A 57671-nucleotide genomic window follows, 5' to 3' on the forward strand; every position below is an offset into this window, starting at 1 on the left:
CAGTAATATCAGTAATATCAGTAATATCAGTAATATCAGTAATATCAGTAATATCAGTAATATCAGTAATATCAGTACTATCAGTACTATCAGTAATATCAGTAATACTAGCTAGATGAGTTAAGTTTTTACCTAATTAAACACCAGTGAGCGCTGAGTCTCATCGGTTGGGCGCAGCTGCTTAAGCTCAGGTGTGTATAACGTCACTCGATTACGGCCTGAATGCTTAGATGCATAGAGCGCGATATCGGCACGCTTTAATAACGGATCTAAACTCAGATCCTCACGAGTGTTACACGATACCCCAAAGCTAGCACTAATGTTAAACACATGCCCAGAATACTTGGTATCGATTGCAGCTATCGCCAGTTTACAGCGCTCGGCTATTTTTAGCGCGGTTTGCTCACTAGAATAAGGTAGAAATAGGGCAAACTCTTCACCGCCCATTCGAGTAAAAATATCACTATCGCGAATAAGCGGCCTGATCACCGACACTACATGTTTTAATGTCCAGTCTCCAGTTGCATGACCGAAACTATCATTGATGTTTTTAAAGAGATCCAAATCAAACACTATCACTGAGTAGTCGGCTTTGCGCATACTAACCTGTATGAACTCATTTTCAGCAAAATCTTGCCCAGCGCCGCGATTATAAACACTGGTTAATCTATCTGTTAATGCCAATCTACGATAACGCAATTTCTGCCTGTGGCTGTAAAACAGAAATAGCGACAGGAAGATTACACTGCCCACCAACATGGTCATAATCATGACATTATTAGTACGGGCGGATTGATCTAACTCTTTCTGAGTTTCCACCAATTGGCGCTCCTGATTGAGCAAAGCTATCTCGCGCGCCTGCTCTTGGTGTTTAAACTTGGCCATCTGATAGGCATTAGCCTTGGCTTTGGTGTCATCGAGGATTAAATGACTATAGTGTTGATGAGATTCGAGGTAATCATATGCAAGCTTGTACTCCTTTGACTCAAAGTATCGCTGTGACAGTACTTTGGTGGCAATAGCTTTATATTCAATATGGCTTGTCTCATCATTTAAACTCATCACCTTGTTAGCAAACTCTTCCGCTTGAGGGGAATCTTCTAACGCGAGATAAGTTTGACTCAAAAGAGCATTGACATGGTTGATTTCAGTTTGAAAATTGAACTCTTGATAACCTTTTAATACAGGCTCTAACAAGTTTTTAGCAGAGTGATAATTCTCAGTATTGATAGCAACTAAAGCCAAGCCCTTTTGCGACATCAAACCGATAAGTGGTAATTGGTTTGCCTCACAAAAAGTCTGGCTACGTTGAAAACCATTCTCAGCATTTTGATATTGTTGTTGCTTTAAGTCTGCAACAGCGACATACAACAAAGCGAAGCAATGCTGTCTCGAGTCAACATCAAGACTAAGTGACATGGCTTCTAAAGCATACTCCCGCATATTTTGATAAGCATCGAGTTCTAATGCAAGGTTAGCCAGACGTATGTAGGAACCAACCTTAATATCGGTATTATTGGCTTGCTCAATGCGATCTAAATTCACTGCCATTAACTCTAGTGCGGCGGGGTAGTCCTTTAGACCTATATAATTTGTGGATAAATATTGATAAATTTTGTTAAGTGTTGCGGCACTCGGATTAAAGCTCTCAGCTTCTCTTAAGAGTATTATCGAAGCTTGATAATCCCCATCATAAATTTTAAGAATCGCCTGATAAATTTTAACCAGTGCTCTTTGTTCTGTCGAAAGTTCTCCCCAATCACCCAACATGCTCTCTAATAAATCTGTAGATTTTTGCGGCGCTGCAGTTAATGAATCTACTATCTCTGTTAAAGTAGCATCATAGTTACCCTCCTCCGCATTAACAAGCGTAGAGGCTGCAAACAAATAAAGAAGAATAACTATTGTATAACGCATTATTGGTTATTTATCGTTTATAAAAACAACCATAAATCCTTTAACGCTATTGCCACCCGACAATGATTTAAGCTTATTATCATCGCCCGACATCACAGCTTGGATCTCATCATCACTTAGGCCGTTAGCCTGCATCACACCTTGCGGGTCTTGCTTATATTCCTCTAACAGCTTGGCATCAGAACCTAACTTCTCGAAAAACTGATTAAACTTTGACATTTTTATTCCCTTAAATTAAATGAACATCTTTGGTTTGTTTTACTTTATTTAGCTTTCTTACTTTGCTTGTTACTTTTGTTTAGCTACTAACCATCTATCGGTTGGCTTTACCTTCCAATACGTTGGATTGCTTCAGGCTCAACACTACAGCTCTTAATTTCAGTCTCATAACTACGAGCTCATTAACCTAGCTCTTCTGCGCTGATCCCGAGCTTGGCCAATACCTCATGGTTAAACTCAAGCTCCCGTGACGGCGGAATGAGCAAGGTAGTAATAGATGATAGCTGCGCAAATGGCAGCTGCTTCAACGCAATCCTCTCTATTCTCGGAGACTGAGTCGGCAAATTTGGCGCCTCATAGAGCACGATTCCATGTTCAAGCGGGTACCACTCACTAAGTTGCTCCACTAGCACTTGCAGCCTGTCTGATGACGTATGAAATTCGGTTAAGGTGTGCTCTCCCGCAATACCAATCTGCCACAGCAATAAGTGCGTTGTCGGATCTGGCGTATGCTTATAGAACATAAACTGGCTTGCTTCGAAACTTTGATGGCCAGAGGCGCCAGGATCGATACCTACATCGGCCCATAAACAGGCCTCAGCCGAAATACCCGGCTCCATTTGTGCGCTATAGCCCTCTTCTCTTGCTTGGGTTATGGCAAAATGAGAGACACAGGCAAACACCCCTGGATGACCGTATAGTGCACAAACAACTTTTTTGCCTAGTCGAACCTGATCCAGGATAGCAGCCACCATCTGATCATAGGTATCGCGACGATTTTTAACTTCGCCCTCTTGGGCGTAATAAGGCTGAAGACTGCGCACATCTTGATTAAGAGACTCAAGCCAATGCTGGGCAAATCCATCCGGCACCAGAGAAAACACCACATCGGCATGCTCAATGTAGCTTTTACTCAATACGCTAATTTGTCCGGCTAAATTGAGTCCAGTGCCGACACAAACCAAAGTTCCTTTTTCTGTTGTCATCTACTCTATGCCCATCTATGTATGTTTTATCGTTGTTCTTCACTCAATGTTTATCGCTCAACTTTAAATCCTAGGCTTCTAGGCTTAACGCTTAAACTTAATGAGAAAACAATGTTAAGTTAACACAACAATTCTGTAACTTAAACCGAAATTGGACTGGTGCGTCTTCTTTCTCAAAGTGGTCTGATTTACTTTCAGTTACAGCTTTACTATCAATAAGATAAAGTGAATTATTTAGGGGAGATATCAAAGTCGTTTTATCCAAAATTAAATGACAAAACTAAACCGTTAATCAGATGAATAACTACAGATAATGAACTTCTTAGGTTTTTGGGACTCCATATATTCACTAATTAGGGTTTAATGTTAAATCCTGTAATGAACTAAAGAATTACGTTCCAAGCACGCCTTGACGCAATAGCCCTTGTCATAAGGGGGATCGCTTGGGTATTATGACCGACAGATTTTTATGAAGTAGCGCATTCAATGACAATTAAAAAGAAAAGTCTTACCCTTTTGGGCGCTGCTGCGCTCTCGTTATCAGTTAGTGGCTGTGGTGTTTTCGATTACTTGATCTATAAGCCTGATATCCCTCAGGGTAACTATATGGAAAAACAGCAAGTCGAAAAATTGCGCATAGATATGACTAAAGAGCAGGTTGAATACGTGCTTGGTCGTCCGGTGTTACGTGACAGCTTCTCTGATGATACCTGGTATTACGTCTACCATTATAAGAGTGGTCGTGACGCGAGCATCATACATAAAGAGCTTATTATTAACTTCAATGGCGATAAACTCGCAGAAGTTAAAGGTGATTACGATTTAAGCGTAGAATTTAATACGCCATTGGAAGAAAGTAAGTTACCTGAGATCAATACACCTGAAGGTGACCCACTGATCCCAGAGCAGCGCCCTCAAGCTGAACCTTTGGTAGAAGAGAAAGAAACTCAGCCTGAGACACTTTCTGAAAAGTTTGAATAACGCTTGAATACTCACGTTAGTTAAACCGATTAGCTTAAAGAAAAATGGCGAGTCCCTAAAGGAGACTCGCCATTTTTTATTCATTAGATTTTACTGCCTGTAATCTTATTTATTCGGCCATCTTCTTTAGCTTTTTCAGCCCGTTTACGTCGAACATCTTTAGGGTCGGCAATTAAAGGGCGATAGATCTCGACTCTTTGACCCGGTAGTAACACTTCATCATGTTTAACTAAACGACTAAAGATCCCAAGCTTGACTGTATCTAAATCAATCTCCGGGAAGTAAAGCTGCATATCACTTAACTTGACCGCCTCAATACATGTGGTTCCCGGCGTGACATTCACCTTAATCAGCTTCTGCTGAGTAGGCAGCGCATAGATGACTTCGACTAGAAATGGGGCTTGCTCTGTACTCATTGATATATCACCTTTGCACGACTGGTAAATGCAGTGACCATTGAAGCCATCAACTCTTTAAATACTTTACCGAAGGCTAAGTCGGCAATCGAACTTGAGAATTCAAAATTCAACTCAAACTCCACCTTACAGGCATCTTCGGTCAATTCTGTAAACTTCCATTCACCAACCAGCTCTTTAAAAGGACCATTCTCTAACTGCAACTGAATACTTTTACCAGGAACAACCTGATTACGTGTGGTAAAGGTTTTACTGATCCCCGCTTTTGCTACATCAACCGAGGCAACCATGGTTTTGCCATCAAATTCTAGGACTTTGCCACCCACACAACCGGGCAAGAACTCTTTATAAGATTCAACATCATTGACTAGGTCATACATCTGCATCGCGCTGAAGCGAACTAATACACTGCGAGAAATTTGCGGCATCTGACGATTGGTACTCAGTAATTAAACACGAAGCGTGGATTTTAACATGAACACAAAAAAACGCATCTTTGATACAGCCCCATCGTATTGAGCGGCTAAAAAGCAAACAAACTCACTCAGCAAAGAGATAAAACTTGTAATAAATTGATTTGCCCAATTCCATATTTGTTTGGCGCGAGTATAATGACTGCCTATGGCTAAGAAAAACGCAAAAAATTCAAAGAACAGTTCAGCTTCCATTGCACGCAATAAGCGCGCAACTTTCGACTATAAGTTTGAAGAGAAGCTAGAAGCAGGCTTATCCCTTATGGGATGGGAAGTGAAGTCTATTCGTATGGGCAAGGTAAACTTGTCTGAAAGCTATGTGTTTCTAAGAGAAGGCGAAGCTTATCTTTTTGGTTGCACCATTGCGCCACTGAATACAGCATCTTCCCATGTCGTATGTGATCCGCTACGCTCGCGCAAACTACTACTTAAACGAAAAGAGCTTGATAAGCTTGAAGGTTTAGTTGAACGTAAAGGTTACTCAATCGTACCTATCTCCATGTATTGGCAGAAAGGCGCTTGGGTTAAAATCGAAATTGGTTTAGGTAAAGGTAAGAAAGATCACGACAAGCGTGAAGATACCAAAGACCGTGAATGGCAAATTGAAAAGTCTCGTACTATGAAAAAGGCCGTTCAACAGTAATTTCAACAACGTACGCGGTCAATAACGTACGTATAACGAACAATCGGTTGTAAATGCAATTTTTATGCTTGGTAAAACAAGAAAGGTCGCGTTACAATCACATTGTACTTGGGGGCGATTCTGGATTCGACAAGATTCTCGAAACCCTGGGAGCATGCCGAGGGGCGGTTGGCCTCGTAAAAAGCCGCACAGTTATAGTTGCAAACGACGATAACTACGCTCTAGCAGCTTAGGCTAGCTAGCCATCTTGCTCACGTTTCTCAAATGGGCAGAGTAATAAGATGGTCACCTTTACATTTGATAGCGAGGGAACCACGTTCAGGGGTGAACCGCGAAACAGTACTGAACTCGCCAATTGCAATCCTGTCTTTCGGAGTGTAGTTGGTTAACCAAAAGAGAGACTAAGCATGTAGCGCCTTGGATGTAGGCTTTTTGGACGCGGGTTCGAGCCCCGCCGCCTCCACCAAATATAGGAACAAAGACGTCTCAGGACGTCTTTTTTTCTGTCTGGAATTTATAAAATCAATAACTTAGCGTTCATTAGCGTTTATTGCCATCCCATAGCAGCTTGAGTTTTATGTCACACTCAATGTAACATCGAAGTCAAATCCCATAATCGTGTTACAAACATGGCCAATACAACTAAGCAGCTCACCGCAACGCAAGTCACAAATGCTAAGCCGAAAGAGAAAGAGTACAACCTCGCTGATGGTCGTGGGTTAATGCTTAGGGTAAAACCAAGTGGCTCGAAATTTTGGCTGCTCAACTATACCCGTCCTGTTACGAAAAAACGTACCAACCTTGGGCTCGGCACCTACCCTGATGTGCCACTTGCTGAAGCCAGAAAAAGAAGAGAGGCTGCTCGCGAGCTCCTTGCCAAAGGCATAGATCCTCAATATCACCTTCAGCAACAAGAAGAAACAGTTAAAACGGATGCAGCTAATACCCTTAAAGCTGTTACTGATACTTGGTTCGAAGTAAAAAAACAAAAAGTATCTACAAATCACTCAAGAAAGCTTTATCGCAGATTAGAGCTATACCTATTCCCTGCCCTAGGTGAAACACCAATCAGCGCCTTAACTGCACCACAAGTCATTCAAGTACTCAAGCCATTAGAAGGCAAAGGACACGTAGAAACTTGTAGACGTGTGATCAGCTGGCTGAACGAAGTGATGACCTTTGCAGTTAATACAGGTGTAATTCACTCCAACCCACTTATTGGCATAGCGGCTGCGTTTGGTGTCCCAGAGAAGCGTCAAATGCCGACAATCAAACCTAGTGAGCTACCTGAATTTATGCAGGACTTATCTTACGCCAGTATAAAAGTAACAACACGCTGCTTGATTGAGCTTCAACTACACACCATGACACGACCAGCTGAAGCCGCTATGGCTAAGTGGGCTGAGATAGATTTTGATAAAAAGCTATGGGTGATCCCTGCAGAGCGCATGAAGATGAAGCGTGAGCACATAATCCCTTTAACACCTCAAGTTCTCGCATTACTAAAGCGTATGCAGCCAATCAGCAGTCACTTGGAATACATATTCCCTGCTGACAGAAACCCGAACAGACATACCAACACTGAAACCGCCAATATGGCGATCAAGCGTATGGGCTATAAAGGCCGCCTTGTGGCTCACGGCCTGCGTGCATTAGCGAGTACCACATTAAACGAACAAGGCTTTGATGCTGAGTTAATTGAAGTATCACTGGCTCACGTAGATAAAAATACCGTAAGAGCGGCATATAACCGTGCTGATTACATTGAACGACGCAGAGAGCTTATGTGTTGGTGGAGTGAGCATATCTGTCAGCTATAATAAAGAAGGGACGGCTGGGAGTTTCAGGCAATTTCACTCAATGACATTGCCTCCTCAATCTTAAACAATAAGACTCAACAATCGCTCGACAACAATGTCACTATCTAAGCTTAAGTCAATTGTACAAAATCGAATTTTATGCCCCTGAATAACGGCATACTCATCATAGCTTTCGCCTAAAGACGGGTGTAATAGCATTCCCGAAGCATTCAACGACAGCTTATCATTTGCATCAACTTGAGACATTACATAACTATACAGTTGGTATATATAGTTACTTTTAAATGTACTGTTTCCAAAGCGCCCCTTCATTAATATGTCAGCAAATTTGGTATCGATAATCAAACGTTGTGCTAGCCGTTTATTCTCTAGCACAATATCCATCGACATCGATGGGAGCAACTCTTGCCCCAATACGCTTCCTTTAGATATGGGCCACCTTGCCTTCTTACCTGTTTTTACAGACCAGCCATTGGGCATTAGTTTCAACTTATAGAATCCACCAACGGCTTTTTCAAAGAGCTTCCTGACCCACTCCTTCTGCTTATCTGGAGTTGGTAAAAGCTTAGATCCAAGCGACTCTGTCAATAAGTGCATATCATGCGCAAGCTCAGCTACCAACAATACCTGTCTATCATCAGCTTCATGCCGTGAGAACCTTTCACGACTAGGTCGATAATGAGCTGGTGGCCTATCACTGACACCTAGCCGATTTAACCTCAATGTAAGGTTGTGACATCGCCTCGCAAGTTCTGGCTTATCGACAAGGCCAACTAATGCAGATAGCGAAGCACAAATATAACGATTTCGATCAGAGTCCATCGTCAGCTCATCGAATGAACAAATTACCTTACCTTTCGACAGAGCCATTGTACGCTCCGTTGATAAAATGTTAATCCTACCTCTAACGCGAGTGATCTCTCGTTCAGTTTCTACAAACTGGGTTGATAAATTCCGCTTTAGTCGATTATCAACAAGATCACAGAGCACATCAGCTATCAGGTTTGCAACGTTCTCCAAATTCTCTTCAACATCACTAAGCTGAGCAAACAAAAAACGAGACTCTGATGCATAAAGCATCAGCAGCCACAAGTTCTGTACTGGAATCTTACCTACGTAGTGGCGGCGTTCGCTCATAGCCCCTCAATTAAAGCATCTCTAGCATTTATTGCATCTTCTGGGGAGTCAAACCAATACTCTTCTAACAACGGATAAATTTCTGTTTCAACAATATCTTTGAACCAGGTAGAAGGTTCATCAATTTTGTTATGACGTGATGGGGTAACATAACTATGACCAACCTGAAACTGCTTACCCAACTTTGGATCTTCCGATATTTTCAAGTTCAAGGAAGCCATCTTAGATTGAATTTGTTGTAAAAACGCATCATCTAAACCGTGCTCTTCATTAACCCATCGTCTCCATGTATCGCCTATTTCTGGTTGCAAACTAATAAATGCAAACCTTCTACGTAACGCCAAATCAACTAAAGCAAGCGACCTATCTGCCACGTTCATAGTGCCGATAATAAACAGGTTTTCTGGTATAAATATCGGCTCTTCACCTTCTCGCATATAGCTTAATGAAAGACGTTCATTAGGCGTTCGTTTATCAGCTTCAAGCAAAGTAAGCATTTCACCAAAGATTTGTGCAGGGTTGCCACGATTGATTTCTTCAATAACAACAACATATAGCTGCTTGGGATTTTTGGCTGCTGCACCTACCACATCTAAAAATGGTCCATCACACAGCGTAAGTTTGCCATCTCCAGATGGTCTCCAACCTCTGATAAAGTCCTCATATGAAAGGTTAGGGTGAAATTGAACCGCTATAATGTTCGACTCACGCTTCTCACCTATTAGCGCCATCGCTAGCTTCTTTGCTAACCACGTTTTACCCGTACCTGGCGGCCCTTGAAGAATTAGGTTATTTTTATCTTTCAGTCGCTTAATGATAGATGAAATCTCATCTTTAGATAAGAAGCACCCATCCTCCACAATATCCAACGCTGTATACTTCTCGAAGGTAGGCTGCTTTGCGGCATCGACTTGCTCTTCGTCTTCATAGCCAAACCACTCATATTGACCTTTATCGACAAAGCCAAGAATGTGCTCATCTCGCAAAATTTGCATTTGACGGTCAATAGTCATATCAGGCGTATTATTGTCAGGGAAAAGTGCTTTAAGCTCTTCTAAGTAACGACTTTGAAATTCCTGCCGAGTAAACAACTCTGATTGTTTCTCAAGACATAACTTTTTAATCCGCTCTAATATAAGTGCTTTCCAGCCTTCACCTTTAACTTGTGGCTTAGCTGGAGACTGCCAAGCTTTGAAAGAGAACTCAGGGAATGAGTGAACAGGGAATTTTTCCTCACTAAATCGTGTCTCTAAATCTTCTTGAACCTTCAAGTAATCAGTGGCACTGCACCGCCCTTTTGAGCCACTCAACCCCAGCTTGAATCCCAACGAAGTAAAATAAGTCCTCGACTGAGTATCTAATGTTGGAAAGCTCCATGGTCGTATCCAAAAAAGCCCCATAGACAAGTTCCAGCCAATACCATTTTGGGCAGACACCTTGTCATAAAGCTCTTCAAACTGGCTACGATGCTCTTCAGAAGGCTCATCTGCAAGAGAAAGTGCCACTTCAAACAGCTCCCATAAGTTATCGATATCTGATTCATGACGGTTCTCTTCATAAGCAAAGAACCAAGACTTCATGTTGTTTAATATCGGAATACCTTCAAAAGAGTCTGGAGCTTCAATGTCAATACTCAGAAAACGTGCAAGAGCACCTGCCAATTTAGTACGATTTTCATCCGTAACTTGGCGATTGAATAACCCCATGACAGTAAAAGGACAAATGTCATCAAGGTCTTTCCCACTCATATAGGAAAGCTCGTGCTCTTCAGCCAATTTAGCTACAAATTCGGTCAACTGTTTCCGATTGTCTTTATGCTCAATAAGTGCCGAGGCGAATGCTTCGTAAAAATGACTCCATTCAAAACGCGCATCTTGTATAGCTTTAGAGCCAAAGCGTTCCTTCCAATATGGTTGTTCAACAAAACGTTGATAGTCCTGTTGCTTGTCCCGAAAAGCAAAATCTAAGAGAGCTGTGCTCATCCAGTCATTACTTTCTACTTTCCATATCGTTGTTCTACTGGTGTAGAAGTACCACTCCTTTGGCTCAGGAAACGCATCATCCCACTTCACCTCTACCGTTTTACCGTCATTTAAGTTCTTTGTAATCGTGCCAATCGCCTTAATAGCCATGACAGAAGCGAAGTGATTGTTTCCGTTGAACGGAAGATTATGCTTTTTAGTGTAAGCCGACTTGATGGCTATTTTGTCACCTACCGCCATAGAGCGCACTAGGTCAGAATACTTGTCATCGTAACCATTTTGCCAAATGTTCTCAGCCAAGAATCGAGGAAGTTGATCATCACTAAAATCATACATAGCGCCAACAAACCAACCACAACGCTCTGTTCCTTCTGAGCGCTTGGCTAACGATACCAAGTCGGCGGTCATATCAGTTACAAACTGCTGGTCATCGTTCACTTTCGCCACTTCAAACTCGATTGAAGCCAGCGTATCCTCACGACTCTCCCAGTCTGGGTAAGTCATCTGTTGCTCTAACTCATCAAGAATACGAATTGCGTCTTCCAATAAACTATCACTTAGCTGTAAATGTTTATCGCTCAATTGTGCTTTTAGCACAGCTTCAACTTGGTTTACATCAATCAACTTTGCGTTCCTTGTTCAGCTTATCGGTTAGTTTTAAAGTTCTCAGCCTGCTCAAAAATCTCTTTATACACTTCATCACGATCAATCGGTGGGTAGCCCCACTCATCGAGCAAAATGATCAGGTCAAAGTGCAACTCAGCTTTGATATCGTCTCGCTTGTTCCAATCGGTGTATTTGGCTTTATCATCAATGACCTTCTTCACCTCTTTAGATAGGTCAAGCAGCTTCTCTTCGGGATAGGTAAAGTCATACTTGTGAGCCAGTGAGATGAGAATGTCGTAAAAGGCTTTTTCTTCAAAATCTATCCCCATTTCACCAAACGAGGACATCTCAGCACGTAGTTCATTGTAAAGATTGATAATTTCATCAGAAAAATCATTGATGACTTCCGAGCGAAGTACATCCTTTTCATCACGCTCATTGTACTTTTCAACCAACATATTCATTTTCTTAGTGAAATCGACACCTTTCACTTTATTGGTCTTTTTAAACTCGCCAATCGCTTTGGCAAGCATCTGCTGAAGAAGTTGAAGTTTAGTGTTTGGCTGTTTCACCATCTCCAACTTGGCAAGGTAATCATCATCAAAAATATCAATCTCGCCACCGTCTTTCTCACCCAGTTTAAAGATCTCTTCAACACCATCACTCATTAGTGCGTCTTTGACCAAATCACGCACCTTGCGGTTCATTTGGTCAACATCTGGCGCACCACCCGTAGTGATCTTAAATACGATGGTTCGAACCGCTAGATAATAGTGAATCTTGTCCTTATGCTCTTTGGTCAGCTCACTACTACCCACACAAATGTCATAGGCTGATTTAAGGCGTTTGGTCAGATCCATAAACGTCTTTTCAAACTTCTTGGTTCTTAGTGCAAAATCAGCCGAAGCATTTAAGCAATGTAACTGCTCTAGTGGAGTACCATTGAAGTAAGGCTTAGAGTCGAACTTATGGAACAGCCCATCCAACAGGCTCAAGTGATCCTTAACGATAATGACCGACTGTTTGATGTCTTCTAGGTTCTGATCTTGCCCTGCTGTGTATTGGGAAAGTGCAAGGTTCATCTGTTTTTTTATGCCGATGTAATCGACTACCAGACCATTCTCTTTACCTTCAAATTTACGGTTTACTCTCGAAATGGTTTGGATAAGGTTATGCTTTTGCAAAGGCTTATCAATGTAGATGGTATCGAGGAACGGCACATCAAAGCCCGTTAGCCACATATCGACAACAATAGCGATTTTGAAGTTCGATTTACCATTTTTAAACTGACGATCCAGCTCTTTACGGTACTCTTTGTTACCGAGTTTATTCCACAGAGCTTTATCATCGTCTTTGTTACGAGTCATAATCATCTTGACTCGCTCCATCGGCTTAACTTTCTTCTTATCACTTTCTGATAGGGTTGCACCGTCTTCACAGACTTTTACTTCATCCCACTCAGGGCGAAGCTCAAGCAGTTCTTTATAGAATTGATAGGCAATTTCACGACTGCTACAAACAAACATTGCTTTGCCTTTTTGAGTCGTGCCTTCTTCAACACGATTCTCATAATGCTCAACAAAGTCTTTCGCTATAGATTTTATGCGATCTGGGTCGCCTAGTATGGTAGACATACTCGCCATAGCCGTTTTGCTTTTATCTATTTGGTATTCGTTTGTCCCTGCTTCTTCACACTCTTTATAGTATTTTTCGACTTCATCAAGCTGGCGACCATCAAGTAGCACTTTTGCAGCTCGACCTTCATAAACAATACGAACAGTAATTTCATCGTAAACCGATTCTGTCATTGTGTAGCTATCGACAACCGCACCAAATACATCCAGCGTTGCGTCAATTGGTGTGCCAGTAAAGCCGACATAAGTAGCGTTTGGTAAGGAGTCGTGAAGATACTTAGCAAAGCCGTAAGTCTTTTTCACTCCGTCTTCAGTAACGGTAATTTTCTGTTCTAAATTGGTTTGACTGCGGTGCGCTTCATCCGAGATACAAATGACGTTGGTGCGCTCCGTCAGCAGCTCCAAATCTTCAGTAAATTTATGGATGGTAGTCAGGAATACACCACCACTTTTACGCCCCTTCAGGTGTTCACGAAGTTCAGCACGGCTCTCAACGCTAATGATGTTTTGATCGCCCACGTAACCTTTTGCATTAGTGAATTGACCTGAAAGCTGATCATCCAGATCGGTACGGTCAGTGATAAGAATAATAGTTGGGCTGCCCAACTCGACATCTTTCATCAGTAGACGAGATAAGAACAACATTGTGTAGCTCTTACCGCAACCAGTCGCACCGAAATACGTACCACCTTTACCGTCACCACTCACCAACTTTCCGTGCTCATCAAAGCACTTCATATGTTGTTTGATATTAGCAAAAAGCTTTGTTGCTGCGTAATACTGAGGATAACGACAAACAATCTTTTCTTGTTTACTTGAGGTGTCAGGTAAGTAGATAAAGTGACGTATCACATCAGTAAGGCGTTTCTTGTTAAACAAGCCGCTGATCATCGTAAACAATGAATCAATACCGTCTTTGTCTAGCTTCTCTTCACCCGTAATTTTACGCCAAGAGTAAAAGAACTCGTATGGGGCAAAGTACGACCCCATTTTGCTGTTCACACCATCACTAATCACACACAGAGCGCTGTATTTGAATAGTTCAGGGATATCTCGATCATAACGAGTGGTTAGCTGCTTATACGCATCATAGATAGTCGCTTCTTCACGAATGGCACTCTTAAATTCAAACACCACAAGAGGTAAGCCATTGATGTAAAGAATCCCGTCAGGGATACGCAGCTCATAGCCTTGTATCTCCATTTGGTTAACGATGCGATAGCGGTTGTTCTCTAGGTCAACGTAGTCTAGAAGCTGAATGTATAAATCTTTCTGGCTTGTATCTTCACGCTTTAACAAAAAACCATCAGAGACAAACTTCATTATGGCTTTGTTAGTATCGTAGAGATCTGAAGCTGGAAGATACTCAAGCTTATGGATAATTTGCTTTATCTCATAGGCTGTAATACCTTCCGTTTGATAACGTTTGGCTAGAAATTCACGAAGATCGGACTTAATCAGCACATCTTCAGGTACTCGCTCAATCGCCTCACCACGAGTATGTGGATAGCCCTCTTTCCCTAGCAGCTCAATAATGGCTTGCTCTAGCCTTTCTTCTGTGAATTTCATCAAACTCAACTCTTATTTTTCAATTTCCATTTGCTCAACTACCCCTCTCAACAAAATCGGTGACAGAGGTTTGAGGATTTCCTCAAAACGATGACTAATCTCTTTTCTAACTTCTAATGCGTGATGGATTGCAACATATTTCTTTTGAGCCTCAAGGGGTGGCAATGGCACTTCTATGTCACAAAATCTATCCCAATCTAACCCCCCACGAATACTTGAATCACAATAGAACCAAGTTAATCGATCAAACTCTGGACGCTGAAAAAACATCATCAAAAACTCTGGTAATACAACTTCTTCATCAAGGACTTCAAAAGTTTTATATGCTGGAGAAACAAGAGCTGGTTCATCATCTCTATATAGTGCTATTGGTAGCCTCTCGTCACGGCCTACGTGCATAATGTTACAGGCAAAAACTCCCTTTTTAATGACCTTATACTTGGTTAAATCTAAATTTGTTGAGTTTGCAATTGATGGCATAAAGTTTTTAGATATGTTTATACCTAGTAGGTTAGATACGCTGTTATCTTTATTTTTTTCGTCAACCATAGAAATAAGGTTGCCTATTGGACTAGATTTCATAACCAATTCCTTTAAATGCTTCAAATAGCTCAGCTTGCGCTTGTTTCTCTTCTTTCATTAATGCCGAAAGTTCAGACTGAATCCTTAACATTTCTCCTTCAAAATCTATTGTGCTATCAGTAGCAGAAAAAGGAATGTACTTACTAGGAACTAAAGAGTAATTATTTTTAATAATTTCTTCTTTTGATGCCGAGTAGCAAAACTCAGCAATATTCTTATACGATTCAGAATGCCCTTCTCTTTGCCAACAATGGAATATTTTTGCAACATCGTTAATGTTGTTTTCCGTAAGCTCTATGTATTTTTTTTCAAACTCAGTACCAAGCCTTCTCAGATCCATAAACAAAACTTCTGTGTTTCTTTCCCTTAAGTTCACCTCACCATCTTCATTTTGGTGAAACCTAGCATCTTTATTTTTATTTATAATCCATAAAGTTACACTAATATCAGTGTTATAGAACATATCTCTAGGTAAAGTAATAATGGCTTCAACTAGATTGTTTTCAATAAGCTGTTTACGTATTTTATACTCATTGCCCGAAGCCGAAGTAGAACCACTTGATAAGATAAAGCCAGCAATGCCATTTTGGGAGAGCTTAGATACCATATGTAATATCCAGCCATAGTTAGCATTACTAATTGGCGGAGTCTCGTAACCATCCCAGCGATGATCATCAACCAACTCTTCTGTTGCTCGCCAATCTTTCTGGTTAAATGGTGGGTTTGCCATAATAAAATCAGCTTTAAGAAGCTCTTGCTGATCATTAGCAAAGGTATCTTTAGCAGCTACGCCTAAATTTGCAGAAATACCTCTAATTGCAAGGTTCATTTTTGCAAGCTTAAATGTAGTTGGGGTCGCTTCCTGCCCATAAATTACAACGTCTTTTGTATTCCCTTTGTGCTTTTCAATAAACTTCATTGATTGAACAAACATACCACCCGAACCACAACAAGGATCATAGATTTTACCTCTATAGGGTTCGATTAACTCAGCAATCAAGTTGACTACGCTTTTCGGGGTGTAGAACTCCCCTTTGCCTTTACCTTCTGCGATAGCAAACTTGGCTAAAAAATACTCATAAACCCTTCCAACAATGTCTTTATGGGGGCTATTTAGTGTTTCTATATTTCCAATTACATCTACAAGTGCCGCTAATTTACTAGTATCAAACTCTAATTGAGAAAAGTAATTTTTGGGCAATGCACCTTGAAGTGCTTTGTTGGTTTTCTCGATAGTGCTCAGAGCGGTATCGATCTTTAGGGCAATATCTTCTTGTTTAGCATTTTGCTGAACAAAGCTCCAACGACTCTCTTCTGGTAGATAAAACACATTTTCTTTAGTGTATGCCTGAACTAAATCAACATACTTTTCTTGACCCGCATCAATCAGATCTTGCTTACGCTTCTCGAACGTATCACTGATGAATTTGAGGAAAATCAAGCTCAATACGATGTGTTTGTATTCTGACGATTCAACACTACCACGCAGCTTGTTTGCTGCATCCCAGAGTGTTTCTTCAAATGATTTTTCTTTCTTTTTTGCTGCTGGTTTCTTTTTAGCGGGTGCTTTTGCCATACTATTGATTACTCTATAATTTATGGTTACTGCGGTTACGTGCAGAACATGGAAAAAGATTATATATGAAATTTAATGAATTAAGTTGATAAAACTCTTATTTTAGAAGCCTTTCTAGGAAGCCTTAGGAAAGGATGTTAACGGTAATAAACCTTCAAAATTTGAACCAATCAAAACTATTAACACTGACATAAACAAGCTAAGCAATAGAAATAGTTTTGTTCCAATGCCTTTTTACTGTAGCAATCCCTAAACCTAAAACTTCTGCTACTTTTGATTGAGATAAACCCTCGGCTTTCTTAGCTTGTACTAAAGATGTGGTGTTATGAGCTGCTGGTCTGCCTAGCTTCTTACCTTCGGCTTTAGCTCGCTCAAGCCCTTCTTTTGTTCGTTCCCTGATCCGGTTTCGCTCAAACTCTGCAAAGGCTGAAAACATCTGCAGCATCAGCTTACCCTCAGCACTTGATAGATCGGCGACGGGTAGATCAAGGCACACAACCTTGATGCCTTTATCTGTAAGCAGGTTAATTGTGTTTTGTACGTCTATGTTATCTCGGCCTAAACGGTCTAACTTCAATACCACCAGCATATCGCCACGTTCCATCTGGTGATTAATTAGCATCTTGAACTTTTCACGCTTCATTGCCTCAACAGAACCAGAGACCGTTTCACTGATAGTGCGATCATCATTCACCTCATACCCTTTTTGTCGGATAGCAAGAATCTGATTCTCGGTGGTTTGCTCTGTTGTAGAAACGCGACAATAGGAAAAGGTACGCATTGGTCACTCACTTTTGTAGAAGGTATCAAATATGGGGGCATCATATAATTAAAGTACCATTAAAGCTACACCCTGATTTTATGATACCCTTTTTAAAAAAATAAAACTGGTATCAACATACGAATGTTTATTGATACCCATTTTTTATATCACATAATTCAGCTAGCTTTGTTCGTAATGCGCTTTAAATTTGTGCTTCCATATCTGGTAATGACATTTTCAATTAATACCGCGTCATTCATTTAAACTCACTTTTTGGAATAGCTACAGCATCTGGGGTGCCAGAGAAAAAGAAGATGCCTACGATTAAACCTGATGAGCAGCCTAAATTTATGGAGCCCCTGTCCTACGCCAGCATCAAGAAAATTACTCACTGCTTGATTGAGATCCAAATTCATACCATGACGCGGCCAACTGAAGCCGCAATGGCAAAGTGAGCTGAGATTGATTTCGATAAGCTAATATGGGTTATCCCTGCAGATAGAAATCCCAATAATCACACCAGTACAGAAATTAGCAATATGACACTCAGGCGTATAGGCTACAAAGGCCGCTTAGTGGCTCACGGCCTGCGTGCTTTGGCCAGCACCACCCTCAACGAGCAAGGATTCGATGCCGAATTGATTGAGGTATCACTCGCTTATGTAGACAAGATTACCGTTCGTGCGGCCTATAACCGAGCAGCTATATCGAACGATGCAGAGAGCTCACGTGCTGGTGGAGTGAACATATTTCAACACAGGCTTAGGCCAACCACTCAGACTTACGCTTTCTAAACATAAGAAAAATTCAGAAACAGTAATTTAATGGGAGACATCCATGCCTAGATCTAGGTTTAAATACAAAACCTCACTGAACCCAGCTGATGCTGTTGCTCTAATTTTAAATGTTGATGACATTTCTACAATTCCACGAGGCGATCCTCATTTTGAAAGAGCCAACGAATTATATGCTGGATTAATTTCTGAATTCGAGATTGCAATCAACGATCCAAACAAGAGCAAGATCGACATAGTCTTACCACCTGTCATGGGGGCTTCAGATGCTGAAGCGTCTATAGTCAGCATTGCAAAGTATCTAATCCAAATAGGCCAACGAGAAGATGCTCAGCTTCTATATCCTGGCTCAAACATTCTCAATACCAATAAAGATGGCTCTATTCACGGAAACACAGCTAGAAACGCTAGCGCAAGGGAGGAAGTCCTCCAGTTTGCTCTATACCTGCTGAATAAATATCCAGACCAATGTACTACGATCACACTGTGGGCAGAGTTGATCGATGCAAAAGCACCACTAAAATGGCCAGAAACTTGTGTCCCTCCTCTAGCTCGTGCAACCGTTGAAAAGCTATTAAGGAAATCTATAAAAGATTTCTGACAGTAATTTTTAGTTTCTGACAGTAAAAAATTACTGTCAGAATTTATGCCTTAGTCTGTATTACGCTTGCCTCGTACTATTAACACCGAGATATAACGAGGCAATCCATGAAAGTTTTAAGATTAAAAGAAGTCATTAACATCACAGGGCTAAGCCGCTCTACCATTTACGAGCTGATCGCTCAGAATCAATTTCCTAAGCAACTCCCATTAGGCGCCCGCGCTGTTGGCTGGGTCGAAGAAGAGATCAACAACTGGATTACGCAACAAATTGAAGCGAGGGATCACGAAAACATTTAACTCAGGAACAGTTTACTAAACGATGCGGGTAGCCAGATAGCTCAATTACTTAGCTATGCCACGACTTCTTTGCCCGATAACGATTGACTATATCAAGCAGAAGCAAACAAAAACCCTATTTGATGATTAAGCGGAGTTGAACAGATGAAAACCCCAAGATTATTAAAGCATATGGAACAAAAGTGCATCCAATCTAAAGATCTGGATTACATCATTCGACCTAAAGAGATGGCAAAACTACTAAGTATCAGCATATCGACTCTTCACCGAAGGGTGCGTGACAATCAATTCATTCAACCCATAAAAATCAATGGAAAGAATAAGGGCTGGCGCAAAAGCGATTATGACTTTTGGATAGAAAGCCAATAACCCTAGCCTGGAACCATTTATTTGGGGCCCCATGATAAATGGGCAGTAAAAACTGCCCTTTCTTCCATATTACTGACATCAAATGCACTTAGATGCGTCCAAATGAGCCTTATAAACAACGAATGAAGGTTCAGAGCAACATTTAGCGCCTTAAGTAGATAGTTATCAAAACTGAAATGCGCGGCATCATTGAGCTACAGGTCTGGCACAAGCAGCATTTATTACAGGTTTTATTATTATGCCTTTTAACGCTACTGAGTATGAATACCTAGATTACTTCTGGCCAGTGCAAAAGTTCGATACAGGTTTAAATAAAGACATCATGGATTCTATCTTTGAAAAATTACTTTCAATGCTTGAGCTCCACCCGAAGGTCCTAATGGTCTGTTTTGAAATCCACACTTACGAAGCCACAAGTAATAACAAACTCATTAGCAAACTGTTCAAGCAGCTGACAAACTCTCTAGAAAAGCACTATAGCAGTAAGATGGACTACTTATGGGTACGAGAACAAACAGCAGCTGAAGGGTTCTGCCATTACCACTGCATAGTCATTATTGATGCACAGAAAGTGCGAAACTCATTTGGTATAAAACCGCACTTAGATAGAGCCTGTTACCTGTTGGTCAATGTTAGTTATTATTTCCCTACTAATTGCAACTATTGGGTGCACTACCAAGACAAAGATAGCTTTCTAAGCGCAATATTTCGTGCTAGTTATTTAGCCAAAAATGAGACTAAAGAATACACACCTAAAGGCATTAGAAAGTTTCAAGGGGGACGAAAAAAGCGTTCTCTATAAAAGAAAAAACATCAACTTTAAAACCAATATTAAATTGGATCTCTGCAAATAAAACCATCCCTACGCAATCCTCTTCGGATCGGGCTATCAACTAGATTTAACTAGATTGTTTTAACAGTCTTGGAAAAATAGACCTACTTCTGGAGCCGCTCCCTAAATACCCTTTCATGACACCCAAAACCTGAATCCATTAAACCTTGCTGGTGGTAATCAAGCCATAATGCAACCGCATTATCGATACCAAACTGACCTTCACCTATATTTCGTGAGTAAAACTTAGGGTCTGTGGTTAAGTCTTCAGCTTGAAACCTTCGACCTCTGATTGAGGTTTGTTCGTTGTCGCTATCAGGAATGTGGTTTAACGAGGTCAACCTATGAAACAGGTCAGGAGAAATCATTCGGCCTGAAACATAGCAATTACGCCCCCAGGCTTGTGCTATACATGCAGCAATATCTGCTCGACATTTCCAGTAGCCATAAATCCACAGCTCACAGAAATGATAGCGATAAATAGGTTCGTTTCCGATCTCAGCAACCTGCTCTCTCATTAAAATTAACGCATCATATTCATCAGCCATGAACTTCGTAATTAACAACCAACCATCAACTCTGTTTCCACCAGCAGCATTCAATATAGAATTCAGCCAGTCACCGAATAACTTTGGCTGTTTGTAAAAATGTTTGAGCTCATACAACTCTTCCGAACCGCCTTCCAACCACTCAAGCTTCACACCAAATAGTGTTGCCGCCGCTTCCAAAATATCTGTATCTAAGCTCTTTAGAAGTTCAGCCTCATCTTCAACTTGGTGAATGGTGAGGTTATGCCCAAAAAAACGGGGGATTTGTGCACGGGCGACACCATGAGCTTCAAAAAGTCTAATAAAGCGCTGTGCGGTATTAGTAACGATACGCTCTGGGTTACGCCATTTCTTATACCTTGCTCTAAGCGCAAAGAATGCTTCGATATCACCTAATCCAACCATGGATAATTGTCCTTTATTAAACTAAACCCTTGCACTATGAGTCGACTTTAGTAACTTCAAAGCCATACTGGCTAACCACTTCAATTAAACGAGTTACACTACCAATACTCCATTGGTTAGATATCGCAATAACTTCACCTGAATCAAGCTCAATAAGGTCTTCATCGCTTGAATGATATCGCTTCATTTTTCCATCAGTGATATCTGATATAGGCAAGGCTATTCGTCGACGTATATCCTTATCAAATACTTCCAATAAATCCGACAAAGAATTTGGCTGGTGGGCTTCAATCCAATCAGTGATAAGCGCCAATGCTAGATTTCTCTTATTGTAAGTCTGATCTTTATACTTAAATCGTGAATAATCACGCCCACCAGCAGGCTCGCTTCGTTGCTCCGCTCGCTTCTCACGAAACTTAATCTGATACTCTTCGGCTTCAGGAACCGGAATAATCTGCTCAGCATTAATCAAAATATCATCGTTATATTGATAAGGTGTTAAGCGGACGCAAGTTATATCAAGCTTCTTATCACGTAACCAAAGCACAGAGGTTGTCAGCTCCTTGCCAAAATCAGCTGATGCTAAAACAATACGGACATCATTTCCAAAGTCATCAATACTAGTCTCATCTAAGTCAACAAAGTCTAGAATTGCTTCTCGGGCATCCAATTCTAATCCTTCAGCCGTAATATATCTGTCAAAATACTCGCAGGCCTTATCAAAGGTCATGTTCGAGATCATTGCAGCATATCGCAGGGCTTGCAGCTCCATGTGCGCACCAACCTCATCACGCTTAAGCTCAATTACCACTAGGTTGGCATTTTTATCAATTGCTAAAAGGTCAATACGACGACGGCTATCCTCCCAATCAGAGAACTCCTCTGAGATAACAAGGCAATCAGGTGCTATCGCTTCAATACTTTGCTTCAATGCAGCCTGTAGATCTCGGCGCTCATGCAAACCAGCCTCAGCAAAAGTAGTCTTTTTAAGGGCTGTTAAGTTTTGATTAGAAATATTGTATAGGCTCAATTTAGCTTCCTATGCAGGTAGTTTGGGATTAAACATATTATAAAGTCTCAACTTTAAACGCCTTTAATAAACGATGATACATGATACGTACAACTTTTGGACTGGAACAGTTACAACAAGCTCTCACATTTAGGACATTTGATGTTTGTAGGATTCCAAGGCATTTGTGAGTGATATGACCAATAGTCGCCATTTTTGATAAGTCGTGTATCACAACTATAGCAATGGTTATACACGGTAAAGTGCTGACATTCATTGCACTCGTACCACATAGAGCGTTGATTAGCCTTTATCCATTTTTCTTTCCCGTGGATTCTTACTCTTCGGCTATTTTCCGGTGGCTGGATAGGAGTTAAGTTATGAGAGCCGCAAGCAATACAGAAATTTACAGACTCAACATCATCTAATGAGTTATCTAATGAGTTATCTAATGAGTTATCTTCGATACCATATTGCAAGAACATCCCTATCATACGTTGAAACTCATCTAAATAACGAAACCTTAAGACTGGGTTGGCACAGATAGCGCCATATTGATGGTACAAACTGCGATTAGCCTTATCCCAATCAAACATTGCTAATTCGCCAAGGTAACTATCTTGTCCCCAGATCTGCGGTGAAACTTTTTCATTAATTGCGCCCTTAGCTGGTTGGAGTACAAATACTGCATTAGCTCCATTTTCACTGTAATTTTTCTCATGGTAGAGATGTTTGATTACACCTGAAATGCCACCATTCTTTTTCAGAGTACTTCTAGAGTAAAATTTAGCATCCATAACAAAACGTTTCGTAAAGCGCTCACCACTCTTACGCTCAAAGTTGACGTCCATAACAAAATCAGGCGTTCTACCATTAGCAAGAACGGGTTCATATCTTAGTTGGACATCTCGCTTCAACACCTCATGGCTAAAGCCCAAGCTTTCGCGATGCCTACCTGTTGAAATTATTTTCAGCAACCTACGCTTCCAATCATCAACAGGCTGATAATGATAATTCTGTACTAACACTTTGATAATTTGTAATAAGCACCAGCGCTCATAGAGCAGAGGCATGTTGATTAACCCAATTTCTTCTACTTTCTCTAGAGATAGCAGTAGATCTTCATCGGTTAAACTCATTAGTTCACGAATTTTTTTATAGCCTGAATGCACAGCTTGATAATCAGGGTTTTGAACAAACGTCATTGAGTTAGGAAAAGTAGAGGATGGCTTAACTCCTAACTTTTCAATCTGATTAAGTAAGGCTTTAAGTTTATGTAACTTAGGCTCAAGTTTCTCGTAGACTAATTTAATCAATAAATGTTGATTACTATAGGTAACCAGCTGGTTTTGAACAGATCGTTTTTCTCTGTCTTGCTCCGATTTCTCTTGAGATGTAAGCTGCTTTTTCCAACCATTATTTCGTATGAAATCGACTTTTTCCTTAGATGCCAAATATTTCTCTTGTCGCTTTTTTAAGCTCCAGCCACCAATAACGGTAATACTGGTCAAGTCTAGTAAGGTATAAATATGGTAAGGCTTACAATGTTGAGACATACCAGAAAAGTTAGCTAAATTAGCTTGAACCTCATATTCAAGATACGACTCGAATAGTGACGAATAACTCTCACATCCTTCTCCAAATTTTAAAATGACAGTCTCATTTACTGATTCATATTCAAACCATGGGTCATTTGGATTTGTTTTAACTCCAGCAAAAAAGCTTCCATCTTCATTTTTTTTTGATAACTTCAGATACCAGAGGTAAGTAGTCGATTGTCTAGGCTTATTGTTGTTAATATTTTCAAGCTGTTTATGCAGGCCACTAGTAATACCGCTAGCATTGCTCAAAGATTCCATCCGTTTTAAATCTTTTAAAACGAGTTCTTCATCGAGATGTTTAACATCACTAAACGCCTCAAGCCTTTCATTTAGCTTAATGACGGTATTCTCGAATCGATTGACCTTGCTCTTCGATATTGTGACTAACTGTTTTAAGATTTTATGTATACGTTGTAAAGCAAATAACACGTAACGGTTTTCCGGTACGTTATAACTGGGTTCAGTAGCACGGCTGGTTAGGAACTTTCTGTATCCTTTGGTAGCGAGCTCCATAAAAGTGCGATTTACAGGTCTAACTAACTTTCGAGGTTTTAATGTTTGGATTTCTCGCAGTTCAGACTTAGGTTTCTTTAAGATATTTTGTGCATGGGAGAGGATGTTATTGACTAGCTGAATGCTTTCTTCGCTTATCCCGCCTTCCTGTACCTTTTTTGCTTTGCCTGTGACGTAGCTATTTTCATCTAAGATCAACTCCCATAAATCACTCTTAAAGTCAGAGAGGTAGCGGTTTAGCTGCTCGGCTGTAAATTCAGAAGATCCGATAACGATTTGGCATATCTGGCCACTCAGGTAAGCCTTTATATTGCCTGCCGTTCGGTGGGCCTTACCAGCCCAACGTTTATTGTCTTTTAGCCATACATCAGCCTCAACCCACCACGTTTTGCCCGTGTCTCTATCTAGCACCTTCTTAAGAGGGATGCGTTGACCGTCAGCCCCTTCAAAATAGGGTGCAGTAGAGCTTTTAGTTAGCAGCCTAAAGGCTAATTGTCCATGTTTGACGCCGTCAGATTTAGGATAGATTACGGTATTACAAGTAAAGTGTTTTAGCGTGTCTTCATAATCGAGCTTTAAGGGAATAAACGACTCTATAACGCTAACAACAGTGTTTTTGTCATACCAAGTAATATCTAGGTACTTTGCTTCAAACTTCGCTTTCATTGTTAAGCCCAGTAATTAACCACGCCATCATTCGATTTTGCATTCTCAATAATAGCTCTCAGCCCTTCTACGCTGGAGAACTCACTTGAAACTGATTCATGCTCTGTTATCAGTTCTTCAAGTTTAGGTAGAAGTACTTTCTCTAGTAGGTCTAGCTTGTTGAAGTTTCCAGACTGTTTATTACCGTCAAAGGTAAACTTAGGTAGCACCTTATGGATAATAAAATTATTAATCGCCTGTTCATGGCTTGAATTCAGCTCCGAGAACAACTCAAGGTAGTTAAGTCCTTGGCGAATGGTACGCATACCAAACTCAACATCAAGAGGGCTAAAAAACTCTTTATTGAGTTCAACAAATAGCTGGCAAAAATCATCGTCTCGTTTAAAGCTTGGATAAGGGGCTCTTTCACCTAGCTCTTCAACCTCCATAAACAAAGGTTTTGAAACATCATCAAAGTCATAGGTATCGATTTCAGCAAATATCTCGTCCCAATCAGTTAAAAGTGGGCTCTTAAACTTCATGATATGTGCGCGATCAAGAATTTTAGGCGACAAGTAATGAGTTGTCTCATCAATGTTAATCGCACCAATGATTCGAACGTTTGCAGGAATTTTTATTGTTGATGGTGTGCTTATAATGCCTACGAGCATACGGCGTATATCGCCATGATATTTGATTAGTGAATCTTTATCGCTAAAGCCAAAAGCACGCTTCATTTCAGTATTGACGGCTTCATCCTGCATTAGCTTCACAAAGTCGACCAGCCCATCTTGAGAGTACTTTTCTCTTGCCCCTGAAATGATGGCCACCACTGCTTTTAGTTCAGATAGTACATGCGCAGATTCATCATCAGAATAAAGCTGTATTTCAGGTGTATTTTCCCTATCTTCTAGTTTTGATAAGAAGTCAGCAAAATAGTATTCAACCCTTGCTAAATTCATCTCATCTAAACAGATAAAATAAGGGACTTCTGGATTTTGTTGCGCTTCAATTAAAGCCTCCAAAAATGGTGTGGCTAGGTACTTTTTTTCTAGTGGGTTGTAGTAGCCGAGTAAATCCTCTGAGCTTGTCCAATTTGGCTTTACTGGAATAATTTTAGATACACCACCAACAGCTTTGGCAAACGACTGCACCAAGCTGGTTTTACCTGACCCTGAATCACCTGCCAATATGATTAAATCGTTTGAGCGAATAAGCGTAAGGTAGTTTTCGATGATATGGCGTGGATAAAGAATATGCTGTTTTTCTAAATAAGCCTGAATGTATGAGACTGCTTGCTTATAATCACCGTCGAGTATCCCTGAAAAGCTGATCATATCTTCAGTTCCACGGCTCTTAGTCACTTCAAAGATAAAGCTATCGAAATCATCTTCATCGATGAACTCAAAGTCCTTTAGAAAAACGGCTTTTTCAGAAATATAAGATTTTAGCTTTTCAATTTTTTTGGCCATTTCTATCTCGGTCTGTTTATATTGGTCTAACAAAGAAGTAAGTTCAGCTTGTTTTTCAGCTACAGCTCTATTTATTGCGAAATTGGTACTTTCCAGTTCAAGATTTCTAGATTGTAAGCTCTCTGCCTTAAGTCTTGTTTGTTCTAATTTTTCAGCATGTGAATTGAGTGACTCATCAAGCTGCTTTATCTCAGAATTAATATTGAGCTTTTTTGTATCAAGGGACTGCGCTAACAATCTAGCTTCATGCTCTAAATCATCTTTTAATAATTTAAGTTGTAAGCTATAGAGCGTTTCTCGTAAAAGAGTCCCCCCTTCACTTCCAAGTAAATCTTCTTTATCTATTAGTGGAAGTTCGACTAAACGCTCAATCGTTTCCCCCTTTACCGCTAAAAGAAACGGGTTGTTTTTCTTATTACGCAATGATGACGAAGCTAAAGACAATTCACATGAGATCATCGCACTTTTATCTTCACCTAAAATACCTTTTGCTATCAGAGGGCTAAGAAATGCTCCGGACTGTAGGTCTCTTTTTCCAACTAATGGATATTCAATATATTGACTATCGCTCGTCATCCTTGATTTTTTAATGCCAGCCCAGTTACCTTCAGCATTAGTAGTCAATTCCCCCCATACTTCAATCTTGCCATTGGTGATACCCCAACATTCAAATAAACGTTGATAAAGTTCTGCATCTGAAAGGTCTTTGACGACATCAAAACTATAGGTAATGTCTGTGTTACTCATTGATTATATGGCCTGTTCGCCCAAGGCGTCGGTACGGTGAATTTGGTGGTTTGAGCATCAGTTGAACGAACTATAATTTAGTTGCAAAATACCTTTAGCTCATCGAACTTAATAATTCTATCGGTTTCAGTCAGTTTTAATTTATTGATGCCCATCATCTAACAAAATCCTTCTAGATAAATAACAAACAGTTACAGGCAGTTACAGACAGATTTTTAAATTTCGATTGTGCCATAACTTACTGAGGAAACACAGGATTTAGCTCAAGGATTGAAGAACTAACCATCCTGTGAAAAGTGGACTAAGATCAGATCATTTCTTATCGCGCAGCTTTGACTTTCCCTATAGAAACAAGGACCGTATTGGCTATGACCGAGAATGAGTTCATATCAACAATATATGCTGGAATTAACGTTGGTGACATCATCAAGAAACCGAAAGTAACGTCAGAAATATTAGCAATCATGCAAAATGGAAACATCTACTATCGTGTTGGAGAACACAATAAGAAGTATATTTCAAAGAACGAGCTGGTGGACGTCTATGCGGTACTCAGTACCGGGGAGCTAAGCACTAAAGCTATTAGGAATATTGTGCCAAAGTCAAAACCGTTTAATTCAACAACTATACAATGGCTAATAACCCATACCGGCCTCGCAAAACGTAATCAGCATGGTAGGTTCTCAAAAAACTGGCAGTGACTCATGCTGTTCAGCATTGAAAAATGGAGTTTCAAATGGATACTTGTGAAGTAAAAGCTATTGTTGAGAGCTTTGGTAATGGAAAACCTTTTAAAACCAGTGATTTCATCGAGTGGGTAAAACTTGCCAAAGAAACGGCTCTTGACCTGGTAACTGCTAACAGAGATCTTCAGGGCATTTATCGTTGTGCGAATCCTTTTAAATAGGAAAATAATTTGGGTTGCTTCTTAAAATAGTATTTGTACCATCAAACCAATGTAACACCCAATGAAACACCAACAAAAGCAACCGGCAAACAACCCGAATAATAACAACGCTTTAAGGTATCAAATAGAGCCCCGCCGCCTCCACCAATACTAGGTTAGCAATAACCTTCAAAGGCCGCTAAATCCCTACCAGACGGATTTAGCGGCTTTTTTGTATCTGCTGTTTGCCCACCTTAGAATCCATACAAAAGAAATAGCCACTAACTAATTGATAAACAAGTTTTTTAGATAACTATTAAGTTCCTAAAATATCAACAGTTAAGTATGTATGCTAAATCGTTCTCGATATTGCTATAGCCTGACTATCAATTTCAGTTACAAAAAAACCTGCACTTGGCAGGTTTTTTCATATCAAATCAGCTTATATTTCAAAGCAATTAGTTTTGCTTTCTAACAAACTTAGACTTAAGCATCATCTGGCCGTGGCCATCAACTTTACAGTCAATATCGTGGTCTGCATCGACAAAACGCTTAATAACCGCTTTAGTACCTACTTTCAGGATTAGCGATGAACCTTTAACTTTAAGGTCTTTGATTAGCGTAACTTTGTCTTCTTCTGCTAATAGGTTGCCTACAGCATCTTTTAAGATGATTGCATCTGGATCGACGATAACTTCGTTCGGGTTCCATTCATGAGCACATTCAGGGCAAACTAGGTTTGAGCCGTCTTCGTAAACATATTCAGACTCACATTTTGGGCATGGTGGCATTGCGCTCATGGTATATTCTCTTTAATAAGTAATCTACTGAGCCATACTCGATAAGCCACTGTAAAATGACCATCGCACGACTCGCATTTCAAAGATATATTATAATCAATATTTTGAATATCAGCTAGGTTCAAACCGCCGACCTGTGAACACGCCTCCCTTTGCCTCGAGCCAGACATGATCAAGTTATCATTTTCACCTCAAAAAGTTCGGTTTACGCCCGTAAACGAGTCATAAGTGCCACTGACCTCTCAATTTCCACCCGCTATTAACGGCCTATTTAATCGTAAACAGCGTACTCTAGGCTCTAGGATCATCGTTCTAAGCTGAGAGCTCAAGACTCTACAACCTTCCTTATAATAGTCGTTAGCAAAGGCCTATTCGAGTTGTACCTATATCGACTCCATATGCGCTGCAACAAACGAGAACAGCGGCTATTTGCTTGCACTTCCAAGCTTAACGCCGTGCAGGGTTCAGTATAGACAATTGGACTTCGACAAAGGAGCATTAGATATTAAGAATTGAGAATTGGGTGTGAGTGCTGAGTTTTCATTGTCGAGGTTTGTTGTAACGAGCTAATCTAGTGAGCTTAGTAGGAAGTCAGCCACAAAAAAGCTCGCTAATAAGCGAGCCTTAAGAATGAGTGAAAAGCGCGTCGGGGTAGCTATCTTTCACAACAGGGTTATGCTATTTCCCTCGTTGACCGCGCTATAAGCCCAGAAACTAACACGGTTGCTGCTCTTAGAGCCATGACCTTTTACCTACTCACAAAAGCTAACTTTCACACCTACAAACACACAAACCTAAAGTGCTTGGCTAGCCGACTTACTACTTACTTACGCAATAGTCATTGTCTAAAATACGCTTTTCATTATTTAGTATAGTCTATTTTTAAGCCGCTACTAAGCTGGGCTCACAATATTTTTCGCTGATAACATGGCTTATTATCGCCCCGCTTTAAACCACTATTTAAATAAGGTCTTAATCCCTGATAGTCTTCATATATTGCTTTAGTGAGATCCCAAACTGTGTTTTAAAACGCTGGCTAAAACGTGCTTCTGATTGATAACCACATCGTATCGCTAACTCAAGTTGTGACAATGGAGTAACGTTCCTAGCCGTTCTCGATTGCATTGTGCCGATGGCAAACAGCATTCTAACTTCAGCTAAGATCACTCTAAATGAGGTACCCTCTTTGCTTAGGTGACGCATAAAGGTGGCTTGGCTCATAGCAAAATGGCTACAGGTATTTTCAATTGTATGATTAGCCCCAGGTTCGGCTGACAAATAGCGGCTTACCTTTTCTCTTAGAGATAACAACTCTCCCTCAAACAGTCTAGATAAAGCTCCTAGCTCATTGAGCTGTAGGTAAAAAGCATCCAAGTAACACTGCTGAACGGCTGAACTTAAACCTTGTGCTGACATAGCGATAAGCTGCGAAAACGCAAAGTTTAAGCTGTCATCCACCTTGAGACTCGGTGAACTCAAAACCGTTAAATCACTTGTCTCTAGGTTAGCTGGCTGCTTTAACACCCATTTCGAAGGGGGAGAGAGAAATGACAGCTGAATAGACTGAAACTTATTCTGATATGGCTCATTAACAAAGGTGAGCGCTTGTGCGGAAGAGGCAAGCAGCCAATGGTTAGAATCGAATGTTAGGGTTTCTCCCTGCCAAAGCAGGTCTTTCACGCCAGATGTCACCGCAATAATACTTGGTGTATATATAGGTACATTACGTAAAGGCTGCGATTTCTGCCCATAGAAACGCTCAATCTGAACCAATGGTGTCACTCTTACTCTCCTCCTTAATGGCACTAACCTTTATTACAAAAGCTATTTACTGCAGCTATTTACACCGAAATAAGTGGCTAACGCACATAGGTTGCAGTTAATACCGCTTTATCTAGTGCCATTTTATTAAGAGTGAAACCCACAACTGCTGGGGAGATATCCGTTGGCAGATCAATTTTAGCCTCAGGAAGCGCCCAAATAGTGAATTGGTAACGATGCATGCCATCGCCTTCTGGTGGACAAACACCGCCGTAGCCTGGCTTGCCATAATCGGTTCTGGTTTCATGACCGATTTTAAGCCTGCCTGATGCACCTTGCTCTAACGATGTGGTCGCAACTGGTATATTGAGTACAGTCCAGTGCCACCAGCCACTGCCTGTTGGTGCATCTGGATCAAATGCGGTAATGGCAAAACTTTTAGTCCCTTTTGGTGCATTACTCCAGCTAAGCTGAGGCGAAAGATTACCACCGTCACAGCCCATGCCCTTGTATTCAAACTTTGACGACATCAACTGTCCTTCACTGATATCTGAACTTGTTAACTCTAAGGCGTAGCTATGAGCCGAAAAAGCAATTAAGGCGATAGATAAAGCAAGACGTTTCATTGTTTTTTCCTAGATTACATGGTGAGTATGTAGCTAGTTTAGTCAAAAACCAGAACAATAATTAACATAAACAATCACAATGAAGTATATAGACTATTATAGTGACAGTTTCTGTAATAAACATGAATTTCCATATAAATGCACTCATAAAGTTCGAGATAAAACGGCAAACAGCACAGCGCACCTTCCCCCTATTAAAGACTCACTTAATGTTAAAGCCCTGCCCGTTTATATAGGCTTGCATAAAGGGTCTCGACTCCTTACTCAGGGTCGCCTTGATTAGTTCGGACCAAGAGGTCTGTTTATTGTTACTGCTTCTGCTGGCGTAATAGGCTTGTATATGCTGATCGTATTTCGCAAGCTCTTGCTTATCTAAGCTTTGATAACGCTCTTGATGGATCACGATACTCAAGGGTAAGCGTGGTTTTAGCTGCGGCATTTTAGCGGGATACCCAAGGCACATACCGAATAAAGGCAATACATGTTTAGGTAAATCGAGGAGCTCTGTAACTTGCTGAGGATCATTGCGGATCCCGCCAATATACACACCACCTAGCCCCATAGATTCAGCCGCTAACATGGCATTTTGCCCCATTAAACCGGTATCGACTGCACCTATTAATGTTTGCTCAGTAAACCCAAGTTTGGCATCTGGTTGTATTTGCTGATGACGGTTAAAGTCGGCACAAAAAACCAGAAACTCAGCTGCCGATTCAACATAGGCTTGCCCACCCGCAAGTTCAGCCAACTTGGCTCTGATGCTTGGCAAGGTGACCCTAATAATACTGCTGCACTGTATAAAACTAGAGCTAGAGGCGGCATTGGCACAACGTAGGATGAGTTCCAATTTTTCTGCTTCGATCTTTTGCTCAGTAAAGTGCCTAATCGAGCGATGCTGCAAAATGGTTTCTATGGTGTGATTCATGATTATTTCATTTTTAAGGTTTGAAATAACAGCCTACTTTCCCTTCATACATGCCGCAACCTAAAGCATTAAAAAGAAAACCCTTTTCTACTCTAAAGCCTGCTATGAACTAACCGATAAATTCAGATTCAGACAGGAAACAGTGAAACAAAAGAGCAAAATATCAACAACTACATCAGATGCTTAACTAAAATTAAATGTGATTCATCTTTATTGACCTGTTACTACTACAGGAATAGGTTAATAAACATATGATGCAGAGATCACATTTTGCCATCTCCGTCAGCCATTTATACCCATGGAGTATTCTGATGAGAAACCTAGAACTATTTAGCACAGCTTCAATCGATCACTTGATGTGGTCACAAAAAGAGTATTCAGCTAACCTCAACTCCCCTGCTCTATCTATTTTTACTGATTTTGACCATTCTCAGCCTATGGTTATAGACTCATCCGCTAGCGCGGTAGATACCGCAGACATAATGGTGAAGACTCATGCGTTTATGCGACTCGTCGTCGATAAAAGTAACCGTTTTCTCGGCATTATCACTCAGTATGAGTTATCTCATAGTAAGATGATGAAATTAGCGACCAAAAACTCGGGACATATTTCCGATCTTCAGGTGACAGATATGATGGTGCCACGAGAAGACTTAATGGCATTAGACTACCATCAAGTGACGACTGCCGATGTCAGCGATGTTGTCCGAGCATTACAAGAGAATGGCCTGCACCACATGTTAGTCATCGACCATGAACTGCATCATATTAGAGGTTTAATTGCCGCCAATGATGTGGCAAGAAAGCTGAATATCCCGATTGATATTCAGCAGCCGCCATCATTTATCCAGATTTTCAAGGCTACGAGGTAGCTCTAGTTGGCTAATTTTCAGCAGCCAAATTGAATCGTTGTTTGGGTATCTGAGAGTATCTGACTACAAAAAAGCCTGAATGTAATAACACTCAGGCTTTTGTATCTCACGATAGCGAATTTATACCGCTTTAAGTAAATATGATTCAAGCTCTCTAACAGGTAATGCCTTCGAATAAAGCCAGCCCTGCTGCAGATTAACGCCAAGTACTTTTAAAATATCAGCCTGAGCCAAGGTTTCCACTCCTTCGGCAATAACACTAATATTTAATTCTTTAGCAATCGCAATATATGACTCAATTAGAGACAGTTTGCTTTCGGGGGTTCCTAAGTGACCAACGAATTGCTGATCGATTTTCAGATAATCAAAATCCAAATTCTGCAAACATAGACTACCACTATAGCCAGTCCCTACATCATCTAATTTGACCTTACATCCTAGTGCTTGGCATGCTTGAATAAAGTCTTCAAGTTGCTGCCAGTTATTCATAGGCATCCGTTCAGTCAACTCAAAACTCAAGTATTCTACCGGATAGCCCTCTTGCACTAACTCCTGTAAAAACGGCAACATCTGGCCCTGTTCGATTTCAGCTGCGCTGACATTGATACTGCACCAGCCTATAAGCTTGCCATCTAATTGCTCTTTAAGTTCACTCAAGGCAGTTTTAACCACCCAACGAGTGACCTCGGACATAATAGGGTCGTTCTCAAGGATCCCGATAAACTCTCCGGTATTGCGAGTGGTGCCATCGGGCTTCGACCACCTTAATAACACCTCAACACCAAAGATAGTGAGTTTGTCAGTATCAAAAATAGGTTGATAGGCGAGATAAAACTCCCTTCGACTCAATGCTGCAACAAATAGACGATGCCAGTAATATTGAGTGACTATCCCCCTAAGAAAATACCAACCGCTAATAAACACACTAAAGAGTACAACGGTGGCTAAAAAATACGTACTCCATAACAAAGCCTTGGCATAATAACTGACAAAAAAACGGTATTTCAGCCCGGTTCTTTCAGAGGTGAACTCTAAAGTCCCCCAATTTAAATCGTGCTGGTTAACTCTAAAAAGTTCATTGTTATCATCAAGCTGGATACTGATGCCACCACAAACCAAACAATGTTCTAGCACATTTTGTATATTAGGTAACACATCAATACCAATAAACCAACGATATTGGTCTGTGTATCGTCCAACATAAATGAGCTTCTTCGCATTCAGATTACGACCCGCTTCCATTTGATAGATGTGCATTCCATTTTCCAAGGAATCTATCACGCGATAATATTGTGGTCTTGGTAACGGAGAAGCGCCTAATGCGGAGCAAATAAGCTCTTTATCGTTAAACTGCACCCAAACAATCGCTTGCCCTTCTGAAGTTAAGATATACTCCTTAAGCGTATCCACCACCTCTATTGAGCAACTATTTGCTTCTACTTTTTGTAGGCGCTTATTGACCGCCATTAAACTGCGATTCGCGGCTTCTAGATTTTTTTGATAATAGTTATCAAATTCAGCGACTCTGGCCTCTAATCTTATATAAATATCGCACTGGGTCAGAATATAAGAGCTGACTCCACACAGCATAAACAAGGCAAAAATAAGCCAAGAGACATGTCGTTGGTTTAAGAATTGGCTAAGCATATCGCTATGCTTTCACAGATTGAAAGCTGCTAAACGGTAGAGTTAACCAAGTAGTATTACACTCATCAGCAGAGATCCCTGACAGAATGAGAGAAAAACCTCTCTCTCTCATTGTAAATAATGAGTCGACTATTTCATTATCCTTTTGACTATTTAATGCTTTCTTCAAGTCTTGACTATCAAACATTAAGTAATCAAATGGATAGAGCGTCTGTAAGTTTTCATCAAACCTACAGACCAGACAAAATTTAATTCCAGCATCATTCAAGAGGTATTTAACCTGAGGTGTGTATAGACTGAAATCTTTGCAACCATTGTTCAGTATTATCACTAACTTCATTTCTAATCGACGTAAAACAGCGGCTAATGAAATCAAAGCTTTAATCACTGCAGAATCCAACAGATAAATACGCTCTATAGCCAGAAATATTTGGCCATTTTGCTGTTTTATATTGCTATCTTGGTCCAAGCGAACACTCAGACTCCTGAGCATACTTTCCAACTCATGAATATGGGTAAGGTAATAATGAGGTAAAGGGCGATACTCAAGTTGCTCTTCTAACCAGATTGATTTTATCTCTACCCCGCAAAGTGAGCCTTTTCGGTCACGGATATGACTCACACAAAAGTGATATAAACATGCTTTCCCAGCATTACTTTCTCTATCTAAAGAGCAGTTCTGCTTTAGCGCTCCACTTGCTTGTATACAACTATGATTGAAAATACAGCTCATCTAAAAGTTTCTGATTTAAAATGAATAAAGAGCCAATCGCTCAAATAGGGGCGCGAATTTACGCCTATTTGAAGATAAACTCAACAACTATCTAGTATAAAAACCAAACAGCCGTATAAATTTTACAATAGAAAAACTAATGCTTATTACTTTCTATATATTCAAACTGATAGTCACAAAGAAGCAGGCCTTATAAACCATAGGATCCATGCTGCATAGGAGTGGTGATAATGGCGCTACCTTAGCCTTTGAAGGAGGACGTTAATGGCAAATCAATTACCGAGTCGTAATGATTCAAACTTAATATCAGCGTAGCCCGACCACCGACTGACGCAAATAAAAATCACAATGCCCCAGCGTTCTATCCATAACTAAGGACAGCTAAATGCTGATATCAATTCTGCCGAATACTATCAATGACAGGCAGCATTGAATCGACTGTCACTAAAGAATTAGCGTTAAATGACTAGTGCTAATCCTTTAGTGCTAAATGATTAACGTTAAATGATTTACGTGCTAGCTTGTAAAGAGCTGAGGCAAATAACAGGCTATATTTAGGTTAGCAACAAGACATGATTTTAGTTTGCGTCACAGTATTATTTAACGTTATTCTGGGTGAGTTAGCGTTATGTAGATCTTAGCCTGAAATCATACATCCCTGACCTTTGAGGAGTCATGCTTTGACCTTCTTATCGAATTCGCAAACGCTGAGCAGATTAAGCTTAGCGAGCCTACTTATCTGTGCTCCCTTTTCCTCCTATGCCGATCAATGGCACTTAAGTTTTGATAACGATGTGGTGATTGGCCAAGATGGCGATTACTCCAATGGTTTCGTTTTTGGTTGGCAAGCTCTTCCTCAAGCTGATTTTACCCAAGCTCCTTGGCCATTTAGCTGGCAACAGAAATTACAATTCTCAAGCCAGAGTAAGACGGTGCAATGGGGAGCCAAGATCTACCAAAGAATGTGGACCCCGAGTGAAATTGAATATGATTACCCCCAGCCAAATGATCGTCCCTATGCGGGCCTACTCGAACTAGAAAGCTTTACCGGCAGTTATAATGAAACTTTCGCACAAAAAAACTGGTTTAGCATTGGCGTTATTGGCCCTGCATCTGGTGCGCAAACCATGCAGGAGTGGGTTCATAGGATCACCCCGTCGACTCTTCCTCAAGGTTGGCAATATCAAGTCGAGAATCAACTCACTCTGCAACTGGCTTACGAAGCAGATGTACTGGCATTACGTCGAGATGCGACAGATGATAGCCAATGGGAACTCAGTGGCTATAGCCATAGCATGCTGGGTAATTTCCGCTCTGAGGCAAATCTAGGTTTTACATTGCGCTGGGGAGATGACTTAGCCGAGTCATTTGGTCAACTCAGTAGTCATGCAGGTCATTATGGTCAATTCAGTGCTACAGCACGCACTGATGGAAGTTGGACTGTATATGCTCGGGCGCAAGCAGGGTATCGCTTTAACGATCTCAGCATCGACGGTGATGTGCCCTACGACTCTTATGTGCAAATGAAACATCAACAAGCCAGAGCCAGCACAGGCGTGATTTGGGCGTTTCCCACTTGGTCTGTCAGTTGGAGTTTTGAGGTTTACACTCCTGAGTATGAACCGGATCCAAACCGATGGCATGGTTATGGTGTGCTGAGTTACAGCTTTGTGCTATAACAAAAATAGAAGATAGAAGATAGAAGATAGAAGATAGAAGATAGAATAACAATGTGAGATAAGAGATAAGCTCAAATATGTAAACTTATCTCAGGATCGCACAAGGCTCAAAAACTAAAGGCCCAACCTAGCTGTGGGCCTTTTTCAATGAAGTCCATCTCATACTGCACGCCATCGACCTCACTGTCGTTACCTATCTGCAAATAACGATAACCAACCCAAACATTATGTAGATCCCCGAAACGGTATAACGCCGCAGCATTAAAGCCGTAATCCCTGTCGTTATCACCATAGATTTTAGTGTCGGCGCCTACCGAAAGCCCCCAAGACTCAGTGAGCCAGTAGCGGTAGGTCACCCCCACTAACCAGTCAAAAAGGTGTTCATCGGCAATGGGGACTTGTGCATTAATGTTAATAAGTCCATCGTCGCTCAGAGGCTTAATATTCAGATCGATTTTGCTAAACACATGGCGTACGCCGGTAAACAATCGAAAACCCGGCGTCACTTCATAGCCTGCTAGAAAGTCATTAACGGCTAAGTGCATGTCGGTTTCAATATTATGTCCAGGTGAGATAATACCGCCAGTGATAGGCCCCTTAAGACCCTCTGTTTGGCTATCGCTTTTAACTCTTAAATAGTTAACCCTAAGGCTATAGAGCCAATCTCCTTTTTGTGCGTAAAGCTCCCCAATCACACCGAAGTTAAGGTTATCAATGATACTTTTGAAAGGGACATCGATATCGACTCTGTCTGCATCGGCAGCAATAGAGCCTGAAATATCAGGTGCCCAAACCATGGGAAAGGCAATTAAATAGTTCCACCCATCATTGCTCTCGTCATAAGAGTCGGGGCCAATCTCGTACTCTTCATTGGCAAAGGCTGCAGAATGGATGGCCAACATAAGTAATACAGTAATAGGTATCTTCACCAACAATACTCCCTTAACCATAAGCGCCAAAATGCTATTCCACCCAACGCAGCACATCCTTTATTACCGACCAGCGGGGCTCTTGAGGCTTGGCATTCTCACCTAAAATCCAATAGCCGTAGAGTTTGTCTACATAACCTGATGACTTTTGCAGTTCCAGCCAGCTATTTAAAAAGGTTTGCAACGAGGCATTGTCAAGAGCCACCGCGTAAGACGCAGGAAAGGACTTAATCTCTTTACGATTATAAAGTGTGGTGTACTCTGGATATAAGATGGTCCAGGTTTTACCCGCTTCGAGACTTATCATAAGCCCATCCCAAGTCTTGCCGCCATCTTCAAAAAACAATCGGTCTGACTCAATGGTCTCAAACTCGATATTGGGAAACTTCTCCTCTAACTTGGGGATAATAGAATAACGCCCTACTGTGGCAATTCTGATCTGGTCGGCCTCTCGGATTAACTTGTCGGTTTTGAATTCATCAACCCGATGATCTTTCACCACAAATGCATAGTGCAAGTCGAGCACTGGAGTAGTAAAACCCACCAGCTCGATTCGCTTGGTTGTCATCTGCAAACCCGATATGGCAATATCAAACTGCCCTTGATTGATCCCCTCTAATACATTGGTAAAGGTATAAGGTACAAATGCGATTTTAAGCTCTAGTTCTAACGCTAATTTTTTCATTAGCTCAACATCGAACCCAACAAGCTGATGCTCTGCATTATAAAAAGAGAAAGGGACTTGAGTCGGATTATACCCCACTCTTAGCACACCACTTTCTCTAATCTGTTGCATGTTGCGAGGCCCATCCGCTTCGGCTAAGTCAGCCCAGTTATAAGCAGTGACTTGATCAGGCACTTTCTCTGCCGCACTCATCTGCGCGACGACTTCATCCATCTCATACTCTGTATTGACGATAGAGCTTAATAACCAGCTCGTTGCCAGTAAACTCACACCAAACACCACAGGGGTGAGTAGGCTAACTATGGCTAATCGCTTCATACTCACCTTAGCAATACCGACCAACATGGCTGTGCCACCAATAGCCAAGATAAAGATATTCATCGCGGCAAGCAGGGAAGTAAAACGACTGGTGAACAGACTCGAAACCATATACAACTGAAAGAGATCGGAAGAAAGCTCGAGCGAATCAAGCAGCATAGGAATAGTCAAATAAACACTACCAAACAGGCTCACTAAACCATTTAGTGACATAGGCAAGTAAGTTAAAAAATCCAGTTCCTTACCTGAAAACCAAGCGGCAAATAACACAAAGACTATGGTGAGTAATTTGCCAAGATTTGGGAAGCTGAACACCACAGGAATAATGATGTTGGCATAGTCATCACTTTGCTGACTGCCGATATTGTATTTATGAAATAACTCTTTAGTGCGCTCAATTAGAATAGGAATTACGATAAAAATATTACCCGCGGCAAAGGCTGTGATCATCGCATCTTTTGCAATTCCCGTGATATCTCGATAGGAGAAAGGAGTGATCACCACTAAAATAGCCGGTAATATCCAGTAAGTCAGAATGATGGTCATCACCACATGGGCAACAAAATAGACCTGTAGCTTTTGGAACTCATCAAAGTCCATTGTCCCTGCGGTGGCTGCCGTCATCGCAAAGATACCAATAGGCATTAATTTAACGATGCTTTGTGTCACCTTATTAAACGACTCTCCAAGCAGCTGCATCGGCTTCATAAGCGAGTCTTTGTTATCGATAGAGATCAGTGCAATACCCGTGGCCACACAAAACAGCACAATCGCAGGGATATAGCTGTTCGATAATGAAAAGAATGGGTTGGACGGAATATAGATATCGAGCAAGTTCACCGAATTAGGATCTTCTAGGGCAGTTAAGCTAAAAAACTCCCCCGCCTGCCAATCAGGAAAGGTGTATTTAATAAAGTACATACTCAGCAAACCAAGCGCCCAGATCACCAGCATTAGTTTACCGACCTTCACCCCCAAAGATTTAGCCTGTTCCATAGTCAGGCTACCAAGGCTCGAGACCAAGGACACTATGATGTAGGGAATAATGGTCATCTGTAGCAGTTTAATAAATGCATCGCCGATGATAGACATCCACGCCAACATCTCACCAAAAAATAACCCTGCAATAATGCCTGCCGCAAACGACAATAAAACCAGAGTCGACATGCTCATCTTCTGTTTGGGTTTTTCTTGCTCATTGTGGTTAGCTTCTGGCTCTATGGTATCCGTTTTACTGCTCATTACTGTCTCCGTGTAAAGCCTGCTGTGATGAAGAGTTACCTTGGCAATCATTTATTGCTTCAAGGTAGCAGGCTAGGTATTGCTCAATTTTAGCCTCTGGATTAAAAAGCTTAGCAGCCCGCAGCCTACCTGCATGTCCCATCTGCTTTTGCCGCTCCGGCTCAAACAAAATCTGCTCCATGGCCTTAGCCATTGCAATCGCATCATCGGGGTCGAACATAAACCCGGTCTGTCCATCATCTACAACCTCAGGGATCCCATCGACATTACTACTCACCGTCGGAATACCGCAGGCCATCGCTTCAAGCAGTACCATGCTAAAAGATTCACGATAGCTAGGTTGGATCATGCAATCTGCATTTGGCAGGTAGTGCTCAACATGAGTCACATCCCCCATAAAAGTGACATGTTTTAAAATTCCCAGCTTTTCACATTGTTGCTTAATACTATCAATATCAGGCCCGCTGCCGAGCAAGACTAGTCGAGCCTTGACCTTTCGCTGCAACAAGTGAAAGGAGCGGATCACCGTATCACTGTTCTTTAACGGCCTAAAATTTGATACATGCATAACGATTTTCTCGTCATCTTTCGCCATTTTGCGACGAACGTTAATATCGGCTAAATCAGGTGAGAAAACGGCTAAATCAATGAAGTTATGGATCACGTCTATCGGCTTTGTCTCATCAAAATGGCTATAGATGTAGTTGCGCTGAAAGTCCGACACAGTCGTTACTCTGGTGCTTTTATGAATACTGAAGCGATTGAGAGGGTAAAGCGGTTTATCTTGGCCAACGATGGTGACATCAGTGCCATGAATCGTGGTTACTGTTGGAAATTTATGGGTGGTAATTTCGCCAGCGAGATAGGCACATAGAGAATGGGGGATCGAGTAGTGAGCATGTACAACATCGAGCTTAAATTGCTCTACGACTTCAATAATTTTAGCCGTTAATGCAAAGGTATATAGCGGATCAGAAAATAGTGGATAATTAATTGCTTCTACCGAGTGAAAAAATAACCTGTCGGAGTCTTCTATTAATTTAAAAGGGCGTACACTCGATATAAAGTGCACTTCATGACCAAGCTTAGCAAGCCCAAGCCCTAATTCTGTTGCCACCAGCCCTGAACCACCAATACTGGGGTGGCACACTATCCCTATGCGCATCTTCGACATAAATTCCTTACCATCATAAAACAGTTAAAAGAATGTTACAGCTTAAGAAAACTTAGCACCCTTAATCACTTAAGCCAAGTTAATCATTAATACACTCAGTAAGTTGGCAATATGCACTCGATCTTGTGGTCCTTATTGATTTGCAAAATGCAAAAGCCCACCTTCAGCCTATCTAGATAAACGAATTAACTAACTGAATAAACAATATAAATTCTAATGGCATAAATTATGCTGTTCCCAGTTATATTGATTAGCTAACAGCGAGAGATGCATTATGAAAATAGCCAAGCCAATTCCATTAATCTGCTCCCCGTTAATTCTCAGTGTATTGATTTCTATCAACGTCAGTGCATCGGACCCTTTTAGTGCATGTCCTACAGAAGCCTTTGTCATCCAAAAACAATCTAATACTCCAAAAAGCTACGGCGTTAACTTGGCTACGGGTAGCTATGTGGTTTTATCGGAAGATATGGGAACTGGAAACGGCTATAACGGCGTAGGTTTTAACTACCATGATAATTATCTCTACGGTTGGGATTACGCCAGTGCCTCACTCGGACGCACCGGTAATGACTATCAAATAACGGCACTGAGTGTCAGTAAAGATGCAGCTTCGGCTTCAGCAGGTAACTTCTTTGTGGGTGATATCGCCATCAATGACAATGTTTGGTATGGCTATAGAAAAGGCAAGGGGCTATTTAAAATTCCGCTGGATGATCCCGACAGCTACAGCATGACACTGGTACCAGGTAGCAGCAGCTTTGCCACCTACAATATCACCGACTTCGCCTTTCATCCCAGCGATGGCTACCTGTACAGTATCAGTAATGGCGCTTCTGGGGATCTCTTACGAATCAACCCCGCCACGGGGGAAGCATTAAATCTAGGTACCGTCATTACATCAACTTCCGGCAACTTTACCTTCGGTGCACAGTTCTTCGACCCCGATGGTAATCTCTATGTCAGTAACAACAGTAATGGCTATATCTACAAACTCAATGTAAACGCCTCCTCACCTAGCCCCGTTTTATTCGCCTATGGCCCGGCCTCTTCGAGTAATGATGGCGCCCGCTGCGCGCTAGCCGAAGTCGTGCTCGGAGATGATGTCGACTTCGGTGATGCCCCCGACAGCTACGGCACCCTCCTAGCCTCTAACGGCGCGAGACACACAATGAGTGATGACTTGTATCTAGGTGCCAGCGTTGATAATGAGTCCAACGGTTATCCATCACCATTGAGTGATGACAGTAGCGATAATTCCGATGATGAAGATGGTGTATCTATGCCGACGGGATTTGAGTTAGGAGAAAGCGCAATTTTACTGGTTACCGCTAAAGGAAGTGAAGGTTACCTAAATGCTTGGTTCGACTGGGACAGAGACGGCAGTTTTAGCGCCGACGAACAGGCTATTGTGGGTGAAAGTCTCGTTGATGGTCAAAATAGCATTAGTATTGATGTGCCTAGCTGGGCTAGAGCGGGCTCAACATGGGCACGTTTTCGCCTCAGTACTCAGCAAGTCATTAACCCGACGGGGGGCGTCGGTGATGGAGAGGTCGAAGATTATGCCGTAACCCTAACGGAAACTGGCGTAACCATTAATTACTATCCCTCCTCTTCCACTTACACGACTCTCGCCTTTGAAGATCTCTACCCAGATCAAGGTGACTTTGATATGAATGATGTAGTGATTCAATTGCGTCTTATCGAATATGTCAAAAATAACCAGGTCAGACGTATCGGCTTTGAGGCGCAATTAGCCGCTATGGGCGCCGCTTACCATAATGGCTTTGCCATTCACTTACCCGGTGTCGACCGCAGCAAGATAAAAGAGTCTGTTATCAGCTGGTCAATTGATGGCGTAGCTCAAACAGACTCCCCCCTAGAAACCGGGCAATCTAATGCCGTCTTAGTCTTCACCCAAGACTTAAAGCAGTACGTGACACTCGAGCAAGGTTGTCTATACCTTAGAACCGAGACAGGCTGTGATACAGCCTATCGAACCTCTTGGTCATTTGAGATCCCGTTTGAAAGCCCTGTGGATGAGAACCTCGTTCCCCCATTCCCCTATGACCCATTTATTTTCGCCACACCGAATACTGATCATGGCTTAGCTGCTAAAAATGTAGTCGGTGAAAATCCAGGTCGACAGTTAGAGATCCACCTTAAGAACCAGACTCCAACCGATAAGTTCTCAACTAATTATTTTGGTGCTCGAGATGATGCCTCGGATCCAAGCGCCCAGCAATACTTCCAAGATGAAAACGGCATGGCCTGGGCTATCGAGATCCCTGTTACTTGGAAACACCCAAAAGAGAATGAACGCCTAGATGATGTCTACACAGATTTCGTCGATTTTGCTGCCGATCCCACAGGAAACACCAAGCCAACATGGTACGAAAATGCCAATGAATCATTGATTTTTAGCCATTAATGGAGAGCGTTATGAAAAATCAAAATGAGAAATCCATTAACAATCACTTAGTCCTATTATTCATTATGGCGGCATTCGTTAGCGCCTGTGGTGGCGGTGGCGATGATGCACCAGACACTCCGGCTGCTATAGAAACAGCTACAAACACAACATCGACTGATACTACAACGACAACGGATGATCCAACTCCTGACCCCGCTCCAGAGCCAACGTCATTGGACGATCTAGTGGTCGATGCCGATAACAAGCTTGAGTCAGCGTATATGCTAACCATTAATGTGGATAGGAACAGTACTCAGAGGGGGTACTTCTCACTGTGTGATGACTACCAAGCACAAGGTGACGGTTACTCGGTAAACTTCGATTCTTGCCTATTTAGGGGGCCGTTAACTCAAGGCAAGCTCAGTAAAGAGGTCAAAGTCGCCAATCATGAGAGTCAACTGATTGCGGTTATTTGGTTTTATAAAGGCCAAGCGCCACAATTTCTGGAGTGGCGATATTTGCAAGATGCGGATCCACAAGTACTCACTATGAATTAACCTTGTCTTAAGCCACCTAAGGTTTATTTAGATTTTGCTGCGAATCATTCTCCATTGGATCGCAGCATTTTTATTTAAATAATTTAATAATAAAACGCAAATTATTGTTCTCCTTTTGTTCTTCAACCAACCCATTGGTATCGATTTAATCACTACAGTAAACTTTTCTAACCTTAGCTACGTACTCAATGAACATGATTACAATGAAGATGAACAATGCTAAAAACAATCAGAGATTAAGGTTTGCAGCAGCTGAACGTTTACATAAAGCATGCAAAAAGATTTCGAGACTTTTCTTTTCGGCGAGCACACATACTTTAATCATGACCCTAACTATGGGCTTAACTTTAGGCTTAACTATGACCGCAAGTTATCAAGCTAACGCAGAAGAAGTCATCAGTTTCGATGTAATAACTCCTTCCATATGGCGGACCGTTAACGACACTGTGATGGGCGGGATCTCGCAAAGCACTGTAAAAACCAATGCCAATAGCGCGATCTTTTCTGGCGAGTTATCATTAGAGCGAAACGGCGGTTTTGCATCAACCCGAACTGAAATGACTCAAGCAGTCCCATCAACTCACAATTTAATACGTATTGCAGTTAAAGGTGACGGCAGGCAATACCAATTAAGAATACGAACAGACGAGCAATGGGATTCTTATGCCTATTCAAAGCCTTTCAATACTGAGAACAACCAATGGTTACAGCTAGTGTTTAAAGCTGAAGATTTTACGCCGGTATACCGAGGCCGCGAGGTTGACGCACCAGCGCTCAGTTTTAGCCAAATTAAACAAATTGGATTTCTACTTGCCGATAAGCAACCCGGTCCATTTGAGCTGGCTTTTAAAAATATCGATTTTATCGTTAGTGCGTCCGAGCAGTAACATCAACAAATCAACAATAGCAACAATAGCAACAGGTCATCCCAATTGAGCATAACGGTAAACCGACATTTCGATTTTAGTCAGATCCACGGGGTTATCTTTGATTTAGATGGCACTCTAGCTGATTCAAATCCTGATTTTACAGGCTTAAGAGCAGAGCTTGGTATTGAGGCATCCACAGATATTCTAGGTTATGTTAATTCAATTACTGAGCCTGAGTATGCGCTTAAAACTCAAGCTGTCATAAAGCGTTATGAACTTGATAGCTCACACAGTGCTACTTGGATCGACGGTGCTCAGCAGCTAATTGCTTTTTTAAAGCAGAGGCAAATCCCTCAAGCCATACTGACTCGTAATATGCCCGAGGCAGCTAATATCACCCTAAATAACTTAGGATTAGAAATAGGCTCTGATATAGAGGTATTACTCACCCGCTTTGACGCTAAAGCTAAACCACACCCTGAAGGCGTTGAACTGATTTGTGCAAAGTGGCAAATCAAACCCGCAAATATTTTATTTGTTGGTGATTATCTATTTGATCTTCAAACCGCCAATAATGCTGGCACAAGAAGTATCCTTTATACGCCAAGCCTAATCCCTGACTACGCCAACCAAGCCGATATTGTTTGCAGTTGCTACTTAACACTTATTGACTATTTTCGCTCTCAACTGCAAACATAAGCCCAAGCAGAATTCGCAAGCTTAAGTCAGTTAAGGTTCAACATATTTAGTACTTTCTAACGGCTATTATCACAAGAGCAAATGTGAGAACGCCCACAACTTCACCAACATTAATTAAGCAAACCTCGCCTTGCAACTAAGGAGTTGCTAAATTACATTAAAAGTTTGTATTGTTGCATTTAACACTGCAAACGCCCCTATTAACGATAGCTTTAGAAAATGGAGAATTTGATGATTGTAGTAAACCCTAACTGGGCAGCTGCAGCACTTTAAGTACCCTCTCTTGTTAAAAAACAAGAGTCAGTATTAGGCATGTTTACCATGCAAGTCACATGAGCGAGTTAGTATGATATTTTTCATACTTACCTATTGTGCTGACTTTTTAAAGCGCTTTGCCCGGTAACTATTTCTAAGTACCGGGGTCTTATCGAATCAAGTCCCCCCAGAATCAATATTCAGGCGCTTTGCGCTGGGGTTTATATGACAAAATCAAATCGTTTTAACCACCTAAAATCCAGTAGATTTTCACGTACCACGTCTTCAGCTAGTACTTGCTCATCGAGTACATCGTCAGCGAACAGCTCTGCTACGGGTGTAGAAAACCCTACTGATGTATCCACGCCACTAGAAAATGGCTCTTTATATAGCTTAAAGCAACTTGGCTGGAATCCGTTTTTTCAGCAACAGCTGCTAATTGAAACTAAGCAGTACGCGACTGTAGCAAGAGTATGTGCTCATCACCGTAGCCAGTATCAATTACTCACTGAAAACGGAGAGTCGACACTGGCAATCCATCAAAACATGCCAGAGATGACGGTCGGAGACTGGTTACTGTTAGACAGTCAGCAGCATTTTGTCTGTGTACTGGAGCGCAGCGCATTGTTTAGTAGAAAGGCTGCAGGCTCTAAGGTTGAGCAGCAACTTATCGCAGCGAACCTTGACTGGGTATTTATCGTATCGTCATTAAATGATGACTTTAATATCAACCGAATCGAACGCTACTTGGCACTGGTGCACGAGGCAAAAGTCACGCCGGTTATCGTGCTGACAAAAGTCGATTTATGTGATGATCTTACGCCCTATATAGCAGCATTAAGAGAATTAGATTCGAGTCTATTAATCGAAACCGTTAACGGTCTCGACGAGAAAAGCACTCAGGCACTCTCGAGTTATTGCGCTGACGGTAAAACCGTGGCTTTTATCGGTTCTTCTGGTGTGGGGAAGTCCACTCTCGTCAACGCACTATTAGGCGACAGCAGCCAGTTAACTTCGGGAGTTCGCCAAGATGATAGTAAGGGACGACATACCACCACTAGCCGTTCACTGCATTTAACTCACTGCGGCGGGCTATTGTTAGACACTCCTGGCATGCGCGAGCTTCAACTGGTCGATTGCGAAGAGGGACTCAAGGAGACCTTTGCCGATCTTGTTGAATACGCGCAGCAATGCCGTTTTATCGACTGTCAGCATGAGCAAGAACCCGGCTGCGCCGTTCAGGGGGCAATTGAAAGTGGTCAGCTAACTGAGCGTCGGTTACAAAGCTACCAAAAGCTAATGCGAGAACAGGCGTTAAACGGCGCCAGTATTGCCGAAAAACGAGCAAAGGATAGAAACTTAAGCAAGATGTACAAACGAGTCCAAGGTGAGGCTCGAGTACATAAACGAGGTTAATAGGCCTAAAACCTAATAACAGGTGTACTTAAACAACCAAATTTTTCTATTGATTGGTATTAAACCAAACACAAACAAGGGCGATATCGCCCTTGTTTTATTTTTAATTCTCAATAATTAAACTGCTCTAATACTAATTCGTATTGGAAGTCAGCCCCCTCTCTTTTACTGACTCAATTAACCCCTGCTCACCATTGTAATAACGTCATATCACTAAAAATAATTTCATTCGAGCGTACACGCGTAAGCTTATGAAATTTGTAGCGTAAATAATCAAAACTAAACAGAACCTTAGTCAAAATCCAAACAAGCGTTTAAATTTATCGTTTGAAAATTTGATCTATGACTCGTTTTATGACGTAATGTGAAGCATAACTTCTGGTCGGACGAGCATATAATATGAGCATAAGAACACAACTAAAAAAAATATTGCCAAGCATTTCTACCACAGAACAAGAAGCACTCGATGCCGGTGATGTGTGGTTAGAAGGTTCGATTTATCAAGGTGTACCTGACTTTGCAGCCCTACGTGATATCCCCGTTGCAACGCTATCGAACGACGAACAGGCATTCCTAGATGGTCCCGTGGCGACCTTACTAGAGATGGTGGATGACTTTGAGATCCAGCGCAGCACCCACCTTCCCGAAAACATTCTTAACTTCCTAAAAGAAAATAAATTTTTCTCACTGATTATTCCAAAATCTTTCGGCGGTCTCGAGTTTAGTCCCTATGCAAACTCGACGATTGTGGCGACCATTGCCGCTAAAAGTTCGGCGGTTGCGGTCACAGTGATGGTGCCAAACTCTCTCGGTCCAGGTGAATTATTGATGCACTACGGCACCTCTGAGCAGCAAGATTACTGGTTACCTCGCCTAGCTAACGGTCAAGAGATCCCTTGTTTTGCACTCACTAGCCCTGAGGCGGGTTCAGATGCCGGCGGGATCCCGGATATCGGTACTGTAACCATGGGTGAATACCAAGGTGAACAAGTATTGGGCATGAGCGTAACTTGGGATAAGCGTTATATCACCCTAGCACCAATCGCCAGCGTATTAGGTTTAGCCTTTAAAGTAGAAGATCCAAACGGCCTATTGGGCGACAAAGAACAGCTAGGCATTACCTGTGCGCTTATTCCTAGGTCACACCCTGGCGTGCAACTAGGTAATCGCCATGATCCTATGGGCATTCGCTTTTACAACGGTACGACCCGTGGCGAAAATGTGTTCATCCCGATGGACTTCATCATAGGTGGCCAAAAGAATATTGGCCGCGGCTGGGCAATGCTGGTTGCCTGTCTTGGTGCAGGACGCGGTATTTCACTGCCAGCCCTTGGCGTGTCAGTGAGTCAGGCCTCATTTAAGTCTTCTGCTGAGTACGCTGCAGTGCGTGAGCAGTTTGGCCTATCGATTGGAAAGTTTGAGGGTATTCAAGAAAAGCTTGCTGATATTGCCGGTAAAACCTACCTGCAAGAAGCGATGCGTGTACTCACCACTGAGGGGCTAGGATTAGGCTTAAAACCATCTGTTGTCACCGCAATCGCCAAGTATCACATGACAGAGCTTGGCCGAGATGTGCTCGACTCGGCAATGGATATCCAAGCGGGTAAGGCGATTCAATGCGGCCCACAAAACACCTTAGCCTCAGGCTATGTGGCGCAACCGATTGCGATCACCGTAGAAGGCGCGAACATCTTGACCCGTAACCTGATGATTTTCGGTCAAGGCGTCATGCGTTGTCACCCATATCTACAGACTATGGTGGAGTCAATCCACTCAAACGAAAAAGGCGCTGACAAAGAGTTTAATGGCATCTTACGTAAAACTGTTAGTTACAGTGTCGGCAATAGCCTCCGCGCTTTTAAGCTTGGATTACTGCCTTTCACTGCTTCAGCAGACTCAACCCTTGCTGAAGTCAAACCTTACGAGCAATCGGTGCATAAGCTCGCCTCTAAGCTAGCGGTATATGCAGACTTCTCGTTACTGGTATTAGGTGGCAAGCTCAAGCAGGCAGAAATGCTGTCAGCGCGCCTAGGTGATGTGATGAGCTATCTGTACGCTGCTATGGCATCTATTCGTTATTACGAGAAGAAGCTAACCGCTGTCGAGCGACAAGAAGCGGCGCCCTATTTCCATTACGCAACGCGCTGGTCACTGTGTCAGGCAGAAAAAGCACTATTAGACTTCTTAGATAACTTCCCATCTTCAGCGACACGTAAGTTTATGCGTTTAATCACGGTTACTTACTCGGCTAAGATGCCAAAAATTAATGACAACTTGATACGCGAACTGGCTGAGCAAGCTCAGCTTAATACCGAGTTTAAGAAGAACCTGACGCACCTAGTTAAGCCTATAGCAGGTGACGGTAACGACATTAATGAGCAAGCTTACCTTGCTAAAATCGAGTGTTTACCGCTACTGGCCAAAGTTAAAAAGGCGATTCGCGCCAAGACATTTAAGCCTGGTGTCAGATTCGCATTGACCTTAAATGCCGCACTTGAGGCTAAGGTGATCAGCGAAGCTGAGCATAAGCTACTGCAAGATTACAATCTTAAGCGTGAGCGTGCTATTCGTGTCGATGAGTTCGATTTTGATATGAATTTAATCAGCGACAAGCCAGACTTAAAGATCGCTAACTAATCGCTAACTGTGGATCAGCTGCTCAACATGCAGCTATAGACTGTCACTAAAAAGCCACCGCAAGGTGGTTTTTTAGCTTCGAAATAAGCTAAATAAATTTCTTGTGGGGAAGGTGTTACCAAGTAGCGTGTTCGAACTGGCAGTTTCGTAGTTTTCAATCGCCTCCAGCGGGGTATGTGCAGACACTGCTGCGAGACGCTGTGAATATGTCCCTATACGCTCTGCGGTTTCATCCCTGAAACCGAAGCCCGCAGCCGTATCTACACGGGATAATTGGTGGAACCTTTTGGCTGTAGCTGTTCGGTTTCTAACTTGAAAATGCCCCAAAGTTAGCTAGGAAATAAGTTTGTTTACACCTGCTTATCAGCTTCGGCAATAATTAAGCTAATGAGAGGCGCAAAATTCAAGACTAGCGTCTGAGTTATCATATGGGCCGCAGCCTAGTGACTTTGTTCTTTATTCTTTAATAGCGTCTAGCTGCATCTGAAATTACTTAACTCAATTGTTAACTATACCCTTATTGTGACTTATTCTCCTGAGTGAGCAATGCAATTTGAGCATTGATTGAGGTTCTTGGTTTCATTCAAAAACAGAAACTGGGGGAGAGATTCTTCTACATCATAACTCATTGTTAACAAATTGGTTTGCTGTTATTCTTGAGCCAATAAAGTACTGGCACCTGTTCTTATTAAGACCGTTCTTATTCTGAGTTCAAACTGATATACTTTTATGCTTTTTATACATTTCGGAGGAAATTTGAGGCTATTCGTAACGAGTAAAGCAGGTAAAAAGATTTACCTTCAAATGACAGCTCTTACTAAAAGAGAGCTCATGAATAAAATTGGCGGGCATAAATTTACTCTCGAGGGCAAGTTGTACACTGTTAGTAACGTAAAAGCTGAACCATCGAATGAGAATGCTGCCGTTTCAATGGTCATTGGCGGAGCCATAGGTCTTCTTGGTGGAGTGGCTGGTGTTCTAGCTGGAGGAGTTCTTGGCGGATTCTTTGGAAACGAAAAAGATAAGAAGGATATTCTTATGGTTGAGCGTTTCAATGGGAGTAAGTCGTGAACATAAAGGTTTTAGGGGCAGCAAGTATCCTTGCTGTAATTTGCTTCTTTTTTACAGCAAATCAAGATTCTGCAATGCAGTATATTCGGGAATTTTTAGAGTCTGGGTACCTGATGATAATTTGCTTGGTTTTTGTTGTAGTTTCTATTTTATGCCACGCTATTTTTGTTCCTGAATCAAACTTAGATGTTCCGATGTTCAAGAGTAATCAGATGTGGATTCTTGAGGTTATTGTGAATATTGCGACGTATGCGGCAGTAACATCAACAGCAATTACCCTATTGAAAGCTATCTATATTCAGAAGTTTTACGGTGACATACAGTATTTTCACCAATTTGAAAGTTATGATATTTATACGATGTTCGCGGTGAGCGGTGTACTTCTTTGGTTCTCGATGTTCAAGTGTTGGCAATTGTTTTACGAAGCATTAAAAACAACAGAAAGTGCAAAAGTACAAAAAGCGTAACAAGTTGCTCAATTGGGATAAAAACCTTCGGCACTTTTCGCTGCGCTTAAGTTAACCCATTTTTTTGCTCATTAGCAAAGCGTTAGGCCAAAAGGATAATTATGGAGTTCTTAAAAGGAGCAAAGGATTTTGCAAGGAACCCACTGGGTATTGTTGCCCTATTTATATCTTTGATTTATGGGTTTGCTTCACTACTGCTTGGGGCGTCAGCAGACAAGTTAGAGTCGTTAGAACGTTGGCCTTTGCTTGTTTTCGTTGTCACTTTTCCATTTGTAGTACTTTATGTTTTTTACAAATTGGTTACGGAGCATCATGGAAAGCTATATAGCCCCGGTGACTACAAAGATGATGACTCATTTCTTAGAACTTTATCTCCAGAAGAAAAAGAAAAGAAATTGGAAAATGACGCTAAAGAAGCCACTGGGGATGTCTTTATTGAGAAAGCTCAACCAAGTCAAAGGGCATCGTTCTCAGCAACTAAAACACGCATTCAACAAGCCGAGAAACATGTTATTAATATGCTTTCCGCCGAATTGGGGGTTACTCCTAATATTGACGTGCAGATAAGTACTGAGAAATACACCTTCGATGCAGCATATTTTAAACCAGGGTCAAGCGCCACAATACTTGAGGTTAAATATTACTCACAACCAAGAATTACGTTCAAAGCAGTACAAGAATTTGTTTATCGAGCAAAGCTGGCTGCTGAATACATGACGATAGATACCAAATTTATACTTGCTTTGGTTCTTGACGGTGATACCGATAAATTCCAACTGATCGCTGACGCATGGTCAAAATCTCTAGAAGACTCTGGTCTAAATATTGAGTTGAGGGTTATAAGCGGAGAGGAAGTCAGTGCCTAACTAAGCCAGCCATAGGGACTTCCACACTGCGTGATCCAGCTCCTGGTGGCGTCAGGCAAAAGGAGAAAGTATGAAGATCGAAGTACTCGAAGAGCCATTGTATGCAGGTGCTATAGCGTGTGAGACCGGTGCATTCAGAAAATGGCTGAAGATAAAGCACCCTGACGTCGAGGTAATCACTCCCTATGAAACAAACAAGGTAGATCTACACGATTTTACTCTGGTTATGCCATTAGTTCAGTTGATTACTGATGGCTCAGTTCTTAGCTATCTGAACTTAGTTTTAGAATACTCAAACTATTACTTTTCATATATATGGGGTCAGAGTAAACTTTATTTGAGAACCATATTTTTCCTCATCCCACGCCCTAGCTTTAGGCTCCTTGCTCTAACGTATTTCTCTCCAAAAATAAGTTTGTACCATCCCAAGAGAGATAACTTGGTAAGTTGAATAATCAGATGTCGCTGCGGCTGTGGGCTTCGGTTTCAGGGATGAAACCGCAGAGCGGCCATGGATGGCTTTACAGCGTCCCACAGAAGTAGCGACATGTGAACTGACTATCACCTTTCTTGATTCTGAACTGACTTATTACTCGCTAAACTCATCCTAAGGAGTGACAATATTAAACACACCTTTGGGTTTATCCAATGTAGAGAAGAAGCTGACTAAATCCAGCTTACTGCCCTCGATCTCAAGCTCATCAGAAAATAGCACCTCTTTCACTCCGGCTTTACCAATAATCAGATCGACAAACAGCTCATGGCTAATATTCAATGTGGCGTTAGCCTTAGCCGACTTAGGCGCGAGTTTATGATGCAACACGGCATTTTTAAGGCTTAAAACATAGTTTTGCTCAAGGTCGATAAAGTAAATGTTTAGCTCAAACTCCTCACCAAATGCTTCAGGCCCAATCACTCTGGTCGCCATCGACTGCATAAAATTATCGAGCGGTGAATGAAGTAAAATAGACTTCATCGACGCGAGATCGATGCCCTTTTCAGGGCTACCGTGACGCAGCTCATAGGCCGCCGTCAGATACACATCTCGCCATGGTGCAGACTCAGCTTGATAGCCCAACTGATCATAAATACTGGCAAGCAAAGCTTTAGCTTCATTATGCTTAGGTTCTGCCACCACTAAATGATTTACCAGCTCTGCCGCCCAGCGATACTCGCCAGCAGCAACAGCTTTGTTAGCCGCTGCTATGATTTTGTCAGCGCCGCCCATTAGCTCCACATATTTAACCGCTGATGCCGTTGCTGGTAGTGGATCTAGGTTAACTGGATTGGCGTCGTACCAGCCTAAATAAGCTTGGTATACCGCCTTGGCATTATGCTTGGCGGTGCCGTAATAACCGCGGGTGGCAAAGGTGTTAGAAAGTGACGGCGGCATCTGTATTTGCTCGGCAATTTCTGCGGGGGTGAGCCCAGCATTTAGCATCCGCACGGCTTGGTCGTGAATATATTTATAGGTGTCACGCTGCTTTTCTAAGAACTCATTGACTCTCTCTTGGCCCCAAATGGGCCAATGGTGACTGCCAAAATAGACTTTGGTGTCTCGCTGAGAATTAAGGGCATCATCAATCGCACGGCTCCAAGTCAATGCATCACGCACCTTTGCACCACGTAACGTATACAAATTATGCATATTCTTAGAGACCAGCTCCGCACCGCAATAGGCTTGCTGCTCAGGCAGGTAAAAAGTAAATTCGGCTGGCGCCTCTGAGCCCGAGACAATTTGAAACTCAAACGGCACGCCATCAATCATCATAGATGAATCTTGTTCGACGACTAAGGTCGGACTCAAGATCCCAAACTGTCCAAATGCAGGCTCTTTACCCAGCCCCGAATCGATATGACCACGCTTTGATCGCGGTAATTGCTTGCCATACATATACATGGCGCGGCGACTCATGGCGGTCCCAGCGGTAACATTCTCACTGGTTGCCTCATGCATAAAGCCTGCAGGCGCAATAATATCAACACCTTCAAAGGGATCCTCTACTTGTGCATTCTCGTCTAACAAACCTAATGCGCCGCCGAAGTGATCCATATGACTATGGGTGAAGATAATCGCTGATACGGGGCGTGCTCCCAATGTCTTATTGAGAAACTCGAAGGCAACATTAGCCGTTTCTGCCGTGGTAAGCGGGTCGATAATAATCCAGCCGGTCTCTCCCTCAATCACTGTCATGTTGGCTAAATCGAAGCCCCGCAACTGATAGACACCCTCTGTCACCTCAAACAGGCCGTCTATGTTGTTGAGACTCGCTTGACGCCAGAGGCTGGGGTTAACGCTAGTAGGAGCTTCTCCCTTGATAAAATCATAAGCAGTTCTATCCCAGACTGTATTGCCCTCACTATCCAATACGGTTAGCTCATCCATTCTCGCAATAAAGCCTCGTTTGGCATCTTCAAAATCTTGAACGTCATCGAAAGGCAATTGAGATCTCACGGCCTGATTAGCCGCGACCGTATGTAAACTCGCAGGCGTAAACCCTTCGCTATCAGCGACTAACGAGGAGAGTTCTGGGGATGTAATTTCAGGCTGGCACCCCAGTAGCAAGAGAGTCGTTACTCCTGCAAGCATATAAGGTTTGAGGGTCTTTTTTGTTGTTTTTTTTAGCATCTGTCTGCGCCAAGTTGTTAATAACTTAAGTTCAACCTATTACACATTAACAACATGGCAGTTATCATTTTTCGCCAATTCTCTCGGCAGTGACTTAAACGCTCCATCCGTTTCGCTCTAGCGAGTAAAGGTTAACCTGTAAACGAGCCGTTTTTTTGACGATACTGCGAAGGGCTGATCCCCTGCCAAGACTTGAATGAGCGCGTAAAGTTGCTCACGCTGCTATAGCCTAGAGTGTCGGATAGCAGGGCAATAGACATATCGGTATGGGTGAGATAATGATGCGCAAGTTCTTGACGCTTAAGGCTGAGTAGTTCTCTAAAGCCTGTGCCTTCGAGCTGTAGATATCGGCCTAAGCTGCGCTCACTAATATTATACATCTGCGCTATTTTTGCCGCCGTAGGCTCTTGATTAAGTAAACTTGCGTGGATCCCTTGGCTGGTTTTTTGTCTCCAGCTCAACGCCTGCATGTTATCTAGATATTGCCGCACGGCAACTTCATTAGACTTAGCCAGCAAGGGATCTTTAGTTAGCGCGGCCTGCTCTAGCATGCTTCTATCCATCCACATGCAATTATCGGCTGCATTCATCACCACTGGACAGCCGAAACACGCTTGCCAGGCTTGAGTCGACTTTGCCCCCTGACGTATTAGCTCGACTCTACGCACAAAATGACTATGACCGACCATCTGTTTACCGTGCTGCATTAGACTACTAAAGAACGCATCAATAGCTAATTCGCTAATTTCAACGCCTTTTAATGGACTAATCGTCAGCCCAAGCATGTGTGGCGTACGCTGTAAACGGATCCGCCCACCGTTACTCACAAGCGCAGAATAGTCAGGCAATGCTTCGAAGGCTTGCGCCAATGAGTCACTCGCCATTAATAACTTGCCCAAGTTATGAAAATGCATCGGGTAAGCATAACGACCAACGGTTAGACCAAAAGCCGCAGAAGCTGATGCCTTTTCTGCCGCTTGCCAAAGCCGTGTCATTTTATCGATATCGACTCTGGCATCGGGCTGAGCCTCTAACCGCTCAAGATCTAAACCGACTTGTTTAAACAGGGCTCTAGGCTCAATGTTACTCACACTTAATGCCCGAGCAATCGCCAAAGACCAAGCTGCAATCGTGGTGTAGCTATCCAAGATAATCAATGCCTCTTAACAAGAGATGCTCTTCAGCTTACGGCGGCTCATCGCGCCATCGTATATGGCTAATAAGCCCTATGTTTGTCGAACTCCAAAGTAATCACGCTGACTCGATTGATACTTCTTTTGCTCTATCAAACGGGCGTATAGCTTGGTTTATCGATAGCCAAAGTCACCTTGCAATGCACATATTCATCGACAACCTCCCCACTAACAAACTGATATAGAAGTTAATATCTGCAACTGCGCTATCAAGTCTCTGCCCGGCATTTTAGCCACCACAACACCTCTTCCTTCTGGTTAACGCTCAACGGGAGCTCCCTGTCACCAGCTAGCGGTAAGGTGATTATTTTATTGCGATTTAATCGCAGTGAATATCGAATTTCGAATAAGTAGCATTCAATAAGCCCACATTATCAGCTTGCCTTATATCTAAGCAACCCAGCAAAGAAAAAGGCTCAAAGGAGAACCCTTGAGCCTTATAAAATGAGTCATGTTTGACACATGATTAGTAACCGTAACGAGTCACTTCCGACCAATTTTTATCGACTTCTTGCTTAATGAACTGCTGCTTTTGCTCCGTCAATTTATCAAGCTTAATTCCTACCGCGGCTTGAGCCGACTCTTTGCTACTAATGTCTGGATACTCAACCTTAGTGACAGCAAACATCTTCAAAATTTCGGCTAACGATTCACGGGCATACTTAACCTGCCTGATGGACATATCCAGTAGCGCATTGCCCTCTTTAGGATTATGGGCATACAGACCATGTGATGCCATGGCGAAGTCCCAGCGCCACTGTGAGTGACGAATCGCCATAATCGCATCATTCATCAAGGGCCAAGTCGCGCCAGCCTCCCAAGCCGCTGCGGCCTCATAGTGAGCCTTAACCAAGAGCTCTTCGACTTCCCGAGCTTTAGCATTGATTTTGGCTTTACTGTTCTCAAGCGACTTAATAATGGTTTTTTCACTCTTGTGGCAGTTTTGACAAACTGAGTCAAAGTGATCCAAGGCTTTACTCACCTTATGGCTGGTAAATGTATTGCCTTGTTTGTCTGTTTCTTCAGGCATATGGCAAGTAATACAAGTCACACCAGCCTCAGCATGCTCACTTCTCATCCAATGCTCAAACTCAGGGTGACGCGCCTTTAAGATTGGCGTTTTAGAGATAGGGTGGATCCATTCATAGAAGCGGCGAGTATCGTAATACTTCTCGATATCGTC

49 protein-coding genes and 1 other RNA gene (1 of these 50 running past the window's edge) are annotated in these 57671 nt (G+C 42.0%); 23 read left to right on the forward strand and 27 right to left on the reverse strand.

Going from position 1 to position 57671, the window contains the following annotated elements:
- Nucleotides 1-132: 132 nt before the first annotated feature.
- The 3 genes from Q1A86_RS16510 to Q1A86_RS16520 form a co-directional block, all read right to left on the reverse strand.
- Nucleotides 133-1917, reverse strand: coding sequence for a GGDEF domain-containing protein (locus Q1A86_RS16510; protein WP_299808837.1), 1785 nt, complete (start codon nt 1915-1917; stop codon nt 133-135).
- Between the two features lie 6 nt (nt 1918-1923).
- The gene (locus tag Q1A86_RS16515; protein ID WP_299808840.1) at nt 1924-2136 is read right to left on the reverse strand and encodes a hypothetical protein; all 213 of its coding nucleotides are present in this window, start codon (nt 2134-2136) and stop codon (nt 1924-1926) included.
- A 182-nt stretch (nt 2137-2318) separates the two neighbouring features.
- The gene (locus tag Q1A86_RS16520; RefSeq protein WP_299808843.1) at nt 2319-3122 is read right to left on the reverse strand and encodes an SAM-dependent methyltransferase; all 804 of its coding nucleotides are present in this window, start codon (nt 3120-3122) and stop codon (nt 2319-2321) included.
- Between the two features lie 486 nt (nt 3123-3608).
- On the opposite strand from Q1A86_RS16520, the gene Q1A86_RS16525 reads away from it, so the two are divergent.
- The gene (locus Q1A86_RS16525) at nt 3609-4103 is read left to right on the forward strand and encodes an outer membrane protein assembly factor BamE (protein WP_299808846.1); all 495 of its coding nucleotides are present in this window, start codon (nt 3609-3611) and stop codon (nt 4101-4103) included.
- Between the two features lie 83 nt (nt 4104-4186).
- On the opposite strand, the gene Q1A86_RS16530 is transcribed toward Q1A86_RS16525, so the two are convergent.
- A complete protein-coding gene (locus Q1A86_RS16530) occupies nt 4187-4519 on the reverse strand; it encodes an RnfH family protein (protein ID WP_299808848.1) in 333 nt (110 codons plus the stop codon).
- Entirely contained in the window at nt 4516-4947 is a 432-nt protein-coding gene (locus tag Q1A86_RS16535) for an SRPBCC family protein (RefSeq protein WP_299808851.1), read from the reverse strand. The genes Q1A86_RS16530 and Q1A86_RS16535 overlap by 4 nt, the downstream gene beginning before the upstream one ends.
- Nucleotides 4948-5140: 193 nt before the next feature.
- Here Q1A86_RS16535 and smpB point away from each other — a divergent pair, with 193 nt between their 5' ends.
- From smpB to Q1A86_RS16550, 3 genes are all read left to right on the forward strand, one after another.
- Nucleotides 5141-5635 (forward strand): SsrA-binding protein SmpB, encoded by a 495-nt coding sequence (gene smpB, locus Q1A86_RS16540; protein WP_220760005.1) that lies wholly within the window; start codon nt 5141-5143, stop codon nt 5633-5635.
- A gap of 110 nt (nt 5636-5745) precedes the next feature.
- Nucleotides 5746-6101, forward strand: a transfer-messenger RNA (tmRNA) gene (ssrA, locus tag Q1A86_RS16545).
- Nucleotides 6102-6264: 163 nt separating this feature from the next.
- Complete coding sequence (locus tag Q1A86_RS16550) at nt 6265-7455, forward strand: integrase domain-containing protein (RefSeq protein WP_299808854.1); 1191 nt, start codon at nt 6265-6267, stop codon at nt 7453-7455.
- 60 nt (nt 7456-7515) lie between these two features.
- Here Q1A86_RS16550 and Q1A86_RS16555 read toward each other — a convergent pair whose 3' ends face one another.
- The 6 genes from Q1A86_RS16555 to Q1A86_RS16580 form a co-directional block, all read right to left on the reverse strand.
- On the reverse strand, nt 7516-8592 hold the full coding sequence (locus Q1A86_RS16555) for a 5-methylcytosine-specific restriction endonuclease system specificity protein McrC (protein ID WP_299808857.1): 1077 nt from the start codon (nt 8590-8592) through the stop codon (nt 7516-7518).
- Complete coding sequence (locus Q1A86_RS16560) at nt 8589-11198, reverse strand: AAA family ATPase (RefSeq protein WP_299808860.1); 2610 nt, start codon at nt 11196-11198, stop codon at nt 8589-8591. The genes Q1A86_RS16555 and Q1A86_RS16560 overlap by 4 nt, the downstream gene beginning before the upstream one ends.
- A gap of 20 nt (nt 11199-11218) precedes the next feature.
- Nucleotides 11219-14383 carry a type I restriction endonuclease subunit R gene (locus tag Q1A86_RS16565; protein WP_299808863.1) on the reverse strand — a complete coding sequence of 1055 codons (3165 nt, stop codon included), beginning with the start codon at nt 14381-14383 and terminating at the stop codon, nt 11219-11221.
- A gap of 12 nt (nt 14384-14395) precedes the next feature.
- Nucleotides 14396-14965, reverse strand: coding sequence for a hypothetical protein (locus tag Q1A86_RS16570; protein ID WP_299808866.1), 570 nt, complete (start codon nt 14963-14965; stop codon nt 14396-14398).
- Nucleotides 14955-16541, reverse strand: a complete 1587-nt coding sequence (locus Q1A86_RS16575) for a class I SAM-dependent DNA methyltransferase (RefSeq protein ID WP_299808868.1) — start codon at nt 16539-16541, stop codon at nt 14955-14957. Before Q1A86_RS16575 ends, Q1A86_RS16570 begins: the two co-directional genes overlap by 11 nt.
- Before the next feature lie 199 nt (nt 16542-16740).
- Nucleotides 16741-17322, reverse strand: coding sequence for a recombinase family protein (locus tag Q1A86_RS16580; RefSeq protein ID WP_299808871.1), 582 nt, complete (start codon nt 17320-17322; stop codon nt 16741-16743).
- Between the two features lie 296 nt (nt 17323-17618).
- On the opposite strand from Q1A86_RS16580, the gene Q1A86_RS16585 reads away from it, so the two are divergent.
- From Q1A86_RS16585 to Q1A86_RS16610, 6 genes are all read left to right on the forward strand, one after another.
- Nucleotides 17619-17759, forward strand: a complete 141-nt coding sequence (locus Q1A86_RS16585; protein ID WP_299808874.1) for a hypothetical protein — start codon at nt 17619-17621, stop codon at nt 17757-17759.
- Between the two features lie 84 nt (nt 17760-17843).
- Nucleotides 17844-18098, forward strand: a complete 255-nt coding sequence (locus Q1A86_RS16590) for a hypothetical protein (protein WP_299808877.1) — start codon at nt 17844-17846, stop codon at nt 18096-18098.
- A gap of 43 nt (nt 18099-18141) precedes the next feature.
- On the forward strand, nt 18142-18699 hold the full coding sequence (locus Q1A86_RS16595) for a hypothetical protein (protein WP_299808880.1): 558 nt from the start codon (nt 18142-18144) through the stop codon (nt 18697-18699).
- Between the two features lie 107 nt (nt 18700-18806).
- The gene (locus Q1A86_RS16600) at nt 18807-18998 is read left to right on the forward strand and encodes an AlpA family transcriptional regulator (protein ID WP_239889048.1); all 192 of its coding nucleotides are present in this window, start codon (nt 18807-18809) and stop codon (nt 18996-18998) included.
- Between the two features lie 144 nt (nt 18999-19142).
- Nucleotides 19143-19367, forward strand: coding sequence for an AlpA family transcriptional regulator (locus Q1A86_RS16605; protein WP_299808890.1), 225 nt, complete (start codon nt 19143-19145; stop codon nt 19365-19367).
- Nucleotides 19368-19605: 238 nt separating this feature from the next.
- Nucleotides 19606-20169 carry an inovirus-type Gp2 protein gene (locus Q1A86_RS16610; protein ID WP_299808893.1) on the forward strand — a complete coding sequence of 188 codons (564 nt, stop codon included), beginning with the start codon at nt 19606-19608 and terminating at the stop codon, nt 20167-20169.
- Nucleotides 20170-20303: 134 nt separating this feature from the next.
- Here the strand turns inward: Q1A86_RS16610 and Q1A86_RS16615 are convergent, their stop codons facing one another.
- The 4 genes from Q1A86_RS16615 to Q1A86_RS16630 all read right to left on the reverse strand — a co-directional run bounded on the left by Q1A86_RS16615 (nt 20304) and on the right by Q1A86_RS16630 (nt 27139).
- Nucleotides 20304-21152: a hypothetical protein gene (locus Q1A86_RS16615; protein ID WP_299808896.1), complete on the reverse strand. Its 849-nt coding sequence runs from the start codon at nt 21150-21152 to the stop codon at nt 20304-20306.
- Nucleotides 21153-21186: 34 nt separating this feature from the next.
- The gene (locus tag Q1A86_RS16620; protein WP_299808899.1) at nt 21187-22182 is read right to left on the reverse strand and encodes a hypothetical protein; all 996 of its coding nucleotides are present in this window, start codon (nt 22180-22182) and stop codon (nt 21187-21189) included.
- A gap of 110 nt (nt 22183-22292) precedes the next feature.
- Nucleotides 22293-24941 (reverse strand): hypothetical protein, encoded by a 2649-nt coding sequence (locus Q1A86_RS16625; RefSeq protein WP_299808902.1) that lies wholly within the window; start codon nt 24939-24941, stop codon nt 22293-22295.
- 2 nt (nt 24942-24943) lie between these two features.
- The gene (locus tag Q1A86_RS16630) at nt 24944-27139 is read right to left on the reverse strand and encodes an AAA family ATPase (protein WP_299808905.1); all 2196 of its coding nucleotides are present in this window, start codon (nt 27137-27139) and stop codon (nt 24944-24946) included.
- A 368-nt stretch (nt 27140-27507) separates the two neighbouring features.
- Between Q1A86_RS16630 and Q1A86_RS16635 the strand changes: the two genes are divergently transcribed.
- A complete protein-coding gene (locus Q1A86_RS16635) occupies nt 27508-27840 on the forward strand; it encodes a hypothetical protein (RefSeq protein ID WP_299808908.1) in 333 nt (110 codons plus the stop codon).
- A gap of 35 nt (nt 27841-27875) precedes the next feature.
- Nucleotides 27876-28046: a hypothetical protein gene (locus tag Q1A86_RS16640; RefSeq protein WP_299808910.1), complete on the forward strand. Its 171-nt coding sequence runs from the start codon at nt 27876-27878 to the stop codon at nt 28044-28046.
- A 437-nt stretch (nt 28047-28483) separates the two neighbouring features.
- Here the strand turns inward: Q1A86_RS16640 and Q1A86_RS16645 are convergent, their stop codons facing one another.
- The 4 genes from Q1A86_RS16645 to nfsA form a co-directional block, all read right to left on the reverse strand.
- Complete coding sequence (locus Q1A86_RS16645; protein ID WP_202722373.1) at nt 28484-28825, reverse strand: zinc ribbon domain-containing protein YjdM; 342 nt, start codon at nt 28823-28825, stop codon at nt 28484-28486.
- A gap of 972 nt (nt 28826-29797) precedes the next feature.
- Complete coding sequence (locus Q1A86_RS16650; protein WP_299808915.1) at nt 29798-30607, reverse strand: helix-turn-helix domain-containing protein; 810 nt, start codon at nt 30605-30607, stop codon at nt 29798-29800.
- Nucleotides 30608-30684: 77 nt separating this feature from the next.
- Nucleotides 30685-31212 (reverse strand): YbhB/YbcL family Raf kinase inhibitor-like protein, encoded by a 528-nt coding sequence (locus Q1A86_RS16655; protein WP_299808918.1) that lies wholly within the window; start codon nt 31210-31212, stop codon nt 30685-30687.
- A gap of 202 nt (nt 31213-31414) precedes the next feature.
- Nucleotides 31415-32137 (reverse strand): oxygen-insensitive NADPH nitroreductase, encoded by a 723-nt coding sequence (gene nfsA / locus Q1A86_RS16660; RefSeq protein WP_299808921.1) that lies wholly within the window; start codon nt 32135-32137, stop codon nt 31415-31417.
- A 311-nt stretch (nt 32138-32448) separates the two neighbouring features.
- Between nfsA and Q1A86_RS16665 the strand changes: the two genes are divergently transcribed.
- A complete protein-coding gene (locus Q1A86_RS16665; RefSeq protein ID WP_299808924.1) occupies nt 32449-33009 on the forward strand; it encodes a CBS domain-containing protein in 561 nt (186 codons plus the stop codon).
- Nucleotides 33010-33129: 120 nt separating this feature from the next.
- Here Q1A86_RS16665 and Q1A86_RS16670 read toward each other — a convergent pair whose 3' ends face one another.
- Together Q1A86_RS16670 and Q1A86_RS16675 are read right to left on the reverse strand one after the other, a co-directional pair.
- Nucleotides 33130-34656, reverse strand: a complete 1527-nt coding sequence (locus tag Q1A86_RS16670) for an EAL domain-containing protein (RefSeq protein WP_299808927.1) — start codon at nt 34654-34656, stop codon at nt 33130-33132.
- A gap of 4 nt (nt 34657-34660) precedes the next feature.
- The gene (locus Q1A86_RS16675) at nt 34661-35389 is read right to left on the reverse strand and encodes a hypothetical protein (protein WP_299808930.1); all 729 of its coding nucleotides are present in this window, start codon (nt 35387-35389) and stop codon (nt 34661-34663) included.
- Between the two features lie 680 nt (nt 35390-36069).
- Between Q1A86_RS16675 and Q1A86_RS16680 the strand changes: the two genes are divergently transcribed.
- Entirely contained in the window at nt 36070-37068 is a 999-nt protein-coding gene (locus Q1A86_RS16680; protein ID WP_299808933.1) for a lipid A deacylase LpxR family protein, read from the forward strand.
- Nucleotides 37069-37175: 107 nt separating this feature from the next.
- On the opposite strand, the gene Q1A86_RS16685 is transcribed toward Q1A86_RS16680, so the two are convergent.
- The 3 genes from Q1A86_RS16685 to bshA are packed head-to-tail and all read right to left on the reverse strand — an operon-like array spanning nt 37176 to nt 41416.
- Nucleotides 37176-37997 carry a hypothetical protein gene (locus tag Q1A86_RS16685; protein WP_299808935.1) on the reverse strand — a complete coding sequence of 274 codons (822 nt, stop codon included), beginning with the start codon at nt 37995-37997 and terminating at the stop codon, nt 37176-37178.
- A 34-nt stretch (nt 37998-38031) separates the two neighbouring features.
- A complete protein-coding gene (locus tag Q1A86_RS16690) occupies nt 38032-40242 on the reverse strand; it encodes a cation:dicarboxylase symporter family transporter (RefSeq protein WP_299808938.1) in 2211 nt (736 codons plus the stop codon).
- A complete protein-coding gene (gene bshA, locus Q1A86_RS16695; protein WP_299808941.1) occupies nt 40232-41416 on the reverse strand; it encodes an N-acetyl-alpha-D-glucosaminyl L-malate synthase BshA in 1185 nt (394 codons plus the stop codon). The genes Q1A86_RS16690 and bshA overlap by 11 nt, the downstream gene beginning before the upstream one ends.
- A 274-nt stretch (nt 41417-41690) precedes the next feature.
- Here bshA and Q1A86_RS16700 point away from each other — a divergent pair, with 274 nt between their 5' ends.
- From Q1A86_RS16700 to Q1A86_RS16740, 9 genes are all read left to right on the forward strand, one after another.
- Nucleotides 41691-43847, forward strand: coding sequence for an LruC domain-containing protein (locus Q1A86_RS16700; protein ID WP_299808944.1), 2157 nt, complete (start codon nt 41691-41693; stop codon nt 43845-43847).
- Nucleotides 43848-43858: 11 nt separating this feature from the next.
- Nucleotides 43859-44386 carry a hypothetical protein gene (locus Q1A86_RS16705; protein WP_299808947.1) on the forward strand — a complete coding sequence of 176 codons (528 nt, stop codon included), beginning with the start codon at nt 43859-43861 and terminating at the stop codon, nt 44384-44386.
- A 359-nt stretch (nt 44387-44745) separates the two neighbouring features.
- Nucleotides 44746-45273, forward strand: coding sequence for a CIA30 family protein (locus Q1A86_RS16710; RefSeq protein ID WP_299808950.1), 528 nt, complete (start codon nt 44746-44748; stop codon nt 45271-45273).
- Nucleotides 45274-45318: 45 nt separating this feature from the next.
- A complete protein-coding gene (locus Q1A86_RS16715; RefSeq protein WP_299808953.1) occupies nt 45319-45954 on the forward strand; it encodes an HAD family hydrolase in 636 nt (211 codons plus the stop codon).
- Between the two features lie 480 nt (nt 45955-46434).
- Nucleotides 46435-47625: a ribosome small subunit-dependent GTPase A gene (gene rsgA, locus Q1A86_RS16720; protein ID WP_299808956.1), complete on the forward strand. Its 1191-nt coding sequence runs from the start codon at nt 46435-46437 to the stop codon at nt 47623-47625.
- 399 nt (nt 47626-48024) lie between these two features.
- Nucleotides 48025-50262: an acyl-CoA dehydrogenase gene (locus tag Q1A86_RS16725; RefSeq protein ID WP_299808959.1), complete on the forward strand. Its 2238-nt coding sequence runs from the start codon at nt 48025-48027 to the stop codon at nt 50260-50262.
- 831 nt (nt 50263-51093) lie between these two features.
- A complete protein-coding gene (locus tag Q1A86_RS16730; protein ID WP_299808962.1) occupies nt 51094-51333 on the forward strand; it encodes a hypothetical protein in 240 nt (79 codons plus the stop codon).
- Nucleotides 51330-51800, forward strand: a complete 471-nt coding sequence (locus Q1A86_RS16735) for a hypothetical protein (RefSeq protein ID WP_299808965.1) — start codon at nt 51330-51332, stop codon at nt 51798-51800. Before Q1A86_RS16730 ends, Q1A86_RS16735 begins: the two co-directional genes overlap by 4 nt.
- Nucleotides 51801-51901: 101 nt before the next feature.
- Entirely contained in the window at nt 51902-52666 is a 765-nt protein-coding gene (locus tag Q1A86_RS16740; protein WP_299808968.1) for a hypothetical protein, read from the forward strand.
- 607 nt (nt 52667-53273) lie between these two features.
- Here the strand turns inward: Q1A86_RS16740 and Q1A86_RS16745 are convergent.
- From Q1A86_RS16745 to Q1A86_RS16755, 3 genes are all read right to left on the reverse strand, one after another.
- Nucleotides 53274-55295 (reverse strand): alkyl sulfatase dimerization domain-containing protein, encoded by a 2022-nt coding sequence (locus Q1A86_RS16745; protein WP_299808971.1) that lies wholly within the window; start codon nt 55293-55295, stop codon nt 53274-53276.
- Nucleotides 55296-55426: 131 nt separating this feature from the next.
- Nucleotides 55427-56443, reverse strand: a complete 1017-nt coding sequence (locus Q1A86_RS16750) for an AraC family transcriptional regulator (RefSeq protein ID WP_299808974.1) — start codon at nt 56441-56443, stop codon at nt 55427-55429.
- 511 nt (nt 56444-56954) lie between these two features.
- Nucleotides 56955-57671: the 3' portion of an ammonia-forming cytochrome c nitrite reductase subunit c552 gene (locus tag Q1A86_RS16755; RefSeq protein WP_299808977.1), read on the reverse strand. The gene runs 693 nt beyond the window's last position; only the last 717 of its 1410 coding nucleotides appear in the window; the start codon falls outside the window, past its right edge; its stop codon occupies nt 56955-56957.

It is taken from the genome of uncultured Shewanella sp. (assembly GCF_947497935.1).
Taxonomy (GTDB): domain Bacteria; phylum Pseudomonadota; class Gammaproteobacteria; order Enterobacterales; family Shewanellaceae; genus Shewanella.

Excerpts from the sequence above, each read along its gene's own strand:
- Q1A86_RS16510 (WP_299808837.1), bottom strand. The coding sequence starts at position 1,917 with ATGCGTTATACAATAGTTATTCTTCTTTATTTGTTTGCAGCCTCTACG.
- Q1A86_RS16515 (WP_299808840.1), bottom strand. The coding sequence starts at position 2,136 with ATGTCAAAGTTTAATCAGTTTTTCGAGAAGTTAGGTTCTGATGCCAAG.
- Q1A86_RS16520 (WP_299808843.1), bottom strand. The coding sequence starts at position 3,122 with ATGACAACAGAAAAAGGAACTTTGGTTTGTGTCGGCACTGGACTCAAT.
- Q1A86_RS16525 (WP_299808846.1), top strand. The coding sequence starts at position 3,609 with ATGACAATTAAAAAGAAAAGTCTTACCCTTTTGGGCGCTGCTGCGCTC.
- Q1A86_RS16530 (WP_299808848.1), bottom strand. The coding sequence starts at position 4,519 with ATGAGTACAGAGCAAGCCCCATTTCTAGTCGAAGTCATCTATGCGCTG.
- Q1A86_RS16535 (WP_299808851.1), bottom strand. The coding sequence starts at position 4,947 with ATGCCGCAAATTTCTCGCAGTGTATTAGTTCGCTTCAGCGCGATGCAG.
- smpB (WP_220760005.1), top strand. The coding sequence starts at position 5,141 with ATGGCTAAGAAAAACGCAAAAAATTCAAAGAACAGTTCAGCTTCCATT.
- Q1A86_RS16550 (WP_299808854.1), top strand. The coding sequence starts at position 6,265 with ATGGCCAATACAACTAAGCAGCTCACCGCAACGCAAGTCACAAATGCT.
- Q1A86_RS16555 (WP_299808857.1), bottom strand. The coding sequence starts at position 8,592 with ATGAGCGAACGCCGCCACTACGTAGGTAAGATTCCAGTACAGAACTTG.
- Q1A86_RS16565 (WP_299808863.1), bottom strand. The coding sequence starts at position 14,383 with ATGAAATTCACAGAAGAAAGGCTAGAGCAAGCCATTATTGAGCTGCTA.
- Q1A86_RS16570 (WP_299808866.1), bottom strand. The coding sequence starts at position 14,965 with ATGAAATCTAGTCCAATAGGCAACCTTATTTCTATGGTTGACGAAAAA.
- Q1A86_RS16575 (WP_299808868.1), bottom strand. The coding sequence starts at position 16,541 with ATGGCAAAAGCACCCGCTAAAAAGAAACCAGCAGCAAAAAAGAAAGAA.
- Q1A86_RS16580 (WP_299808871.1), bottom strand. The coding sequence starts at position 17,322 with ATGCGTACCTTTTCCTATTGTCGCGTTTCTACAACAGAGCAAACCACC.
- Q1A86_RS16585 (WP_299808874.1), top strand. The coding sequence starts at position 17,619 with ATGCCTACGATTAAACCTGATGAGCAGCCTAAATTTATGGAGCCCCTG.
- Q1A86_RS16590 (WP_299808877.1), top strand. The coding sequence starts at position 17,844 with ATGACACTCAGGCGTATAGGCTACAAAGGCCGCTTAGTGGCTCACGGC.
- Q1A86_RS16595 (WP_299808880.1), top strand. The coding sequence starts at position 18,142 with ATGCCTAGATCTAGGTTTAAATACAAAACCTCACTGAACCCAGCTGAT.
- Q1A86_RS16600 (WP_239889048.1), top strand. The coding sequence starts at position 18,807 with ATGAAAGTTTTAAGATTAAAAGAAGTCATTAACATCACAGGGCTAAGC.
- Q1A86_RS16605 (WP_299808890.1), top strand. The coding sequence starts at position 19,143 with ATGAAAACCCCAAGATTATTAAAGCATATGGAACAAAAGTGCATCCAA.
- Q1A86_RS16610 (WP_299808893.1), top strand. The coding sequence starts at position 19,606 with ATGCCTTTTAACGCTACTGAGTATGAATACCTAGATTACTTCTGGCCA.
- Q1A86_RS16615 (WP_299808896.1), bottom strand. The coding sequence starts at position 21,152 with ATGGTTGGATTAGGTGATATCGAAGCATTCTTTGCGCTTAGAGCAAGG.
- Q1A86_RS16625 (WP_299808902.1), bottom strand. The coding sequence starts at position 24,941 with ATGAAAGCGAAGTTTGAAGCAAAGTACCTAGATATTACTTGGTATGAC.
- Q1A86_RS16630 (WP_299808905.1), bottom strand. The coding sequence starts at position 27,139 with ATGAGTAACACAGACATTACCTATAGTTTTGATGTCGTCAAAGACCTT.
- Q1A86_RS16635 (WP_299808908.1), top strand. The coding sequence starts at position 27,508 with ATGACCGAGAATGAGTTCATATCAACAATATATGCTGGAATTAACGTT.
- Q1A86_RS16640 (WP_299808910.1), top strand. The coding sequence starts at position 27,876 with ATGGATACTTGTGAAGTAAAAGCTATTGTTGAGAGCTTTGGTAATGGA.
- Q1A86_RS16645 (WP_202722373.1), bottom strand. The coding sequence starts at position 28,825 with ATGAGCGCAATGCCACCATGCCCAAAATGTGAGTCTGAATATGTTTAC.
- Q1A86_RS16655 (WP_299808918.1), bottom strand. The coding sequence starts at position 31,212 with ATGAAACGTCTTGCTTTATCTATCGCCTTAATTGCTTTTTCGGCTCAT.
- nfsA (WP_299808921.1), bottom strand. The coding sequence starts at position 32,137 with ATGAATCACACCATAGAAACCATTTTGCAGCATCGCTCGATTAGGCAC.
- Q1A86_RS16665 (WP_299808924.1), top strand. The coding sequence starts at position 32,449 with ATGAGAAACCTAGAACTATTTAGCACAGCTTCAATCGATCACTTGATG.
- Q1A86_RS16670 (WP_299808927.1), bottom strand. The coding sequence starts at position 34,656 with ATGCTTAGCCAATTCTTAAACCAACGACATGTCTCTTGGCTTATTTTT.
- Q1A86_RS16675 (WP_299808930.1), bottom strand. The coding sequence starts at position 35,389 with ATGAGCTGTATTTTCAATCATAGTTGTATACAAGCAAGTGGAGCGCTA.
- Q1A86_RS16690 (WP_299808938.1), bottom strand. The coding sequence starts at position 40,242 with ATGAGCAGTAAAACGGATACCATAGAGCCAGAAGCTAACCACAATGAG.
- bshA (WP_299808941.1), bottom strand. The coding sequence starts at position 41,416 with ATGTCGAAGATGCGCATAGGGATAGTGTGCCACCCCAGTATTGGTGGT.
- Q1A86_RS16700 (WP_299808944.1), top strand. The coding sequence starts at position 41,691 with ATGAAAATAGCCAAGCCAATTCCATTAATCTGCTCCCCGTTAATTCTC.
- Q1A86_RS16705 (WP_299808947.1), top strand. The coding sequence starts at position 43,859 with ATGAAAAATCAAAATGAGAAATCCATTAACAATCACTTAGTCCTATTA.
- Q1A86_RS16710 (WP_299808950.1), top strand. The coding sequence starts at position 44,746 with ATGACCGCAAGTTATCAAGCTAACGCAGAAGAAGTCATCAGTTTCGAT.
- rsgA (WP_299808956.1), top strand. The coding sequence starts at position 46,435 with ATGACAAAATCAAATCGTTTTAACCACCTAAAATCCAGTAGATTTTCA.
- Q1A86_RS16725 (WP_299808959.1), top strand. The coding sequence starts at position 48,025 with ATGAGCATAAGAACACAACTAAAAAAAATATTGCCAAGCATTTCTACC.
- Q1A86_RS16730 (WP_299808962.1), top strand. The coding sequence starts at position 51,094 with ATGAATAAAATTGGCGGGCATAAATTTACTCTCGAGGGCAAGTTGTAC.
- Q1A86_RS16740 (WP_299808968.1), top strand. The coding sequence starts at position 51,902 with ATGGAGTTCTTAAAAGGAGCAAAGGATTTTGCAAGGAACCCACTGGGT.
- Q1A86_RS16745 (WP_299808971.1), bottom strand. The coding sequence starts at position 55,295 with ATGCTAAAAAAAACAACAAAAAAGACCCTCAAACCTTATATGCTTGCA.